The sequence below is a fragment of the Vibrio sp. 10N.247.310.24 genome (assembly GCF_041467175.1).
Lineage (GTDB): Bacteria > Pseudomonadota > Gammaproteobacteria > Enterobacterales > Vibrionaceae > Vibrio > Vibrio tasmaniensis_A.
The window spans coordinates 1-57,671 of the sequence record NZ_JBFSUD010000021.1 but is presented as its reverse complement, the minus strand read 5'-3'; the positions used below and the strand labels follow the sequence as shown (position 1 = coordinate 57,671).

Genomic DNA, 57,671 nt, shown 5'->3' with positions numbered 1-57,671 from the left:
CCAGCAAGTCGGGTATTCTGGTGTTATGAATTCCTTCGCTAAATTAGGGCGAAATGATATTTCGCTTTCGCATATCTACATGACTCACGAGACCCTAGAGCTTCGCGGTTTGGCTCGTGACGCTAATGTTGTTCCAAACTGGATTGGTCAGTTTAAAAATGAACTTAATTTAGTCGGGCGCACCTTTGAAAAGATAAAGATAGGTCGTAATGAGCAAGATGTGGTGACGTTTGAGTTAAGTACTCATAGGGAGAGTGAATAATGCAACTGTGGAACCAGCTTAGCGATAAGTTCCTTGCATTAAGCCTGAGAGAGAAATGGCTACTTTTCGTGTGTGGTCTAGTGGGCTTATCCATGCTTGTATTTACCTTATTGATTGAACCTGCATATCTTGATTTACAAGAAAAGAATGTGAAGTCGATGAGCCTTACGCAGTCAAATCAGAAACAACAAGGTGAATTACTTGTTCTACAAGCCAAGTTGAACAAAGACCCAGATAAAGAAATTGATCTTGAGTTAAAAAAACTATTGGTTGAGAGCCAAGAGCTATCATTTGAGCTCGCTGAAATCGTTGATAGGTTGGTTACGCCTTCTCAAATGGCGCAGTTATTAGAGAGCGTTCTTAATGCAGGTAATGGACTGAAGCTTGAGTCTTTAGAATCGTTACAACCAGAAGCTATTTCGGACAATCAAGAGAACAGTGACAATTCAAAGTACTTTCTCCATCCTGTTAGAATGGAGTTGACGGGTAGCTACTTCGATATTTCAATTTATCTTCAAGCACTTGAGTCACTTCCTGTGAGCTATTATTGGCGCACGTTTGAGTATTCAGTAGAAGAATATCCCAAAGCTCGACTTGTGTTCGAGGTTTACACCCTAGGTACCAGACAGGAGTTTATCGGTGGTTAGAACTCTAGTGTTATCTTTGCTGTTTGGTAGTTCAGTGGTATGGGCAGAACAAGACCCAACTGCGCCATTAGGTTGGCTTTCGCCCCTGCAGAAATCAGCATCAGCTAAAAAGGCGCCAGTTCAATATCGTTTACCGTCTCTAGAGAGCATTGTTTGCAAGGGCGATACACCTTGTTATGCGATTATGAATGGTCAGATTCTCGAACAAGGAGAAACGATCAGAGGGTACCGAGTTAAGAACATTGATCCAGAGTACGTCACTCTGCAGAGAAGCTCTAAGCAGTGGAAATTAGAGATGTTCTCTTTAGATGTTAAGAATAATTAAGGTTAGAGTGAAGACATGCGTAAACTTGTAGTAGCAATTCTAGTGTCATCTTTAGTCGGCTGTTCGATGGGGCATAGAGACCCTGTTGAGATAAAAGAGTCTTTAAACGAATCTATTAATGAAGCGAATAGCAAAGCACTTCATAACTTACCTTCGTCGGTACAAGATGACCTTATGCCTCAGCTAAGTTCGGACTCTATGTCTCCGAATGTGGAAACCGTCAAGCGCTTTCGTATTCAAGCAAAAGGCGTTGAAGCGAGAACCTTTTTTGCAAGCCTAGTGAAAGGTACAGAGTACAGTGCCGCGATTCATCCAAGCGTTGCTGGAAAACTTACTCTAAATCTAACAGACGTGACCTTAGATGAAGTTCTGGCTGTTGCTCAGGATATGTATGGTTACGATATTGAAAAACGTGGCAAAGTGATTCAAATTTATCCGGCCGGTTTGCGCACAGTCACGATTCCAGTGGATTACTTGCAAGTAAAGCGTTCTGGTCGTTCTTTAACGACGATTACTACTGGAACAATTTCCACTTCAGACTCTAACTCGAACTCATCTAACTCGAATTCTAATTCGTCTAACTCGAATTCAAACTCATCAAACTCGAACTCCAATTCGTCTAGCTCCACATCTAACGGTGGTACGGAGATTGAAACGATATCTGAAAGTGATTTTTGGCCGCAGCTTGAAGCGGCAGTCGCTCACTTAATTGGTTCTGGTGATGGGCAAAGCGTTGTGGTTACGCCACAAGCGAGTGTGATTACGGTACGTGCTTACCCCGATGAAATCCGAGAGGTTCGTGAGTTCCTTGGGATTTCTCAGAAACGTCTGCAGCGCCAAGTTATCTTGGAAGCCAAAATTATGGAAGTGACACTTAGTGACGGCTATCAACAAGGCATTAACTGGACCAAGATGTTTTCGTCGAACGGTACTAACTACACGCTAGGTATGGGTTCTATCGTTAAAAATGCAGCTGGTACGATCATCCCAGGCAAACTACCAGGCATGGACCCAATCGGTACCGCTTTAGGTGGTCAATCTAACCTCGTTGTTTCTGGTGGCAGCTTTGAAGCAGTATTGAGTTTTATGGATACACAGGGTGACTTGAATGTGTTATCTAGCCCAAGAGTGACAGCAGCTAATAACCAGAAAGCGGTTATAAAAGTGGGTATAGATAAATATTTCGTGACGAATTTATCAAGTTCGGTCGGTAGTGGTGATAACGCGAATGTTGCCCCTGAAGTTGAGCTAACCCCGTTCTTCTCCGGTATTTCTTTGGATGTGACGCCGCAGATCGATGATAAAGGAAATGTGTTCCTGCATGTTCACCCCGCAGTGATTGAGGTGGAAGAGGAAGTGAAAGAGCTTAATCTTGGCTCAACAACTGGTGTTGTGACGCTGCCGTTGGCTAAAAGCTCTATTCGTGAATCTGACTCCGTGATTCGAGCGCAAGATGGTGATGTGGTTGTTATTGGCGGATTGATGAAATCAAACACCAGTGACATGACTTCAAAAGTTCCATTTCTTGGTGATATCCCGGCACTCGGTCATTTGTTCCGTAATACCAGTCAACTCACTCAAAAAACTGAACTCGTTATTTTATTAAAGCCAACGGTTGTAGGTGTAAATACTTGGCAATCAGAAATGGAGCGTTCTCGAGATCTTTTACAAGAATGGTTCCCTGATGAATAGTAACCACTCACTTTATCAATGCAGATTGGTAGTGAATTACTAAGCTAGGTCGTCTTATGTATCAAGCTCATTTTGATTTTGAACAGTTACCATTTACGTTAACGCCGAATACCGATTTTTTTTATGGTTTAGCACCTCATTTTGAGGCAATTCAAACGGTAATGTCGGCGTTAGAAATGGGCGAGGGGGTAGTTAAGGTTACAGGAGAGGTCGGCACAGGCAAAACCATGGTGTGCCGAATGCTAGTCAATCATCTCAATGATTGTACTGCTTTAATCTACCTGCCTAACCCAGTGCTATCTGGTGCTGACTTACGACAAGCCGTGGCTAAAGAGCTGGGTTTGACTATTGATAATCCAGCAGCTTTAGTTGATAACATTCAACACAAGCTTATTGAATTGCACAACTCAGGTTTACGAGTGGTTGCGATTCTTGATGAGGCCCAGGCGTTGTCAGATGAAGCTCTAGAGACCTTAAGGTTGTTTGGTAACTTAGAAACTGAAGATAAAAAGCTGCTGCAAATTGTTCTATTAGGGCAGCCGGAATTGGATGCTCGATTAGAGGCTTATCATCTAAGGCAATTTCGTCAAAGAATCACATTTAGTTCGACACTGAGGCCACTGACTCTCGATGAAACGGTAGCTTACATTGATAACCGGATCGCTAAATCTGGTGGCAAATATGCTCCCTTTAGCCTGAGCCATAAAAAAGCGATCTGGCGCTCTTCTTTGGGGATCCCAAGGTTGATTAACCAGTTGTGTCATAAAGCTTTGTTGCTTGCTTTTAGTGAAGATAAGCAAAATATAGAAAACCAACATCTCTTTGCTGCAATGCATGAAACATACGATGTGTGTAAACCTAAATTTAAAACGCCAATGCTGTGGGGTTGGAACTAATTATGAGCGTCATTAATAACGCCTTGTCTGAATTGGCAAAAAAAGAGTCAACAGCATCGATTGAAGCTGCGGTGGTACCTAAAGTAAAAACACGCTCTCCATTGGTTTGGGTGGTCGCAGGTTTTACCCTTAGCTTGGCCATGGGGGGCTGGGCTATATCACAAGGCCCAGCTGTCGATAACTCAATATCAACTCGAGATATACAAGTTTCCGTTATTGATACTTCAGAAGGCAATTCAGAGGGTAGTCCTGAAGCGGCCATTACTCAACCTGTATCCTCGCCGACTAAGAAGTTAGTGACGCTAGATTCAGCGAACCTTTCGGCTCACAACACGGCAATACTAAAAAGTACTCAATCTAAATCGGATTCAGTCATTGCTGCATCAACTCAGTCAGTTACAAAGCCTAAAGTAAACCCTGAATCTCAAGCTATACCTAAATCTCAAAGCACACCTAAAGCAAAAGTAGCAAAGCCAATGCTTGTTGCTAGCGTGGCTAAAAAAGATCCCACACCAGTATCAAATCAACCTGAAACGTCTGGCGATTTAGAAAGTAATGGAATGTTGATTGAGCAGATAGAATTAACGCCTGAACAACTTTCTATTAATGCTCAAGGCCGAGCTCAGAAAGCTCTTGATGCCAATGACCTTTCTGGTGCGTTGAAAGGTTATAACGAAGCGCTTCGTTATGATCCAAGAAATGAAGATGTCCGTCAGAAACTAGCAATTCTCTATTTTGGTAAAGGTGATACTCGCAAAGCGTATGAGTTATTTCAGTCGGGTATCAAACTCAATATCAACAGTGAAAAACTGCGCCTAGGTTTATCGAAGCTACTTGTGAAAGCCAATCAAGCGGAAGCTGCTTTGAGCCCATTAATACACTTACCACCTAGTCCAACTCAAGACTACTTAGCAATGCGCGCTGCATTAAGTCAAAAGTCTCAGCAAGAAGATATTGCGCTAGAGAGCTACCAAAAATTGACTGAGGTCGATTCAGATAATGCTCGCTGGTGGTTAGGTTTAGCGATTCAGCAAGAACGTCAGCTTGATTTCATGGCTGCAAAGCAATCATACCAAGGAGCATTGGTTAGAGTTGGGATCTCATCTCAGTCGCAAGGCTTTGTACGTGATCGTTTAAAAATACTCAATGCTTTAGAGGAGAGTGGCGATGCAAATTAGATTAAGAAAAAGGCTCGGTGATTTGCTCGTAGAAGAGGGCATCATTACTGAAGATCAAGTTGAACAAGCTCTGGCCGCTCAAAAAAGGACAGGCCGCAAGCTTGGTGATGCACTGATCGAGCTTGGCTTTTTATCAGAGCAGCAAATGCTCAGTTTCTTGTCGCAACAGCTTGCTATTCCTCTTATTGATATTAGCCGAGCTAATGTTGACGTCGAAGCTGTGCAGCTTTTACCTGAGGTTCATGCTCGCCGCCTTCGAGCTTTGGTCATTGGGCGTCAAGGTGACACATTACGTGTTGCAATGAGTGATCCTGCTGATCTGTTTGCCCAAGAATCTTTGCTGAGTCAACTAGGCGACTACGCACTCGAATTTGTCGTCGCACAAGAGAGACAATTAGTTGATGGTTTCGACCGTTATTACCGAAGAACCAAAGAGATTGCCTCATTTGCTGAGCAGCTTCATGCTGAGCATAAAGTTAATGAAGCCTTTGACTTTGATATCGCTGAAGAAGACAGCGACGAAGTTACGGTCGTTAAGCTAGTAAACTCGCTGTTTGAAGATGCTATTCAAGTTGGTGCGTCTGATATTCATATTGAACCAGATTCAAACGTATTACGTTTACGTCAGCGTATTGATGGTGTCCTGCATGAAACGTTGTTGAATGAAGTGAATATTGCTTCTGCACTGGTTTTGCGTTTGAAGCTGATGGCTAACCTCGACATTTCAGAGAAACGACTGCCTCAAGATGGTCGCTTTAATATTCGCGTTAAAGGTCAATCGGTCGATATTCGTATGTCGACTATGCCAGTACAGCACGGTGAGTCAGTGGTTATGCGTTTGCTTAATCAATCGGCTGGCCTACGTAAATTGGAGTTGTCAGGCATTCCGAGTGATTTGCTCGTTCGTCTTCGTCATCAATTACGCCGCCCACATGGCATGATTCTCGTAACCGGGCCTACGGGCTCAGGTAAAACAACGACTCTATACGGTGCGTTAAGTGAATTAAACGAACCGGGTAAAAAGATCATTACCGCTGAAGACCCTGTAGAATACCGTCTTCCTCGTGTGAATCAGGTTCAGGTAAACCCTAAGATTAACCTCAATTTCTCAACGATTTTGAGAACCTTCCTACGTCAGGATCCGGATATCATTCTTATTGGTGAGATGCGAGATCACGAAACCGTTGAAATTGGTTTGAGAGCGGCACTTACTGGTCACTTAGTGTTAAGTACTCTGCATACCAACGATGCAGTAGACAGTGCACTGCGTATGATGGACATGGGGGCTCCGGGTTATCTGGTAGCAAGTGCTGTTCGAGCCGTGGTCGCACAGCGGTTAGTTCGTAAGGTATGTACTGATTGCAAGGTTGATGATGAGCTGGATGAAGCGCGTAAGCAATGGTTGAGTGTTCGTTTCCCAAACCAGCGAGGTACGCCATTTATGAAAGGGCGTGGTTGTCAAAATTGTAATTTGACAGGCTACAGTGGTCGTGTTGGTGTGTTTGAAATGTTGGAGCTCGATCAGCCTATGATGGATGCGCTTAGAGCCAATGATGCCGTTGGTTTTGCTCAAACGGCAAGACAGTCTGAAAACTACAAACCGCTGTTAGCTTCTGCGATGGAATTGGCCATGCAGGGTGTTGTGAGCTTTGATGAGGTAATGAACCTTGGCGAAGGTGATGCTTCTGGTGCCACTGATCCAATTTATCTGTAGGGGTAGAGTGATATGCCAACTTATCGTTATGTAGGTCGCAGTTCTGATGGCAGTCAAGTGACAGGCCAGTTGGATGCGAATAACGAAGATCTTGCTGCTGACAGCTTGATGAGTAAAGGGATCATTCCAACTTCGATTAAACTTGGAAAAAGTGGCGGTTCAATCCTGGATATGGATGTATCCAGCCTGTTTTCTCCGAATGTGCCTTTAGAGGTGTTGGTTCTGTTTTGCCGACAGTTGTATAGTTTAACTAAGGCGGGCGTTCCGCTATTAAGATCGATGAAAGGGTTAACTCAACATTGTGAAAATAAGCAACTGAAAGTAGCACTTGAAGAAGTGGTCGCTGAACTTACAAATGGTCGTGGATTAGCAGCATCGATGCAAATGCACCCTAAGGTATTTAGTTCATTGTTTGTATCGATGATCAGTGTTGGTGAAAATACCGGTCGTTTAGACCAGGCATTGTTACAACTGGCTGGATACTACGAACAAGAGGTTGAAACTCGAAAGCGAATCAAAACGGCAATGCGTTACCCAACGTTCGTGATTACTTTTATTACAATCGCTATGTTTGTCTTGAATATATTCGTGATTCCTCAGTTTTCGAGTATGTTCGCGCGTTTTGGGGTCGATTTACCACTTCCAACTCGTATTTTAATGGGGATGTCTGAGTTCTTTGTTAATTACTGGGGGTTAATGCTTGGATTAATCTTTGGTCTTGTTTTTGCTTTTAAAGCATGGGTAAAGACAGATAAAGGGTGGGAAAAGTGGGATCGGCTGCGCTTAAAAATGCCAGTGATTGGTGGAGTGGTCAATCGAGCTCTATTGTCGCGTTTCTCTCGTACCTTTGCTTTGATGCTAAAAGCAGGCGTACCACTGAACCAATCGTTATCGCTATCGGCTGAAGCTCTGGACAATCGTTTTTTAGAACTTCGTGTTCAAGGCATGAAATCGGCAATAGAAGCGGGAAGTACCGTGTCTTCTACCGCGATTAACAGCGAAATTTTTACACCACTCGTGATACAAATGATTTCTGTGGGTGAAGAAACGGGTCGTATTGATGAGTTGCTGCTTGAAGTTGCGGATTTTTACGACCGAGAGGTTGATTACGATCTAAAAACGTTAACCGCTAGAATTGAACCTATTCTGTTGACCATCGTTGCGGGAATGGTGCTTATTTTGGCTCTGGGGATTTTCTTACCGATGTGGGGAATGCTGGATGCAATCAAAGGTTAGAGGATGCTGAATAACCCACAGCGCTCACGTTTTGTTATTTGGGTTGCGGTTATTCTTTTTCTCGTTATGGGACTGCTTTCTGTATGGAAAACCGTAGAAGAAGAAGCTACGAACACGGCATTAATTGTTGCGAGCAAGCGAATTCTTGAGCAAGCTAATTTGTTCAAGCAGCAGTATTTGTTATCCGGTGGGGAGCAAAAAAATGATTCGAAACAGGCAAAGATTTACAGCAGAACGGGATGGGTTATGCCAATTCAAGACTCGGCTCGAAATTGCGGTTATTGGTTGGAGCAATTATATCCTAAGGGGCGTATTTTAGGTCTAAGTACTCCAAGTATTGAAGACAAAAGTGATAATATACACTTTCATTGCCGTTATCATTATAGTGATAAGTATCAGATAGATATCTTACTTAAAAAAGAAAGATTTAGTGTCAAAGTCAATATATTGGCCTTGTGAACGTATTGACGCTGTTTTTATGGTTTTATGCATGGTCAAATGTATAATGCGCATTAGCAATTAGATGAGTAGGTAGAAAGTGCTTAAAAATCAAAAGGGTTTCTCCCTAGTCGAGTTAGTCATAGTGATTGTTGTTGTGGGTTTATTAGCTGTTGCAGCTTTACCCCGTTTCTTGGATGTGACAGACGAAGCCAAGAAAGCCAGTATTGAAGGTGTCGCGGGTGGTTTTGCGACAGGAGTACTTTCAGCAAGAGCGCAATGGGAAGCAGAAGCTCGTCCATCAGAAAGAATTGGTGTTGAAACATACAATACTGTAAATTACGATGGTGTTGATTTTTGGCTAACCAGATCAACAAGTAGCAATGGAAGTACTAATTTTAGAGACGGCTACCCATGGTCTATAAACACAAATTCAGCTTCAGCTCCGTCTAATGATGTGACCGATGCTTCGTGTGTCGATTTAATGGAAAATCTACTTCAGAACCCTCCTAAGGTTGGAACATTAACCAATGTGGCAAATGGTTCGAATTACAAATATTCAGCGCAAGCGGATAATAGCAATGACTACTGCACTTACATTCAATTGGAAGGCGGTACTCAGCATCAATTCGTTTACGAGATTAGAACTGGTCGTGTGACCGTAACACTGCAGTAAACCTGCGTTTAAATATACATAGAGAGAAAAGACTATGAAAAAACAAAGCGGTTTCACCCTAATAGAACTAGTGGTGGTAATTGTTATTCTAGGTATTCTTGCAGTTACTGCAGCACCTCGTTTTCTTAACTTACAAGGTGATGCCCGTGAAGCATCTTTACAAGGTTTAAGAGGTGCAATGGCCGGTGCGTCAGGTATTGTCTTTGGAAGGGCTGCTATTGAAGGTGTCGAAAATATAACCGCGGCTAATAATGCAGCTTTGGCTGATGGCACAACTCTGCATCTAGGATACCCTGCTGCGACATCTGCTGGTATCGTAGCTGTTGTTGATGGCCTTGACGTTACAACTACAGGTGATTGGGCTGTATTTGAAGATGCTGCAAATGATACTTTGTTTGCAACTTTCCAAACAGGCACAGCTTTAATAGCAGCTCCTACAACTTGTTTTGTTAGCTACCTTCTTAATGAAGCTGGTACAAACTCAGTACCACCGACAGTTACAGTTGATAACACTGGTTGTTAGTCGTTTATTCGTATTATCAAGGCCAGCATTGCTGGCCTTTTTTCTGTCTGAAATTCAGGTAAGCAGCAAAGACAACTTCCTTTCCCTGAGTTACACTTAATCTTCAAACTATCAAATATTTAGCGGATTGGATTTCGGTGAATCAATTCAATAGAACATACAGAAAAATCGGGCTTCAGCAGCAAGGCTTCACTTTGGTTGAGTTAATCATTGTGCTCTTGTTGATAGCGATTGTCTCTGCTTACGCTGCTAGCCGCCTTTCCGGAAGGGACAGCTTTTCTGCTTTTGCCGCTCAAGAGCAAGTGGTTTCTGTTATTCGCCAAGTTCAAGTCAATCGAATGCAATCCAATGTTGATCTAGGGGCCGTCGTTGGAGAGAGCAATTTTATTCTCGCTATCGTTGGAAATTGTATCGGCTCGGAAGTGAGCTGTACCGCGCGAAGCCAAGCGCGGAGTGATTGGGTTATGCTCAACGGAGTTAACTTAACGGCTGCATCTGATACCACTCCCGCTATTCCTCTATCTCTAGTTAACTTTGATTTATTAGGTAACCCTACAACAGGTGAAACACCTGCAGGCGTTGTCGTTAACGTTGCAGCTGGTGTGGTGATTACGATTACTTCAAATGTGAATACCTGCCGTGTGGAAATTAACGCGCAAGGTTATGTCGAAAATGGGGTGTGCTCATGAATAGTATTCATAAATCACCTGTAAAAGAACGTGGTTTTACATTAATTGAAAGTGTGATTGTGATTGTGGTTATGGGGCTCGCGATGATGACCATCATAAACTTTTTAGCGCCTCAGGTTAGTCGATCTGGTGATCCTCATTATCAGACTCGTTCAGCCGCGCTAGGGCAAAGTGTGATGTCGATAATTCTTGCTCGAGGGTTCGATGAAAATAGTGACTTTGGTGGCGGGGAACTTAGATGTGGTGAGGGGGCTGCTGTCGGTGTTAATTGCACAGCTGAAGCGAGATTGGGCCCTGAAGAGACTGATATTGCCCTATACAATGATGTCGATGACTATGATGGATGTTGGGAACCCGATGCTGATGTCGCAAACCTCTGTCGAGATTTAAACGAACTTATTGGCGAAGATGGCGCAACAACCTACAACAACTACCGCCTAGATATTGATGTGACGTACCAAACTGTCGATCAACTAAAAAGAATCAACCTAACGATCTCGGCCTCAAATTATCCTCCTATCGTGCTGGATGCCTATCGAGGGAATTACTAATGAGAAGGCAAGGTTTCACTCTTATTGAAATGATTATCACCATGATTGTTGGTAGCATTTTAGTTGTAGGCATTGCTGGGTTTGTTGAGTTAGGTGCGCGTGGCTATGCGGACACCGTAGATAGGCAGCGTTTACAAACTCAAGCAAAGTTTGTCTTAGAAAAAATCACTCGTGAAGTGCGTCATGCTGTACCTAATATGTTCAATCAGAATGCTGTTGTCCCTGGATCTCGCTGTGTTTCATTTTTCCCTATCGTTACCTCTGGTATTTATGCGATGTCGGGCGATGATATTCAATTTGTCACGGCTGATAATGCACTGACGGCCGCTGTTCTAGTCCCGTTATCTTTAGTGATAAATCCTACAGAAGCGGCGCCGACCAATAATATTTTCCCCTTAGCTACTGTAACTGCAACCAATAATACTTTCTTGCTTGCTAATGAGTCTGTAAACCTTGTGGGTAATTCGGTTTCAAATCGACATTATATTTACAATCCTAATGGCCGCGTCACCTATTGCATTGTGAATGGCCGAGTATGGAGAAGTGAAGGTAATGGCGCGCTAATCCCAATTTCGGATACGGGAGTGACTGGGGATTTAGACTATCAACCCGCAAATGTTCAGCGTAATGGTATCGTCCATCTTGAGTTTGAATTTAGAAACCAAGTCGGGGATGAACTGACCAATTTCCAGCAAGACATACAGGTGATCAATGTTCCTTAAAAAAAGACAAGTCGGAAGCCTGTATATTGTCGTCATCTTTGTCTTGGTGGTGATGGGTTTTCTGGCGACAACCTTAAATCGCATAGAGTGGTCCAATCATGACGCACATACAAAAGATGTGATTGGTACTCAAGCCCATCTTTTAGCTCATTCGGCAATAGAGCGAGCCTTAATGCAGATATATCCACCTAGAGCCAACACAACGGTTTCATTTGATGTGGCTGCAGAGTGTGCAAACTTGAATGGAACAGCAATGAACTTCGCAACGACAATTACATGTGCAGATGTTCAAATAACGTGCTCACCAACAGGTGGTCAACTTGTCGATAGTTCTCAGTTATACACAGTAAGAGCGGTCGCAATGTGCGGAACGGGTGTGAATTTAATGCAACGTAGTCAAGATGTGTGGGTGAGGGGAGTAATATAAATGCGCCTACTTAGTAGAGTTAGCCTCGTATTTTTTATTCTTTTTAGTGTGTTGTTTCAAACTAATGCATTGGCTAATCAGTGTTTATCTAAAGGGGCATGGGTAGATGCTCGAAATGGTTTTTGTTTCACTTTTCAAATTGATTCTGATGGAAAAAATCGTGCTCGTTTGGAAGGAACTTACTATTTCCCAATTTGGACCGATGATACTGTTTATCAAGGTTATAGCTCTAATGTTTATGAAAGAGACTATGTATCAGAAAGAAAACAAAGAACTTTCCAAGTTAAATTTACACGAACTTCAAATTATAATGCTAGGCATATTAAAGGCATAATTACCTACTCTGTTGATGGAGTAGTAAAAGGTTCTCCTTTTGCGATCAATTTGTCTCAAAAAACAGGTGTTGATAAATTTTACCCATATTTGAGATTGAACTTAAAAGGAACACAATTTTACGATAGCGATAAATATTGTATTAGTAGTGGTAGCTGTGGAGCATTACCTCCTCCACCCGTAACAAAATTTGATGATGCTCGCTTTGAGTTCGGTCGTTTGGACTCAGCCAACTGTAAAGCTAGCGATTGCACGATCACCTTCAATAAAACCTATAGAACGACTCCATTGGTATTTCTTATGCCAACGATTGATCCTGTTAATCCTGATAGTGATGCGCCTGCAACACTTTCTATAAAAAGCATCAATTCAACGCAAGCGACATTCCATCAAGACGTGGCACCTCAAGACTGGAGTTACAATCTGGCTTCTAAACCAATGTCTTCGATTAGCTACCTTGTTGTTGAGCCCGGAACCATAACATTTAGTGATGGACATAAGGCAATTGCGGGATATATAGAGACTAAAGCGTATCAAGCTCATGGAAAAAAAAGTAACCCTAAATGGGAATCTGCTTCTTATTCAAAATTTAGCTCACACCGAATACAGGATGATGATCCCGTTGTATTTACACAGGTTAATAGTTCAACAAGCCGATGGTTAACGGCAGGCGTAGACGGTGCGGGAAGAACGAGTGCTAAATTCTTTTTAGAGTTAACACGTGTGAATACAAACAATCCGCCTTCTCAAACAGAAAAAATAGCATTTTTAATTTCAGATGAACATGATGGCACGTCAAACGGAATTAATTATGAGTTTGGCCGCATTTCTCTTGATGATGACAGCGGATCCTCAAAACCTATCCTTAAATCTTGTAATGATATGCATGATCTTGAAAACGAATATCAGTCCCTACCTGGAATTGTCGCAAGTAAAGTCACCCGTAAAGGAGGCCAAGGTGGTTGGTTGAGACTTTGTAGCGTGAAGCATAACGGCAGTGACGATAATGACTATCAAGTAGGACTTGTTGTTGATGAAGATCTGTCTCTGAGTGGTTCAAAAGGATGGAGGTCTCATACTGACGAAAAGATCGGGTACTTTGCTTTTCAAGTCAATAAGCTCCCTAAGTTTACGAAAAACTACTGTTCGGCTTTTCCTTCTGCAGTTCAAGGTTGGAGAAACTCGTCAGGTAGCAGTATTGAGATGTGGAACCAATCTAAAATTACCAATGCGTTATTGGAGGCTGGCCAAAGAAAGGTCGGGTTTGGAAGTGCTCAATTTGGGAATGCAGTGAAATGTGATGGGATATCGTGTACTAACGATCCCACAAAGCAAATCGTCCAATCTAAACTGGATGATTTCCTGATAACAAATTCAGGTAGTGATATCTGGAATACAACAAAAACGTTAACACCTTTATCTCAAAAGAGCTTATCAATTGGTCAGTCAACCGTGACACTGACTGCTGGCGACTACTATTTTAATTCTTTGAATATCAATACCCACTCTTCCTTGAATATTCAAGGGAAGGTGATTATTCATACTCGATACTTAAATTTATCGAATAATTCAAGGATTAATAATTCAGGTAATGCAGATAACCTTGTAATAGTTGGGTATGACCCTACTAAAGGTTCATCTGGACAAACGTGCCCTGCATATGGTTGTGAAATGGATTTATCCAGTCAATCACAAATCAAAGCATTGATTTACAGCGAGGGGGAGGTTCGGTTATCTAATGGATCACATGTGTACGGTGCGGTTACCGTTCGTGACCTTCATATGAGTGGAGCATCTCAGATTACCGGGGAAAGCCAATGTTTTTCTGAGCCAGAGTTGGTTATTACTCCAGGCTCTAGCTCTGGGTTAGCTTGTACCGGTATTCCTATAAACTTTAAGTTGGTCGATAAAATAACCAAGCAACCTGTTAATAATTATACGGGAACTCTTGATGTGACAATTCCAAATAATAGTTCGAGGGATGCGTGTTGGTTAAATTCAGATGGAACCTGTTCTGCATCCTTGAGTCACGATTTCGTAGCAGGGCAGACAGCTACTTACACCAAGTCACTGTCAAGTATTGGCCTATCTCCGGTTTCAATCTCTGCTTCTATTCGGGGGCAAAGTAACATCAGTGCAACCGGTGGACCGTATCAGTTTGTGCCTTACGGATTTAAAATTGAAGATAAACAAAGGGTTGATGGAGGTAAGGGGCAGGTTGCTTTCCGAACATTTGAGACCGAAGTTACTGCAGTAGCATCAGGGGCTTCTAACCCAAGGGCATGTCAGAAAATATCGGATTATGATGGAACTAAATCACTTTATGCTTCCTATGAGCAGATAACTCAAGGCAATAGTGGTTGGAATAATGAGCTATTTCTCAATTCGTATAGCATTAAGATCGGCAGTTCACCTTTAAATGGAACTAAAGTGAACAATATTGTTTTTCAGAATGGTGTTGCAAAACTGACTTCTCAATACTGGTCGGCTGGTCATATAAAACTTCATTTGGCAGATGCTGACTGGCAACCCACGAATCAATCTATACCCAATTGGAAAGGCTTACAGAGTTCTACTGATGTGTATGTTAGGCCATTTGCTTTGGTGAGTTGCCAAGATAACTCCGGTGTACCAAATGCCCCATTCCCTTCCGGTAGCTCAACAGGAGGAGCTTCATTTATCGCCGCAGGTAATACTGCTTACTTAGCGGTTAGTGCGATAGCTTGGGAGCCTAGTGCTGATCGTAATAATGACGGTCTCATTGACAGTTCATTTTCGGGGGATTTATGTAGGGCTCTTTCAGTATCTGGCTTTGATGATGAAGTTGTGTATGTCAATTATGCTCTTGAAAGCCCGAGTAATGGCCATAATGGCGTATTAAGCGTTGGTAATAAAAACAGTGGTGATGAATTGTCACCGCAACCTATCCCTGCTGATATGTGGTTGAATGGCTACGCGTATAAGAGCTTAGCTTGGTCTGAAGTAGGTAGCATTAAACTATGGGCAGACAAACCGGACTACCTGAATGGGATGACGGTGCCAGGTTATAAAACAACCGCTGGTCGTTTTTATCCTAAATATTTTCAAGTGGTGAACAATGCGGTGTGGGATTACCCGGGAAATCAATCATATGCATACATGAATCAGCCTTTTGACGGCGTTACATTTGATGTGGAAGCACTGAGTCTACAACTCACTGCGGTGAAGAACTATGGATATTTTAATCCAACAATTACCGCTAACTTTGCTTTGTATGAGGCTAACCCTGTTTTTGTCAGTCGTTTTCATTCTGGGACTCCGAGTAAGTCGTGGGCTTCCGCCTCGGATAAGAGTATTGGCACATTTACGCTACATGAGAATTCGCCTTCTACTAACTGTGCTAGCGAGTTGTGTTGGGCTAAAGCATCATCGGTTGATGGCTATGAGGATGGACCATTCAATACCGCGGTAAGTGCAACCTCGACGATTTCAATTGATGCTGTGGGGAACAACGTCGATCCTATTAGCTATCACTATAATGGTACTCCTCGATTACTAACGGTTCAGCCTACTATTCGATTTGGTCGCGCTGTAATAGATAGCGTTGGTGGAGTTGCTGGTGGTGGTATGAATATACCGCTCCGCATAGAGCATTGGACCGGAACAAGTTTTGCCACTCATGAAGGTGATAACTCGACGAATTTAGCCGGTATAAATACGGAAGGTGACAACCGAGATCTCTGGGTTGAAACGGGAGCTACGGCCGCTGATGTAAATCTTTTAGGGGGCGGTGGTGTTGTGAATGGTATATCTAACTCTATACAGGTTGTTCAAGCGCCAATAGATCCAGAGGTTAGGCAACAAACACAGGTTTGGTTGGAGCTAAATAGCGGTGTAAATGCCGCTCCTTGGCTCCGTTATCGCTGGCAAGATCCTAACCGGGTGGAAGTTGCTGGTGAAGAAGATCCCTCAACAGTAGTCACCTTTGGCATCCATCGCGGGAACGATCGTGTGATCTACCGAGGTGAAAGTGGCTTAATAGGTCAGCAATAATATGATTTTTTGGCTGTTAAGTTAGGAATCTGTAAGAAATTGTGGGTTTCAGTCCATGTTTATACTTCAATGCCTTGCCGTGACAGCAAGGCATTGGTACATTTAGTGCAATTTTTGTCTTCTAATTCTTGCAGGATGAGCGAAGAATATGTTTAAAAAGCTTCGTGGCATGTTTTCAAACGACCTATCGATTGATTTAGGTACTGCCAATACCCTTATATATGTAAAAGGCCAAGGCATTGTTCTTGATGAGCCTTCAGTTGTAGCTATCCGCCAAGATCGTGCGGGTTCTGCAAAGAGTGTCGCTGCGGTTGGTCACGCTGCTAAGCAAATGCTTGGCCGTACGCCTGGTAATATCTCAGCAATCCGTCCAATGAAAGACGGCGTAATTGCTGACTTTTACGTAACGGAAAAAATGCTTCAGCACTTCATTAAGCAAGTGCATGATAACAGTGTTCTTAAACCAAGCCCTCGCGTATTGGTTTGTGTTCCTTGTGGTTCAACGCAAGTTGAGCGCCGTGCAATCCGTGAATCAGCACTGGGTGCTGGTGCTCGTGAGGTTTACCTAATCGATGAGCCTATGGCTGCTGCGATTGGTGCAGGCCTACGTGTATCTGAGCCAACAGGTTCAATGGTGGTTGATATCGGTGGTGGTACGACTGAAGTTGCCGTTATCTCACTAAACGGCGTGGTTTACTCGTCTTCTGTACGTATCGGTGGTGACCGTTTTGATGAAGCTATCATCAACTACGTTCGTCGTAACTACGGCAGCTTGATCGGTGAAGCAACAGCCGAAAAGATCAAACACGAAATCGGTTCTGCTTACCCAGGCGATGAAGTCGATGAGATTGAAGTACGTGGTCGTAACCTTGCTGAAGGTGTTCCTCGTAGCTTTAGCCTGAACTCAAATGAAATCCTTGAAGCGCTTCAAGAACCTTTATCTGGCATCGTATCTGCAGTCATGGTTGCACTTGAACAGTGTCCACCAGAGCTTGCTTCTGATATCTCAGAAAACGGTATGGTACTGACAGGTGGTGGTGCACTGCTTAAAGACCTTGATCGCCTGCTAACTGAAGAAACGGGTATCCCTGTTGTTGTGGCGGAAGAGCCATTAACGTGTGTTGCTCTAGGCGGTGGTAAAGCTCTAGAGATGATCGACATGCACGGCGGTGATCTTTTCAGCGAAGAATAGTATCTAGTGTTAGGCTCTTTTCTTATCTAGTTTTATGTAAAGAGCCTAACACCTTGTCTATAGGATCAAATGTCGCTCTAGGACCAAATATAGAATGAAGCCAATTTTTGGTAGAGGTCCCTCTCTACAATTGCGCCTGTTTTTTGCTGTAACATTATCAGCCAGCCTTATGCTGGCTGATAGTCGTTTAGATGCATTCTCAAATGTCCGCTATCTATTAAACAGCATGGTTGCGCCAATTCAGTATGCCGCTAATTTGCCTCGCACCATGTTTGATGGCGTATACGACCGTTTTAGTACTCGTAAAGGGCTCATTGAATCCAACCATAATATTAAACGAGAAGTCTTACGACTGAAGAGCGAGCTGATTCTGCTTGAGCAATATCAAGAAGAAAACAAGCGCCTTCGCAAGCTGTTAGGTTCACCGTTTATTCGTGATGAGAAGAAGGTCGTCACAGAGGTTATGGCGGTGGATACTTCACCATACCGACATCAAGTCGTGATCGACAAAGGTCAGATTGATGGAGTGTACGAAGGTCAGCCTGTGATCAATGAAAAAGGCATTGTTGGTCAAGTCACTTTTGTTGCTGCTCATAATAGTCGTGTTTTGCTACTGACTGATGCAAATAACGCAATTCCTGTTCAGGTTATTCGTAACGATATACGTGTGATTGCTTCTGGTAATGGCATGATTGATGAGATCCAGTTAGAGCACATTCCAACCAGTACTGATATTCAAGAAGAAGATCTGTTGGTGACATCTGGACTCGGTGGTGTATATCCAGAGGGTTACCCAGTCGCTTATGTGACTGCCGTTGATTATGACCCGAAGCGCGAGTTCGCCGTTATCAAAGCAGAACCTGTAGTTGAGTTTGATAAGCTCAGATACTTGTTGCTTGTGTGGCCTGATGAAAATAAACAGATGCAAGCAGAGCAATCTAGTATCGAACAAGCATTGTTAGAAGGTGAAAATGGCCAATAGCGTTTTAAGAAGCAAAGTAGTAATTGGCTGCTCATTTTTGATAGCACTTATTCTACAAACGATCCCTTGGCCGGGTAGTTTAGACCTATTCAGGCCATCTTGGTTATTACTGGTTACCTGCTATTGGGTTTTAGCGTTACCTTACAGAGTTAACGTTGGTAGTGCTCTAGTACTGGGCTTATTGTGGGACCTTTTGATCGGTTCGACTCTCGGTATTAGAGGCATGATGATGGCAATAGTAATGTACATTATTGCAATGAACTTCCTCGTGATTCGAAATATGGCGCTATGGCAGCAAGCGATAATCATTGCAGCCTTAACAGTGTTGTTTGAGGTGCTAATATTCTTTGGTGAATATTTGATCCAAGATGTCGTTTTCAATCCGTTATCGCTATGGAGCGCATTGATAAACTGTATACTTTGGCCTTGGATGTTTTTATTAATGAGACGTGTACGTCGCCATTGGCATGTAAGGTAGAGTGACGATGGAAAAGAAACATTTAGTTTTGGCATCCGGCTCTCCACGCCGCAAAGAATTGTTATCTCAACTCGGTTATGAGTTTTATGTCCTTGTAACTGATGTCGAAGAGTGTAAACACGCTCAAGAAACCGCCGAAGAGTACGTTAAGCGACTATCTTTAGATAAAGCCTTAGCTGCGTTGTCTTTATTGAAAGATAACCCTTCTGAAAAACAGCATGTTGCTTCTGGTTCTGATACTGTAGTTGCTAGTTCTCTTGATTCTGAAACAGTGGTTCTGGGCTCTGACACGGTCGTCGTAAGCCAAGGGCAAGTGCTCGAGAAGCCAATAGACCTTGCTGACTCTAAGCGTATGCTTACTCAGTTAGCGAATGATCGTCACCAAGTGATGACGGCAGTTTCTGTTGTATCGGAAGAAAAACAAAAGACAGAAATCATTATTACCGACGTATGGTTTAAACCCCTCAGTGAAAAAGAAATAGAACAATACTGGCAAACAGGGGAGCCATGCGATAAAGCTGGTAGCTATGGGATCCAAGGTTTGGGCGGACGCTTTGTTACCCGAATCGAAGGTAGTTATTACGCCGTTGTCGGCTTACCTTTATTTGAAACGGACCAGCTACTGCAAGAATTCTTATAATTACTAATCTGAGGTGCACCATGAGTGCTGAATTGTTGCTGAACGTGACCCCGAGTGAGACTCGTGTGGCCATGATTGAAGGGGGAGCTCTTCAAGAGATCCATGTCGAACGAGATGCTCGACGCGGGATCGTAGGAAATATCTACAAAGGACGTGTAAGCCGTGTTTTGCCTGGAATGCAGGCGGCATTTGTGGATATTGGCCTTGATAAAGCAGCTTTTTTGCACGCCTCTGATATTGTCCCCCACACTGAATGTGTTGCTGAGAATGAAAAGAAGCAATTTCAGGTTCGTGATATTTCAGAGCTTGTTCGCCAAGGGCAAGATATTGTCGTTCAAGTGGTCAAAGATCCTCTTGGTACCAAAGGTGCCCGTCTAACCACAGACATTACTTTGCCATCTCGTTATCTGGTATTCATGCCGGGCGCAAGCCACGTTGGTGTTTCTCAGAGAATTGATAGTGAGTCAGAACGCAACCGCCTAAAAAAAGTCGTGTCTCGTTACTGTGACGAGCACGGTGGCTTTATCATCCGCACGGCAGCAGAAGGCGCAGATTCAAATGAGTTGGCGCAAGATGCCGCATTCTTGAAGCGATTATGGCTAAAGGTGTTAGAACGTCGTGGTAAGCACAAAGCTCGTACTCGCTTGTATGGTGAGTTGTGCTTAAGCCAACGTATCTTACGTGATTTTGTCGGTACTGAGCTGAGCAAGATTCAGGTCGATTCTCGTCTAGAATATGAAAATCTAAAAGAGTTTACTTCTGAATACGTGCCTGAGCTAACAGACAAGCTTGAGTTGTATGAAGGTGATAAGCCTATCTTTGATATGTACGATACCGAGAACGAAATTCAACGTTCATTGGATCGCAAAGTCGAATTGAAGTCTGGTGGGTATCTGATTATCGACCAAACAGAAGCGATGACAACCGTCGACATCAATACTGGTGCCTTTGTTGGTCGTCGTAATCTAGAAGAGACGATTTTCAATACTAACGTCGAAGCGACACAAGCTATTGCTCGTCAACTTCGCCTTCGTAACTTAGGCGGCATCATCATTATCGATTTTATTGATATGCTGTCTGAAGAACACCGTAAGCGAGTACTAACTTCTTTAGAAGCTGCATTAGACAAAGACCGTGTGAAAACCAACATTAATGGCTTCACACAGCTTGGTTTGGTTGAGATGACTCGTAAACGTACTCGTGAAAGTATTGAGCATATTCTGTGTTCTAGCTGCCCTGCTTGTGAAGGTCGCGGTAGCGTGAAGACAGTTGAAACCGTTTGTTATGAAATTCTTCGAGAGATCACACGAGTGAATCGCGCGTATGACGCCGATAAGTTTGTTGTTTATGCGGCGGCTGCCGTTGCCGAGGCGTTAGAAGGCGAGGAATCTCACGCGCTTGCTGAGCTTGAAGTGTTTATTGGTAAGCAAGTTAAAATCCAGGCTGAGCCTCTGTACATACAAGAGCAGTTTGATGTTGTTATGATGTAATGGATATTTTGTGAGTTCAAGCGTTACTCTGATTCTTCGTACATGTTTATGGTTAGTGGTTACTCTCTTAGTAACACTAGCCATTGCTGTCACTACACTGCGTGTAGCCTTACCCAATTTAAATAAGTATCAATCTGAAATTGAGCTTTGGGTAAACCAACATTCCGGTTTTGAGTTTTCTATTCAAGATGTGGGTGGTTTTTGGCGTAACACTCATCCCTCTATTGCTCTGCAAGGTGTTAAGGCTAGCCTTCCCAACGCAGAAGATGTAGCTTTCTCTGTTGAGCGTGTTGAAGTTGAGTTTGACTTGATTCAATCGGTCGTGCAGATGCGTCCTGTCGTGGCCGATTTGGTCATGAATCAAATGTACCTCGACATCCGCTCAATTGATCTATTTGCCGGGCAAAACGGTAAAGATGTACCTAAAGACCCCGGCTCTTCCAAGCGAGTGATGCAGGAGCTGGACAATTTACTTTTAAAAACTTTGGTGGATGTGACCGCTAAAGATTCCTCTCTTCTATATCGAACTATCTCTGGTGAAGAACGTCAGCTTGATATCGAAACTTTAAAATGGCAAAACTCAGGTAAACATCACCTTGCGGAGGGTGTAGTAAGTATTAAAGACGCTAACCTCAACTCTTTGTCAGTAAGTGCTAACTTTGTTGATGGTGGTTCTTTAACTGATATGACGGGCGAGTTTTATGTCAGCGCGGATAGTATCTCAGTAATGCCTTGGTTAACTCGTTATATGCAGGCAGAATCCGGCATTGAGACGGGCACGGTGAGCTTGAATAGCTGGCTAACGCTACGAAATAGCAAGCCAGTTAGCGCTTATGTTGAGGTATTACCTTCAGAACTGACTTGGAATGAAGGTGGTCAACATGACTTGATGCTTGAGTCGGGTGTTTTTAAATTATCACCAATTGATGGTGGATGGCAGGTAAATGGTCACTCACTAAATCTAAGAACGGATGACAGGCCTTGGCCTGAGCTTGATGTCGCTTTTAAGTGGAATAAAGGCCCGTGGGAACTTAATGTTTCTGAACTTGATGTTGAAACCATTACCCCGTTGATCAAGTTGATGCCAGATTCTTCGCAATCTACCCAAATGATCAATGCATTGGCTCCGGGCGGTATCGTTTCAGACATTCGCGTTGCGATGGGCTCTGGAATTGAAAGCTTGCGTTACTCTGCGAACTTTTCCGATTTGGCGATCGAACAATGGGAGTTAGTCCCTGGCTTTAGCCAAGTATCAGGGCATGTGTTTGGCTCGGCTTCGGAAGCGAAAGCCAGCTTATATGTTATTGATGATGTGTTTCCTTATGGTGATGTTTTCCAAGCGCCTCTGAATATCAAACAAGGTCAGGTTGATATTGTTTGGCAGCAAGATGAAAACGGCTGGAAACTGTGGTCGGACAAAATCACTGCAGCCACGCCAGATTTACAAGTACTAGGCGCATTTCGCTTGGACTTTCCAGATAACGCTAGCCCTTACCTTTCTTTTTATGGTGAAGCGGACGCTTACAACGTCGGTGAGACATGGCGCTATTTGCCGACATTAGCACTTGGCCAAGACTTAACCGATTACCTTTCAACAGCGATTCAAGCGGGTAAGGCCGACACCGTTAAATTACTTTGGCATGGTGAATTAGCCCAATACCCGTACACCAATCATGATGGTATTTTCCAAGTTTGGGTTGGCTTAGAAGACGCTAAGTTCAGCTTCGATACCGCGTGGCCATTGATAACCGACCTTCAACTTGACCTGTTATTTGAAAATGATGCGATGTATTTAGACTCTCGCTCCGCTCAATTGATGGATGTGGCGGCAGATCGAATCACTGGTCGTATTCCTTATTTAGGGGAAGGCGGTCATATCGAAATTGAAGCTAAAGCAACGGCGTCTGGTAATGCAGTTCGAAATTACATGACTGCTTCGCCACTCGTAGATTCTGTGGGTGCTGCGTTAACTGCGCTTAAAGTGAGTGGTGATGTCTCTTCTGAGTTCCAGCTTAATATTCCGTTTGATTCTGAACAAGAACCTAGAGCGTGGGGATATGCAGATCTGAGTGGTAATCATGTTGAGATTGAAGCTCCACCAATGGTGCTAGAGAACACCACTGGTCGTATTGAATTTGATAATGATGTCGTGACAGCAAGTGGTCTTGCCGCTGATTTGCTTAATCAAGGTATCTCGGTTGACTTTAAAGGTCTTAATGATGGACCTGGCTATGCAGTGGATCTTGATGTGTTAGGTGATTGGGACGTCAATCCTCTAAAGCCGTATGTCGGAGAGCAGTGGTTAAGCCGTTTGTCGGGTCATGCACAATGGCAAAGCCAGATCGATATTCAACTTAATGATATTGGTTTTACTTACCAACTCGACTTACAGTCAGACCTCAAATACTTAGCGAGTGATTACCCATACCCATTAGCCAAAAAGTCATTAGAAAGTGGTTCTGCAAGGCTACAAGCCTCGGGCAATCAAGAATCGATTACCGCGCGTCTGCAATTGCCGAGCACTAAATACCAAGCTGAGATTGATATTTCCGGCGATGTTCCTGAATTAACGGCGACCAATTTAGTCCTTGGTCGTGGTGGCTATAAAATTAGCCCCGTGGTAGGGCACCATGCCTTGATTCGTACCGATAAGTTCAATGCCGATGACTGGCTGTCAGTAGTCATGGAGCCAGTGCAACCATCGGATGCTGTCCTTAGCCAGATGAACACGCCAACCATTCCAGCGCCACGTCGCATCACCTTCGAGAGCAAAGAGCTGATCTTAGGTGGTATTTCTTGGAATGATGTTGATTTTAGCGCTCGAAAAAATAAGCAAGCATGGCAAATGGAAGTCTCTAGTCAAGAGTTAGAAGGTGATGTCAATTACTTGCCTCCTTATGATTTGACTGTTTCATTGGATCGCCTGCATCTGTTTGTTCCTGAGTGGAGTGACAAGAAAAACCAAGACCAACTGCTACAGCGTAAGGCGCAAGAAGCACCGTTGATCTCTGAGTTGGATAGAAAGATCCATGATGCGATGCCGAATTTGACGCTGACCCTGAACGACTTTTGGCTGCAAGGGTATAAAGTTGGTAAGGTTGATGTTGAGATGACTAGGCAGGAAGATCGCATTGAGTGGAATAAGATTCAGGTTCGAAGCGGCGGAAATAAAGCGGATATCAGTGGCTGGTGGGAACTGCAAGGTGATAAGAGTCACTCATCGTTAACTCTTGATGTTGAAGGTGAAAACAACAGCGAGTTAATGGAACGCTTCGGTATTACTTCCGGGATTCAAAAAGCGCCCTTTGAGTTAGAAGGTCAATTGAATTGGGATGGTTCGCCTTGGGGGATCAAAATGGATACCCTTGATGGCAACGTTAAAACCCAATTTGGTAAAGGTATTATCTCGGATGTGAGTGGCGCAGCTCGATTACTGGGGCTGTTTAGCCTAGATTCGATTATCCGTAAGATGCAGCTCGACTTCTCGGACGTATTTGATAATGGCATGGCATTCAACAGCATCACAGGAACTGGCGAGATTCAAAATGGTATCTTTCTGACTAATGATCTGAATATGGATGCGGTCGCCGGTGAGATGAAAATAAAAGGGATCGCCAACCTCAATACACGCGAGGTCGATGCTGAAGTGAACTTCACCCCAGATATCACCTCCGGGATTCCAGTATTAACGGCTTTTGCGGTAACGCCTCAAACAGCGCTATACGTGTTAGCGGTGACTACGGTTATTTCTCCGGTTGTTGAAGTCTTTACCCAAGTTAATTATTCGGTGAAAGGGCCGTTGGATTCACCAACAGTGAGCGAGCTTTCTCGCAGTTCTGGAGAATTTCAGCTACCAGAAAAACTCAGAAAATTAGCCGAATAAGCCTTAAATTAGCCAAATAAACCTTAAATTAGCCGAAAAGACCTTAGTATCCTAATCAGCTAATATACGGTGAAATGCTGATTTCTGAATCATAATGAATGGAGGAGCGATACACATGGATTGTGTTGGGTTGATTCAAATGACATCAGGCCCTCGCCCTGACTTGAACTTTGATTATCTTGCTCAAGAAGTAGCAAAGTGCAAAGAGTTGGGGGCTAAGTGGGTTGTGTGCCCTGAAAACGCGTTAGTCTTTGGCAGTAAAGCCGACTATCACCAGTATGCTGAGCCTCTAAATGATGGCCCACTGCAAAAGAAAGTCTCTGAGCTAGCAAAGCTTTACCGAATTTGGATTGTTATTGGCAGTATGCCGATAAGCACAGCTAAAGGCGTGACTACCACAACCTTGGTGATTGATGATTTTGGTTGTCTAGTGGCCCATTACGATAAGTTACACATGTTTGATGTGGATGTTGCTGATGCACATAAGTGCTATCGAGAATCGGATATTTTCACGCCCGGTGACCGAGTGGTAACAACGGAAACGCCTTTTGGTCGCTTAGGTTTGAGTATTTGTTATGATGTGCGCTTTCCGCACTTGTATTCAGAGTTACGCAAGCAAGGTGCACAAATCATAGTGGTACCGGCAGCTTTTACCGCAGTAACAGGGCAAGCTCACTGGGAAGCATTATTAAGATGCCGCGCGATCGAAACGCAATCGTGGATTATCGCGGTAGGGCAAGGCGGAAATCACCCTTGCCAAAGAGAAACATGGGGACACTCAATGGTGGTTGATCCATGGGGGCGAGTGGTTGCACAGCTAGACCAAGATCCTAAAAGTATGGTGGTTGAGATAGACACATCCAGTTGCGAATCAATCAGGCAAAATATGCCAATCGCGCAGCATTCTCGATTTACCAATCAATTTTAATTACAAATAAGAGCCATTTATGAGCATCAATCAAATTGAAGAAGCGCTACTGAACCCAACAGGGCTGACGGAGCAAAATATCGCAGATACATTGGCGAGCATTGCTACCCGCCAAATTGATTATGCTGATATTTACTTTCAGTCAAGCTGGCATGAATCTTTAGTGCTAGAAGACAGCATTATTAAAGACGGCTCTTTCAATATCGATTGTGGTCTTGGTGTACGAGCGGTATCTGGTGAAAAAACCGGTTTTGCTTACTCTGACCAAATCCAATTGGATGGCCTTAAACAGAGTGCAATCGCGGCTCGCGGTATCGCTAAGCAAGGGCAAAACGGTAAGGTACAAGCTTTCAAACGTAACTCTAACCAAGCTTACTATGATGCAGTTAACCCGCTAGCAAGCTGGGAAAAGCAGCAAAAGACAGAATTACTTAAAGCGCTTGATGCTTACATTCGCACTAAAGAACCGATGGTAACTGAAGTATCGGTGAGCCTAAGTGGTGTACATGAACAGATGCTCGTTGCGGCAACTGATGGTACTTTCGCTGGTGATATTCGCCCGTTGGTTCGTCTATCAATTAGCGTACTTGCACAGAAAGGCGATCGTCGTGAACGTGGCAGTGCCGGTGGCGGTGGTCGTTTTGGTTACGATTTCTTCTTAAGTGATGCTAACGGTTCTCAAGTTGCTTACCAATTCGCTGATGAAGCCATTCGCCAAGCATTAGTTAACCTTGAAGCGGTTGCTGCGCCTGCTGGTGCAATGCCTGTGGTTCTTGGTTCTGGTTGGCCGGGTGTTCTACTGCATGAAGCGGTAGGCCACGGTTTAGAAGGTGATTTCAACCGTAAAGAGTCTTCAGTATTTTCTGGCAAAATCGGCGAGCAAGTTACATCAAGCCTATGTACGATTGTTGATGACGGCACATTAACAGATCTACGCGGTTCATTGAACGTTGATGATGAGGGTGTTAATGGTCAGTACAATACGCTAATCGAAAACGGCATCCTAAAAGGTTACATGCAAGATAAGCTAAACGCTCGTCTAATGGGTGTAGCGCCGACAGGTAATGGTCGTCGTGAGTCTTACGCGCATCTTCCAATGCCACGTATGACGAATACATACATGCTGCCGGGCGAACACACACCGGAAGAGATCATTGCAACGGTTGAGAAAGGCATCTACGCACCGAACTTCGGTGGCGGTCAGGTTGATATCACATCAGGTAAGTTTGTGTTCTCAGCTTCTGAAGCGTACATGATTGAAAACGGTAAGATCACTCACCCAGTGAAGGGCGCGACGCTGATCGGTTCTGGTATCGAAGCAATGCAGCAGGTGTCTATGGTCGGTAATGACCTAAGCATTGACCGTGGTGTTGGTGTTTGTGGTAAGGCTGGTCAAAGTGTACCAGTGGGTGTTGGTCAACCAACATTGAAACTAGACTCGCTAACGGTTGGTGGTACTGAGTAATTCAGGTCAGCAGCACGAGTTAATTTCAAAATCTCTCGTCATAAAATAGATTGAAAGCGCCTCTATTGTGAGGCGCTTTTTGTTTATAGGTTACTGGTTCTGTGAGCGCGCAGAGTCTACATGTTCTCTTCCGCGAACTCAGCCAGTCGGCTACGCACCACACCATTGAGGTGGATGTTGGCACTGCCTTCGAAGTTTTTAAAACGCTCGACCATGTAGGTGAGCCCCGAGGTCACAGGAGTTAGGTAGGAAGAATCTATCTGCGCTAGGTTTCCTGAGCAGACGATCTTGGTCCCTTCACCACAACGGGTGATGATGGTTTTGATTTGTGAAGCGGTGAGGTTCTGACACTCATCCAAAAGCACAAACGCATTCTGAATTGAACGGCCACGCATAAAGTTAATCGATTTGAACTGGATGTTAGCTTTATCACAGATGTACTTCATTGAGCCTTCTGTGCAGTGATCGTTCTTGTGCAGCGCTTCCAGTGTATCGGTCACTGCAGCTAACCAAGGCAACATCTTCTCTTCCTCTGTACCCGGAAGAAACCCTATCGACTCACCTATATCTGGTGTGTTTCGGGTTACGATGATCTTATCGAATTGTTTACGCTCAATGGTTTGTTCAAGTGCAGCAGCCATGGCTAACAGCGTCTTACCACTACCCGCTGCACCAGTGAGAATCACCAGATCAATATCAGGGTCGAGCAGCGCATCAATCGCCATGCCCTGATAGACGTTTTTTGGTGTGATGTCCCATGCCCTGCGATTCATTAGCCTTTCACGACTGAGGTCTCTCAGGGTAATGCTTTCCGGCTCAATCTCCTCGACTCGAGCGGCAAAATCACTTTCTTCGTCAATCACATACTGGTTGAGGAAGGTTGGCTCGAACGGCGCTCTTGCTAAGGTGTGCAGCGTCTTTCCGCCTAGGCTTCTGCTCTCGACATTATCGATACCATCCCAAAATGAGCCTTCCAGTTGTTGGAAGCCTTTGGTGAGGTATTGGATATCATCAATCAGTTGGTCGGTTTGATAATCTTCAACAAAACGGACACCAGCGCCTTTTGCTCGCAAACGCATATTGATGTCTTTGGTGATGAGAACCACTTCGCGTGGTGCGCGTTTATTTTGAAGATAAAGGACAGCGTTGAGGATTCGGTTATCGCCCGCCTTGTCATCGGCAAAGGCTTTGATGCTTTCTTGAAGTTCGTAGTCAGCGAGTATTGAAATACTGCCAGATGCATTTATGTCTTTAGAAAAAGGGATGCCTTCCGATATTTGGTCTGGTGTGGCTTCCCTGAACAGGTCTTCGAGCGTTCGAATCGCAATTCTCGCATCTCGAGCAACGTCTCTTTTACTGTCTTTGATTCTGTCGAGTTCTTCTAGCACTGTCATGGGGATAACGACATCGTGCTCTTGGAAAGAAAATATTGCGAAAGGTTCGTGAAGTAGGATATTGGTGTCTAAAACAAATAGCTTCCGGTTGGTCTCGCCCATAGCATCTCCTTGCCGACGTGCGGCTTGCCTTGCATTCATTGAACGTAGATAAAGCTCATATAAAGATTAGTATCTGATTCTGGTGATAGTCAACTACTCACCTAAACTTCATCTAGAGGAACAGCGCCATATCGTTACGAGTAAATATCGCGTGTTCGTTTGAGAGCAGCAATCTGCTACCTATAGATTAACCATGAATTTTTGACAGTTTGATTGCACTGGCGAAAACAGAAAAAAAGCATGAAATCATCTCCTTTAGGCGTGACCTAAATCACAGCATAGAGTAAGATTAGCGACCTTTTTCTGCACCATTTTCTCGAGATATTTATTATTGAGAGCGCACTTAAAAAGTGGCTGCAAACTAGACATTTTTGGCTATATTTTTAGTTCAGGAGCGGATAACGTTCTTGTTTGAAACTGCAGTTAAGAAGACCAAATTCCAACTATAAGATTGAGGTAGTCGATTCATGACATTTGCTTTGGGGCAACGCTGGATAAGCGATACGGAGAGCGATTTAGGTTTAGGTACCGTTGTAGCAATGGATGCTCGAACAGTGACAGTAATGTTTGCCGCATCAGAAGAAAATCGTGTTTATGCACGTACTGATGCTCCCGTAACCCGAGTAACGTTTAATGTAGGCGATGTCATTGAATGCCAAGAAGGTTGGTCTCTGTCTGTCGAAGAAGTTATCGAAGACAAAGGGCTGTTAACCTACTTAGGTACTCGCGAAGATACCCAAGAAACAGAAGTGACTCTGCGTGAAATCTTCTTAAGTAACCAGATCCGCTTCAACAAGCCACAAGATAAGCTATACGCAGGTCAAATCGACCGTATGGATAACTTTGTGTTGCGTTACCGCGCGCTGAGCAACCAGTACCAACAACACAAGAGCCCTATGCGTGGCTTGTGTGGTATGCGTGCTGGCTTGATCCCTCACCAGTTATACATCGCTCATGAAGTGGGTCGTCGTCACGCTCCGCGCGTTTTACTGGCTGATGAAGTTGGCCTAGGTAAAACCATAGAAGCGGGCATGATCATCCACCAACAGGTGTTGTCTGGCCGTGCTGAACGTATTCTGATTGTGGTTCCTGAAACTCTACAACACCAGTGGTTAGTAGAGATGATGCGCCGTTTCAACCTGCACTTCTCTATCTTTGATGAAGAGCGTTGCATAGAATCTTTCGCAGAATCAGATAATCCATTCGATACACAGCAATACGTTCTGTGTTCTTTGGATTTCCTACGCAAGAGCCGTAAGCGCTACGAGCAAGCACTTGAAGGTGAGTGGGATTTGTTGGTTGTCGATGAAGCACACCACCTTGAGTGGAGCCAAGACAAACCGAGCCGCGAATACCAAGTGGTTGAAGGATTAGCTGAAAACACGTCTGGTGTATTGCTACTGACAGCGACCCCTGAACAGCTTGGTCGTGAGAGTCACTTTGCGCGTCTGCGTCTGCTTGATCCTGATCGTTTTTACGATTACGAAGCTTTCGTTGAAGAAGAAGACCAATACGCTCCTGTTGCTGATGCCGTAACGGCATTGTTCTCTGGCGTGAAGCTTGAAAATAGCGCGAAGAACCAGATCACAGAGCTTCTGTCTGAGCAAGATGTTGAGCCTCTATTCCGCGTGATTGAAGGCGATAGCAGCGAAGAAGAGCAAGCCTTAGCTCGCCAAGAACTGATTGATAACCTTATGGATCGCCATGGTACTGGCCGTGTTCTTTTCAGAAACACACGTGCTGCAATCAAAGGCTTCCCTAAGCGTAATGTAAACCTACTGCCGATGGATATTCCAACGCAGTACACAACCTCGATGCGTGTATCGGGCATGATCGGTGGCAAGATGGCACCAGAAGCTCGTGCAATGAAGATGCTGTACCCAGAAGAGATCTTCCAAGAATTTGAAGGTGAAGACTCAAGCTGGTGGCAGTTCGATTCACGTGTGAACTGGTTGATTGAAAAGATTCAAGACAAGCGCAGCGAGAAGATCCTAGTGATCGCGTCGCGTGCGAGTACTGCTTTGCAATTAGAGCAAGCACTGCGTGAGCGTGAAGGCGTGCGTGCAACGGTATTCCACGAAGGCATGTCGATTCTAGAGCGTGATAAAGCTGCGGCTTACTTTGCTCAAGAAGAGGGCGGTGCTCAGGTGCTTATCTGTAGCGAAATCGGCTCTGAAGGTCGTAACTTCCAGTTTGCTAACCAATTAGTGATGTTTGATCTACCGTTCAACCCAGACTTGCTTGAGCAACGTATTGGTCGTTTGGACCGTATCGGACAGCTGCGTGATATCGACATTCATGTTCCTTACCTAAAAGGCACATCGCAAGCGATTCTAGCGCGTTGGTTCGATGAAGGTCTGAATGCATTCGCAGAGACTTGTCCTACTGGTCGCACAGTTTACGATAAGTATTCTGATGTACTGATCGAAATGCTGGCTTCTGGTAAAACCGAGCAGCTTGATGAAGTCATTGAAGAATCAGCGAAGCTCAATCAAAGCCTGAAATCGGATCTAGAAAAAGGCCGAGATCGCCTACTAGAGATGCATTCAAATGGTGGTGATAAAGCCCATGAGATTGCAGAGAAAATTGCTTCTACCGATGGTGATACTAACCTAGTTTCTTTCGCTCTGAGCCTGTTTGATACCATTGGTCTGAACCAAGATGACAAGGGTGAAAATGCGTTAGTCGTGACACCTTCTGAACACATGATGGTGCCAAGCTACCCAGGCTTACCTTATGAAGGTGCAACGATTACGTTTGACCGTGAAACAGCGCTTTCTCGTGAAGACATGAACTTCATTAGCTGGGAACACCCAATGATTCAGGGCGGTATCGATCTGCTATTGAGTGAAGGTGTGGGTGCGTCTGCGGTATCTCTACTGAAGAACAAAGCGCTGCCAGTCGGTACGATTCTACTTGAGTTGGTTTACCTTGTTGATGCACAAGCGCCAAAGCGCAGCGGTATCAGCCAGTTCCTGCCTAAGACGCCGATTCGCTTGATGATGGATGGTCGTGGTAACGATTTATCTGCTCAGGTTGAATTCGATAGCTTTAACCGTCAACTAAGCCCGGTAAACCGTCATTTAGCGAGCAAGCTAGTGAACTCGGTACAAGGTGAGATTCACAAACTAATCGAAGCAGGTGAGACGCATGTACTGCCGAAGGTTGAAGAAGTTCGTCAACAAGCTCAGAAAGATATGCAAACTAACTTGAACGGTGAGTTAGAGCGTCTACAAGCGCTTAAAGCGGTTAACCCTAACATTCGTGATGAAGAGCTAGAGGTTATCGAAGCTCAAATCAACGAACTGACAGGTTACATCAGCAAGGCTCAGGTTCAGCTTGATTCGCTACGTTTGATTGTGGTTTCTCACAACTAGTTTTGAATTAGCGAAATGCTTTAACGAAATAAGGCCTTCATCACGAAGGCCTTATTTGTATCTGTAGTTTGGTTAAGAGCGTGGTTAACAGTTTGGCTAAGAATTTGGAGAGCAGATTACATCAACCATTTCCACCAAACGAACAGAGCTAAGAAGCCAAATAGGTAAATAAGGCCTGCCACAGACAACCATTTTAGCTTAGTGCCAATCGCCAGCGCTTCAGGAAGCTTAGTTTTGTTTACTAAGATGAAGTTAAGCAATGCGAAGAATGGCGTAGTCGCAAAGGCAAGCACCATCGCAAAATCAAGCATTGGCATCAGTGCTGCGCTGAAGAACATCACAATTGCGAGTGCCGCGAGAGAGACAATGATGATCCAGCCTTGCAGCATTTTTGGGCTCGATTCTTTTTTCAATAACAGGCGCTGTGATTCGGCAAGCACGCGTGAGTAACCATCGATAACGGTAATGGTACTGCCAAAGATACAGAAGAAGGCGATAAGAGCGATCAGTGGGCGAGACCATTCACCAATCGTGGAAGCGTAGATGCCGACCAATTGATGGGTGAAGCCAACACCAGAGCGAGACAATTCAACGCCTGTTCCATGAAGTACTAGTGTACCTAAAGCAACGAATACCAAAGCAAGCAGTGCCGTACCAATGTAGCCTACGTTGAAATCGAACAGTGCAGATTGAGCGGTCACTTCTTGTTTCTCTTTTTGGCTTTTTAGCCACATAGAGGTGATGCTTGATATCTCGATAGGCGCGGGCATCCAACCCATAGTGACAACGATAAAGCCAATAGCTGCCAATGACCAAGGTGATGGTGGAACAAAAGCCGCATCAGGTTCAACTGGAGAGCCGATAGCAATAGCGACTGCAGCCAAGGTTGTGATGGTCAGGATCGCCATGATCGCTTTAGACAGTGTATCGAGCGCGCGATAATGGCCAGCGAATAGAATGATCAAGCACGTAGCTAAAACGATCATGCACAATGTGCTGGTGGCCAAATCAAAAGGAATAAAGTAACTCAGTAAGCTTGCACTGAATAGCAGTAAGGCTGCGGTATTTACCACGGCGGAAATGGCACTTAGTATCGAAAAGATAACAAGGTAAGGTCGACCGAGGTTAGAATATCCTTCCACCAAGCTTTGCCCAGTACCAAGGGTATATTGGATGCCGGCTCTAAAGAATGGGTACTTAAATACGTTAACTAAAAGAATCAGTGCGGCTAGTTGCCATCCATAAATAGCGCCAGCTTTCGTTGAAGCGACTAAGTGAGATCCACCGACCGCAGCTGCGGCCATCATGATTCCTGGGCCAAAAGATTTAATCAGGCTTGAAAGTGGTGTGGAGGTTGGTGTTGAGGTGGTTTTAGCCGTACTTTCCATCGTTTTTCCTTTGAGGCTTAGTTCTTATTTTCCGTTACCTTATCAATACCATGTTTCGTGATTTCGTCAACTTTTATGTACAAAAGTGTTTAAAATTGTATTTTTTAATAAACGAATCGACCATGAGTTATTTATTAACCAGTAATTAAGAGGCTCTAATGGCGTTAGAACAGTACACACCACCACGTGAACCGTGGACTGATATTATCTATCAAGATGATGATATTCTTGTGGTGAACAAGCCAGCAGGCCTGCTTTCGGTGCCGGGGAGACTGCCGGAGCACTACGACAGTATGTGGAGTCGGTTGGTTGTCGAATTTCCGGAGATTCAAGTTGTGCATCGGTTGGATATGTCTACATCAGGCTTGATGCTATTGGCTAAGCATAAACAGGCTGAGCGGCATTTGAAGAAGCAATTTCAATATCGACTGACACACAAACTTTATTACGCACGAGTGTGGGGTTCAATGGAAGACAAGGCAGGTTTGATTGACCTTCCTCTTATTTGCGATTGGACGAATCGTCCTAGACAGAAAGTGTGTTTCGACGAGGGTAAACCATCTCAGACTCGCTATGTGGTTGAGCAACAAGAGGCTCAAACGACCTTATTGATGCTACTGCCTATCACCGGCCGCTCTCATCAGTTGCGTGTGCATTGTATGGAAATAGGGAATCCAATTGTGGGCGACGAGTTTTACGCAACGCCTGAAGCTTTTGAGTATAGCGATCGGCTAGCTTTACATGCGTGTGAACTGAGCTTCTATCATCCAGCGAACAACCAACTGTTCAAAGCCTTTGTCCCTTGTGATTTTTACCCTCAAGCATCGCCACAAATCGAGCAGCACTTTGAAATTGCGCCAGAGCTTCCAGACTACAGTAAGCTAAAAGCTTAGAATGGTGCCATCAATACCAATGCAAGGACGTACAATGCCGAAGTTGAAAGTGGTCTTTCTCGACAGAGCTACCATCCCATCTCAAATACATTTAAAACCCCTTAGCTTTGAGCATCAGTGGGTGGAGTATGACTTCACTTCGCCAGAACAAGTGTCTGAACGAATAGAAGGCGCTGATGTGGTTATTACCAACAAGGTCGTGCTTAACGAATCGAATTTGGCTCAAGCACAACAACTTAAGCTAATAGCTGTTTCAGCAACGGGTGTGAACAATGTCGATGTTGGCTACTGCAAGAGTAACAACATAGCGGTGACAAACGTGCAAGGCTACGCGACTCAATCGGTACCTGAACATGTTATCGCGATGCTATTTACGCTAAAGCGAAGCCTCGTTGGTTATCATCAAGATATCGAGACAGGCGAGTGGCAAAAGGACAAACAATTCTGTTTCTTTACTCATCCGATTCAAGATGTTGCAGGCAGTACATTGGGCTTAATAGGGAGTGGTAGCTTAGGGCAAGCGACCGCGATATTAGCAAAAGCGATTGGTATGAATGTCATCTTTACTGAGCGTAAAGGGGCAGATTCTTGTCGAGAAGGGTATCTACCTTTTGATACGGTGTTACAGCAAGCGGATGCGATCAGCTTACATTGTCCATTAACTGAAGCGACTCGAAATCTGATTTCAGAGCGAGAGCTAACCATGATGAAATCAAGTGCGGTATTAATTAATGCTGGCCGTGGTGGACTTGTCGATGAGCAGGCCTTAGTTGAAGCTTTGAAAAGTAATGAGATTGCAGGTGCGGGCATGGATGTGTTTACACAAGAACCTGCAGATAATTCGAATCCACTATTGGCTAACAGCCACTTACCTAATTTACTGCTGACACCACATGTGGCGTGGGGCAGCGACAGTTCAATTCAAAAACTGTCTGATATCTTAATCGATAATATTGATGGGTTTGTTGCAGGTAATCCGCAGAACTTAGTGAGTTGATTGAAGAATTGAATGGTGCAAGCACAAAATAAAAAAGGTTGGCTTTTAGGCCAACCTTTTTAGATTTAGATCTTTGTGTCGATTAAGTGATTTAGCCTTGCGGCTTAACTACCAATACATTGATTGGTGAGTTCTGAACCACTTTGCTTGCAACAGAACCCAGTACAACCTTGTCGATTTTTGAACGCTTATGACTAGGCATCACGATAAGATCTGCCCCTAGTTTCTCTGCGCAATCAAGAATCGTTGTGTAGGTCTTGCCTTCGGCAACGTGAACTTTATAGATCACATCATCGTCGATATGCTTATCAGCAAATTCTTTCAGCTGATTTTTAACATCAAGCTTCATTTGGTTTGCTGCATCTTTCGGGAAGTAAGACGCTACCATCGACATGTGGATGCCCGGTAATACGTTCAGAATGTGGATCTCAGCATTACTGTGTTTCGCGTGCCATACCGCTAACTCGACCGCTTTATCAGAAAAGCCTTTGTCGTTCAGATCAACGGGAACAAGGATTTGTCTATACATGTATTCGTCTCTTTTTGAGCAGCGCCGAGTACATACCAAGCGCTGTAATTATCTTTTCCATGTAGTAAAAAAGCCAAATAGAGTAGAGCGCTATTTGGCTCTATCCATTACGCGCTAATCTCATCCTTACGAGCACGCCTTCTTTGGTTCATCGCTAAACCAATCAAAATTAATAGGGCAGGTAAGAATACCCACTCTTTCATTGGTCGTTCTGCATCTTGGATAACGGATTTAATTTCCCAATCAAAGTCAATGCCAGCGGCTTCAGCAGGGCTACCAAACTCAACCATATCAACAATCATCTTGTCGTCAGCTTGGGTCAGCATTAGGCCCATTGAAGCAATGCGGTCTTCACTTGTTGTCGCAGAATCTTCAAACGGAAGGCGAACTGTTTTCTCAGAATAGTTACCTTCTAAGTTTTCGCCACCGACTCTCAATTCAAGTGATTGTCCCACAGATAGATTTTCTGTGATTTGAGCGATCTCAACTCCAGGTGAAAGAACTTTCTCTGGATAAATCATATCCCACCAGAAGCCAGGGCGGAAGAAAGAGAAGGTCAGAACGATAAGCAGTATAGTTTCCCACCACTTGTTCTTAGTGAACCACCAACCTTGTGTCGCTGCTGCAAAGATAAGTACCGCAGTAACCGAAGAGAAAATCGTCAGTGCTAAGTGCCACCAAGAATCAATGCCCATCAACAGTAGTTGGGTGTTGAAGATGAACATGAACGGCAATATCGCGGTCCGGATATCGTAGGTAAAACCTTGAATACCGGTACGAATCGGGTCTGATTTAGCAATCGCAGCGGCCGCAAATGCAGCCAAACCTACCGGAGGTGTATCGTCCGCAAGAATACCGAAGTAGAATACGAATAAGTGAACCGCAATCAGTGGAATGATCAAGCCGTGCGCTGCACCTAAGGTAACAATTACTGGTGCCATCAATGTTGATACAACGATGTAGTTCGCCGTTGTTGGCAAGCCCATACCTAAGATCAAGCTGATTACCGCAGTGAATAACAACATTAGAATGATGCTACCGCCTGAGATGAACTCAACAAAATCGGTCATTACAAGGCCGATACCTGTCAGTGTTACCACGCCTACAACCGTACCTGCTGCAGCTGTCGCTACACCGATACCGATCATGTTACGTGCGCCTGAAACTAAGCTCTCTGCTAGGTCAACGAAACCTGCTTTAGTTTGCTCTGCAAGATCGTCTGATTTGTTCATCAGAGTCATCAAAGGACGCTGAGTGATCAGAATGAAGATCATGAACACAGTTGCCCAGAATGCCGACAGACCTGGAGAGAAACGTTCAACCGTTAAACACCAAACTAGAACTACGATAGGCAGTAGGAAGTGAAGGCCAGACTTAATCGTTGGGCCTGGATCAGGTACTTCTGTTAGGTTCTCGTCGATTTCCATGCCACCTTCAGCTGCGTATTTAGCAGAAACACGAACCAGAGCGACATAAGAGACTAATAGAGCAACAGTCACAATTGGTGTGGCTGCAGCGCCAAAGACATCTTTTGTCCAGCCGACACCGTAGTAAACCGCAGCACTGATGACACATAGGCCTAAGATAGTACCAGTGAAAGAGAGTAGGCTTTGCACTATAGTTGGTGTGTGACGACGAGGTAAGCCCGTCATACCTGCTTTACATGCCTCTAAGTGAACAATGTAAATCAGGGCGATGTAAGAGATCAGAGCGGGCAGCAGTGCTGCTTTGATTACTTCTACGTAAGAGATGCCCACGTACTCAACCATCAAGAATGCTGCTGCACCCATGATCGGTGGTGTTAATTGACCATTGGTTGAAGCTGCGACTTCTACTGCACCCGCTTTTGTTCCCGGGAAACCAACACGCTTCATTAGCGGGATAGTAAAGGTACCTGTGGTAACTACGTTAGCAATCGAAGAACCTGATACCAGACCAGATAAACCAGATGCTACAACGGCTGCTTTCGCTGGGCCGCCCTTCATGTGGCCAAGCAGAGAGAATGCCACTTTGATGAAGTAAGCACCTGCACCCGCGCGCTCTAGCATTGCACCAAACAGTACGAACAAGAATACGAATGACGTTGATACGCCAAGAGCAACACCGAACACACCTTCTGTTGTTAACCACAGATGCGACATTGCCTTGTTCAGGCTCGCACCTTTGTGGGCGATAACGTCTGGCATGTGTGGACCGCCAAAGGTGTAAAGTAGGAAGACTGCTGCCACAACCATAAGAGGTGGACCTAAAGCGCGTCGTGTTGCCTCAAGCAGCAGAACCATACCGAATACGGCCGCAACAATATCGAATGTTGTTGGTGCACCCGAGCGTTCAGCGAGTTGAGTATAGAAAATATAGATATAAGAAGCTGAAAAGCTACCTACAAGCGCTAATATCCAGTCGACGGCTGGGATGCGATCCCTAGGCGAATTCTTCATGGCTGGATAAGCGGTAAAGGCTAGGAAAATAGCAAACGTAAGGTGAATTGCTCGAGCTTCAGTGTCGTTTAAAATTGCGAAGTTAAAAATGAATGGCAGCGGAGATGCATACCAAAGTTGGAACAGTGACCAACATAGAGGCACAAACCATAAAATACGGCCTTGGATACCACGAGGGCTACGCGCACCAGTATCTGATTGTGCCACCATTTCTTGCACATCTGGAGACGGTGATGTTGTCTGCGTCATGTACTTTATCCTTATTATTGATGGTCTGCCTTTTGTTACGAACAACTAAACGTGATTTCTTTCCTATCTAGTGTAGTGAATGGATAGAGAAATGCGTTCTTTGTTCGTCTTTGTCTTAGGCTTGATACGAAGGTAAGTCCTCCAAATTGGAGAAACTTAAAGGGTTGTTCTTTTCACTTAAATTATTTTTATAAAACGTGAAAAGCCAATAAGGAGGACTGGCCTCCTTATTGGTTTAGTAGGCTTAAAGTAGAGTTACTTTAGAAGGCCTACTTCTTTGTAGTACTTTGCTGCACCTGGGTGAAGAGGGATAGAGATACCCGCTTTAACCATGTCTTCTTTTTTCAGGTTAGCAAATGCTGGGTGCAGACGTTTGAATGTTGCGAAGTTTTCAAATACTGCTTTAGCAACGTTGTATGCAACTTCATCCGAAACGTCTGAAGTTGTTACCATAGTAGCAGCAACACCGAAGCTATTTACGTCAGCATCTGTACCGCGGTACATACCAGCAGGTACTGTGCTGTATGCGTAATATGGGTTTTCAGCTACGATCTTGTCGATCTGTGGACCTGTTGCAGAAACCAGTTTTGCATCACAAGACGTTGTCGCTTCTTTAATTGATCCGTTCGGGTGACCAACCATGTAGATGAATGCATCAATCTTGTTATCACAAAGTGCTTGTGAACGCTCAGAACCTTTCAGTTCAGAAGCAAGCTTGAAGCTATCGTTAGTCCAGCCCATAGAGTCCATTACAACACCCATCGTTGCACGGTCGCCAGAACCAGGGTTACCAATGTTGACACGCTTACCTGCTAGGTCTGAAACATTGTTAATACCTGCATCGGTGCGAGCGATGATGTTGAACGGTTCTGTATGTAGAGAGAACATCGCACGAAGTTTCTTGTATTCGCCTTGGTCTTTGAACTTACTTGTACCGTTGTAGCCGTGGTATTGCCAGTCCGATTGAACAACACCGAAATCTAGTTCACCAGCACGGATGGTATTAACGTTGTAGATTGAACCGCCAGTAGACTCGACAGAACAACGAATGTTGTGGTCTTTACGGCCTTTGTTCACTAGCTTACAAATCGCACCACCAGTCGGGTAATAAACACCCGTTACTGAACCAGTACCAATTGTGATGAACTCTTGAGCGTTAACTGCGCCAGCGCCCATTACAGCAGCTGCAATAGCCCCAACTTTAATCAGTTTGGTAAATGCCATGAATTTCCCTTCCTTTATTCATTATTAACCCTGAAACAAGTGTAGTCGTTTCTGGAGTTTCCTATTTGGAAACGGCACCTTTTTCAATCCATGTGATGAAAAAGTGGCTGAATAATATCAAAAATTGGCAGAAAATTACTCAAATGTTAAAAGATATAGCGAAAAAATCTAACAAATGACGGTTGGATCTCGTGTTTGATTTGCTATTGAGTTTTTTAAAATCAATGAGTTAGTGATTTTTGGGAGAGGCGGGATAGATATCTTAGGATGTGATTTGGATCACGAACTAAATAGGTGTTTGTGATCCAATAGTAATGGCTGATAGTTATGAAACTGTGAGCAATTATCCTGCGTATTCAAACAGTTCGCATACAGAATCGAACAGTTGCTTAGTGGTAACTGATAAGGTTGGAGTAATGAAGATAGTATCATCTCCAGCAACTACCCCCAGTATGCCTTCTGACTTACCTAATGAATCTAATAAGCGAGCAATAAGCTGCGCGGCACCAGGGCCAGTGTGTATCACAACCAATGCATTGTTGTGGTCAATATCTAACACTAACTCTCTTAAAGAGCTCGAAACCGTCGGAACACCAAGTTCAGCAGGAAGACAGTAAACCATCTCCATTTTTGCATTGCGTGTTCGCACGGCGCCAAACTTAGTTAACATACGCGAAACTTTAGATTGGTTGATACTTTCAAAGCCTTCATGCTTCAGGGCATCGACAATCTCGCCTTGCGAACCAAAACGTTCTTCTTTTAGTAGTGATTTAAAAGCTCGAACTAAGTTGTCTTGTTTTTCTGTATTGCGCATATGTCATTCTTATTCATTAACAAAGATGTTTGCATATTCTCGCATACATATTCAGTTCTCGCCAAAATATCACGGTAATTTGTTAGTCATATCACTGTAAAAATTTAATAGGATAATGTGTTATTTAAGACGAGTTGTTTTGTCATTTCAAATGATTATCGCCATAATGCGAACTTGCTGTGTAGCACGGTTTTATTGACTTGCGCGAAGTCGCAAAGCTAGCGTTAATTGATTGTAATCACTTTGTGATTAATATAGTTTTTTAACTTAAATTTAGCTCAAGAATTACCCTACAAAGAATCTATAAGAGAAAGCTCTCAAGGAGAATAACAATGAAAGTAGCTGTTATTGGTGCCGCTGGTGGCATCGGTCAAGCCCTAGCCCTACTACTAAAGAACCGCCTGCCTGCTGGTTCAGATCTTGCACTTTACGACATCGCTCCGGTAACCCCGGGGGTTGCTGCCGATCTGAGCCATATCCCAACGCCTGTTTCGATCAAAGGTTACGCGGGTGAAGATCCAACTCCAGCACTTGAAGGTGCGGATGTTGTGCTTATTTCTGCGGGTGTTGCTCGTAAACCTGGTATGGATCGTGCGGATCTTTTCAATGTGAACGCTGGCATTGTTAAGTCTCTAGCTGAAAAAATTGCCGTTACTTGTCCTACTGCTTGTGTTGGTATCATTACTAACCCAGTAAATACAACAGTGCCAATCGCTGCTGAAGTACTTAAGAAAGCAGGCGTTTACGACAAGCGTCGTTTATTCGGTATTACTACTCTTGATGTCATTCGTTCTGAAACGTTCGTTGCTGAGCTGAAAGATAAAGATCCAGGCGACATTCGTGTTCCTGTTATCGGTGGTCACTCAGGTGTAACGATCCTTCCTCTGCTTTCTCAAGTTGAAGGTGTTGAGTTTACTGACGAAGAAATCGCAGCGCTAACAACTCGCATCCAAAACGCGGGTACTGAAGTAGTAGAAGCTAAAGCGGGTGGCGGTAGTGCGACTCTATCTATGGGTCAAGCGGCTTGTCGCTTCGGTCTTGCTCTAGTGAAAGCACTTCAAGGCGAAGAGAACGTGATTGAGTGTGCCTACGTTGAAGGTGAAGGCGAGCACGCACCATTCTTCGCACAACCAGTTAAACTTGGCAAAGAAGGCGCTGAAGCGATTCTTAGCTACGGTGAACTGAGCGATTTCGAACGCAATGCACTAGACAGCATGCTAGAAACGCTAAATGGCGATATTGAGATTGGTGTTGAATTCGCTAAATAAGCGATAGATAACTGAACTCTGCTAAAACGACAGTTAACGAAAGCCGATCATTGCGATCGGCTTTTTTGATCCTTGTATTCAACCCACTCGTAATCTTTTTCTAATCTCGAAGAATTAGAGTATCGAATTATGGCTAGAGTCCAAAAGGGAATGAATGTTAACTATCTAGGTCGCTTGGGCAAGATATTGGTTATCGATGAGCAAGAGCAGTTCGCGTTGTTTGAGTCTTACAATAGTCATAAGCAATATGCAGTTCCGTTGGAAGAACTTGAAGAGATCGAAGCGCAACTACCTCTATCGTTAGAATCGAGTCGTTATTGAGACCCAGTGTATTATTTAGCAGGATCAAAAAAAGAGCCAACAGGCTCTTTTTTATTATATAGCTGTCTATTTACTTGCTACGTTTTACTGCAAGGTGAGCTAGCGTAGTTAAAGCTTGCTTATATTCTGAATTAGGAAGAATAGAAAGCTCAGCAATGGCTTTATCAGCTTCTTCGTAGGCTTTATTGGTCGTGTACTCTAACGAGCCAGTCTCTTTCATGACAGACATAATGTCGTCGAGACGTTCCATACCATTAGCTTTTTCAATCGCTTCACGAATCATGCTTGCTTGGTCTGGGGAACCATTGCGCATTGCGTAAAGCAACGGTAACGTCGGTTTGCCTTCTGCTAGGTCATCACCAACATTTTTACCCATCTCTTTACCATCAGCGGTGTAGTCCATCACATCATCAATAAGCTGGAATGCTGTTCCTAGGTACTTACCGTAGTTTTGCATCGCCGTTTCGATCTCAGGTGTAGACTCTGTAAGAATTGCGCCGATTTGGGTTGCGGCTTCAAACAAACGAGCGGTCTTTGAATAGATCACCTGCATGTAGCTTTCTTCTGTGGTGTCTGGGTTGTTACAGTTCATCAATTGTTGAACTTCACCCTCGGCAATCACATTTACTGATTCGCTCATTAGCTCAAGGATCCTTAAAGATCCAAGCGTCGTCATCATCTGGAATGAGCGGGTGTAAATAAAATCACCAACCAAAACGCTAGCTGCATTACCAAAAGCCGCATTCGCTGTAGCTTTGCCACGTCGCATGTCTGATTCGTCGACAACATCGTCATGAAGCAGTGTTGCTGTGTGGATAAACTCAATAAAAGCGGCTGAGGTGATGTGAGCTTCACCTTGGTAACCAAGTGCACGAGCTGATAAAAGAGCAAGCAAAGGGCGTAGGCGTTTGCCACCACCGCTAACGATATAAAAACCAAGCTGGTTGATTAAACTTACGTCAGAATTAAGTTGGGCTTGAATTGTTTCATTCACTTTTGCCATATCATTGGCAGTAAGCGTTTGGATAGCTTTAAAATCCATTGTTCATCCGGCTGAAGTTAGACCCTGTAAGGCTTATACGTTGTATTTAATTGTTGAATAATACACTAAAAAACGTTGATTAATACATCACTTAAAGGCATCATTGCCGCACTTTTCTTTGGCGAACATGTTTTCGCCAATATTTTAAAAATATGGCTTGTCATAGCGGCATGATTCCCGTAGAATCTGCGCCCTATTGATTAGTTTAGCGCACACCCGAGTTGTAGAATTAACAACCATAGGCTGTGCGGAAAAAGCGGAGTAAAATATGTACGCTGTTTTCCAATCTGGTGGCAAACAACACCGAGTAAGCGAAGGTCAAACACTTCGTTTAGAGAAATTAGACGTTGAAACTGGTGCAACTGTAGAATTTGATAAAGTTCTTCTTGTTGCTAACGGCGAAGAAATCGCTGTTGGTGCACCTCTTGTTGAAGGTGGCAAGGTTACTGCAGAAGTAGTACAACACGGTCGTGGCGATAAAGTAAAAATCGTTAAGTTCCGTCGTCGTAAGCACTCGCGTAAGCAAGCTGGTCACCGTCAGTGGTTCACAGAAGTGAAAATCACTGGCATTAACGCTTAAGTATTAGGAGAGTTTAACAATGGCACATAAAAAAGCTGGCGGTTCTACTAATAACGGCCGCGATTCAGAAAGCAAACGTCTTGGTGTTAAGCGTTTTGGTGGTGAATCTGTTCTTGCAGGTAACATCATCGTTCGTCAACGTGGTACTAAGTTCCACGCTGGCACAAACGTTGGCATCGGTAAAGACCATACTCTTTTCGCTCTTACTGAAGGTAAAGTGAAATTTGCAGTAAAAGGTCCTAAAAACCGTAAGTTTGTAAGCATCGAAGCTGAGTAATTTAATCTTTTATTAGATTATTTATACTAGCTTTCAAGCTGAATTCAAAAGCCCTGCCGATTCGGCAGGGTTTTTTATTTATAGCGAGAATAAAAAAGTAGACGCTCTGGCTTTAGTTTGAGAAGCAGTTTGGTTTTTCATAAACAGTTTAGTTTTAAGAAGCCGTTTGTTTTTAAGAAGCAGAAAGCAAAGAACCTCTCCTTATTTGTTCCTTGGTTGCAGATCGATCTAGATCTTAGGTGATCGATCTAAACACGGATCTGCTAGAATTTATATCACTCCTTGATGAGTGGTAACGCAACGTAAGTGCGGAGTTAAAAAATGAAATTCGTTGATGAAGCATCAGTAAAAATAGAAGCCGGTGATGGCGGTAATGGTACAGTAAGCTTTTGGCGCGAAAAATTCGTCGCTAAAGGTGGTCCTGACGGCGGTGATGGCGGTGATGGCGGTGATGTTTACATCCAAGCGGATGAAAACTTAAACACACTGATCGACTACCGTTTCCAACGTTTTTACAATGCAGAGCGTGGCGAAAATGGCCGCGGTGGTAACTGTACTGGTAAACGTGGTAAAGATATGACCATGAAAGTACCTGTAGGTACTCGTGCTGTTGATATCCACACTAATGAAATCGTTGCTGAAGTTGCTGAACATGGCAAAAAAGTCATGGTTGGTAAAGGTGGTTGGCACGGTCTTGGTAACACGCGTTTTAAGTCGTCGGTTAACCGTGCTCCTCGTCAAAAGACAATGGGTACTAAAGGTGAAGTTCGCGAACTGCGTTTAGAGCTTCTTCTATTAGCGGATGTTGGTATGCTTGGCTTGCCAAACGCTGGTAAATCTACTTTTATTCGCTCAGTATCTGCTGCGAAACCAAAAGTGGCTGATTACCCGTTTACCACGCTAATCCCTAGCTTAGGTGTGGTAAGTGTTGTCCCTGAGAAGAGTTTCGTCGTTGCCGATATCCCTGGCTTGATCGAAGGCGCAGCTGATGGCGCTGGTCTTGGTATTCGTTTCTTGAAGCACCTTGAGCGTTGTCGCGTTCTTCTGCATATGATCGATATTTTGCCGATCGATGGTTCTGATCCTATTCAGAATGCACTGACGATCATTGACGAGCTTGAGCAATACAGCGAAAAAGTGGCACAGAAACCTCGTTGGTTAGTGTTCAATAAAGTTGACCTAATGCCTGAAGAAGAAGCTGACGAAAAGATTCAAGAAATCGTCGAAGCTTTAGGTTGGGAAGGCGAGTACTTCAAGATCTCTGCTGTAAACAAGATCGGTACCAAAGATCTTTGCTTTAAACTGGGTGAGTTCATGGAGAACCTACCTCGTGAAGTTGAAGCAATTGAAGAAGAAGAAAAAGTTAACTTTATGTGGGATGACTACCATAAAGATGCGATGGCCGGTAAGAATGTCGTGACTGAAGATGACGACGACTGGGATGATTGGGATGACGAAGAAGATGACGGTCATGTTATCTATGTTCGTGATTAATAATCCTCGTAGTTTCTTATAAGCACTTTGGTCGCTTTTTCTAAGATACGCTGATAGTTTTATTAAACCGCAATGAAAATTGCGGTTTTTTTGTATCTAAATCATGACGTCTTGCTGTTTTTTATGCAAAATTTATCTTTAGATAATTAACGCCTATGGGAAGGAAATCATGGCATCAAAGCAAAGAGCGATCTCAAGGTTAGTCGCTCAATCAGGACAAATGTTATTAGCTCATGGCGCCGAGAGCACATTGGTCGGTGACATTATGCGCCGTATCGGTATTGCTTGTGGGGTGAATGAAGTTGAAGTTGCACTGTCAGCCAATGCGTTGGTTGTGACAACGGTAATGGATGATCATTGCATAACGACGACTCGAAGTTGTGCTGATCGTGGCATTAATATGCAGGTTATCACCGAGATTCAACGCGTGTGTATCATGATGGAGAAAGGGATTCTTGATTATGATTTAGCTTATAAGAAGATCCAAGGGATCAGTCCCGAACGCTACAACCGTTGGTTAGTTGTCGTAATGATAGGGCTATCGTGTGCTTCTTTTAGCCGTCTTGCTGGCGGAGATTGGCATGTCTTTATGATGACGTTTATAGCTTCGGCTTGCGGTATGATCGTGAGACAAGAGATTGGTCATCGCCATTTCAATCCGTTATTAAATTTCGCTATTACCGCTTTTGTCACCACCACCATTTCAGCTCAGGCAGTGCTCTACAATATTGGTGGTCAACCCACTATCGTGATGGCTTCGTCAGTATTGATGCTAGTGCCCGGTTTTCCTTTGATTAACTCCGTAGCAGATATGCTTAAAGGCCACATTAATATGGGTCTCGCACGCTTCACCATGGCCAGTTTATTAACGTTGGCTACAAGCTTAGGTATTGTCGCAGCGATGAGCCTATCTGACGTATGGGGGTGGGTGAACTAATGACTATTTTTGAACTTTTTGTTGGGTTACTCAACGACATGTTTTTTGCTGCGATTCCTGCGGTTGGTTTTGCATTGGTGTTTAACGTCCCGCAACGAGCGTTGATCTATTGTGCTCTCGGAGGATCCATTGGCCACGGTAGCCGTTACTTAATGATGCATTTCGGCATTCCCATTGAATGGGCGACGTTCTTTGCTGCTACATTGGTCGGCATGATAGGGGTGCATTGGTCGCATAAATTGTTAGCACACCCGAAAGTATTTACGGTTGCAGCCTTGATTCCGATGGTCCCTGGCGTGTTTGCCTTTAAGGCGATGATTGCCATGGTTGAGATTAACCGAGCAGGATACAACCCAGAACTATTGGCATTGTTGATGGAGAACTTTTTGAAATCGATGTTCATTATCGCAGGGCTTGCGGTTGGCTTAGCAGTGCCTGGGCTGTTATTCTACCGTCGTAGACCTATCGTCTAGCTTCAACTTCATTTTCAAGTAAGGACAGGACTTTCGATTTATGATCATCAGCATGATAGCGGCAATGGCGAACAACCGTGTAATTGGTAAAGACAATCAGATGCCTTGGCATTTACCTGCAGATTTCGCATGGTTTAAACGTTCAACTATGGGTAAACCTGTCGTGATGGGACGTAAGACTTACGATTCAATTGGACGTCCTTTACCGGGGAGGCTGAACGTTGTAATCAGCCGCGACGAGAGTTTAGAAATCGGAGGCGTCACGACGGTAACTTCGATTGAAAAAGCACTAGAGCTGGTTAGTGATGTTGATGAAGTGATGATCATCGGTGGCGGTTCAATCTATGAAAGCTGCTTACCAAAAGCGAACAAGTTATACCTGACTTATATCGATTTTGATGTGGATGGTGATACTCAATTCCCAGACTGGGGAGAAGGTTGGAAGCAGAGCTTTAATGATACTTATCAGGCGGATGAGAAAAACAAGCACAATATGGAGTTTGTGGTTCTCGAGCGTTAACGGTGGTTATTAAGCGTTAGGCTCTGAAAATGCTTGCGTTACTGTGCCCAGCTAGCGCAAGCTTCTCGTATCTCGTATCTCGTATCTCGTATCTCGTATCTCGTATCTGATGTGACCCCATAAAAGTAGACACTTAATACAGAGCATTGAGTGTCATGAAAGTAAAATCACAAAGACAATATACAGACGAATTTAAACGAGAAGCTGTTCAGCGATCTCTCGATTCTTCTGATACCGTTAAGTCAGTAGCACTATCCTTAGGAATATCGCCGGTGCTACTTTCTAAATGGAGATGCCAAATGACATCGAAAAAGACTAACTCCCTCCCAATACCTAACCACGGCCCCGAAAAATCCGTTGCACAACTGGAGAAAGAGATCCGTCAATTGAAAAAGAAGCTTGAGATGGCAGAGGTGGAGAATGATTTCTTAAAGGAAGCGAAGGCTTTCTTCGACAGCCAAAAAGAATAAGGTTCGAGTATATCCTTAAGAAGGCCAGTGTGAAGCTTCCTGTTATACGACTATGCCAATGGTTGGGCGTTTCTAAAGCGGGTTATTACAAGTGGCTAACAAGGAAACCATCGAAGCGAGAGGCAGACAATGAGTCTTTAAGTCACTACTTGAGGAGAGAAAGCAAAGCTCAGTATTGTATTCCAGGTTATCGAAAGCTTTGGGAAGCAGCAGTCGCTAACGGCTTTATTTGTAATAAAAGCGAGTACAGAGGCTTCTGCAGAATATGGGCTACCGCTCTTGCGCGAGCAAGAAGCGATATGGACGAGCGCCAAGACAAAATACGCTTATACCTGCCTATAACATTCTTGCCCGTCAATTTAAGGTGGATAAACCCGATAGAGTTTGGGTGTCAGATATAACTCAGGTGCGCTGTACTGATGGTTGGCAATACCTGTGCGTCGTCTTAGATTTGTTTTCACGCAAAGTGATTGGTTGGTCGACAAGTCGCATTAATAACGCAAAGTTAGTGCTAAGAAGCCTGAATAAGGCTTGGGAAAAAAGGCAGCCCTTAGGTCACGAGCTTTTGTTTCACTCCGATCAAGGTATACAGTATCGAGCGTTGGAGACGCTCCGTTGGCACCGTAAACGAAAGATTAAAGTCAGCATGTCGAGAAAAGGAAACTGTTGGGATAACGCTTGTTCCGAAAGTTTCTTTGCGCAATATAAGAAAGAGTGGATGAACAACTTAGATCAGCTTTCACGACAAGAAATGACGATGCAGAGTCGAATTTATATCGATACCTATTATAATCCAGTAAGAAGACATGGGACTCTAGGTGGAATGAGTCCCATGGACTTTGAACTAATCAACTAAACCCCTGTGTCTACTTTTTAGGGGCCATATCATATCTCGTATCTCGTATCTCGTATCTCGTATCTCGTATCTCGTATCTCGTGTTTCTATAGCGCTTTTTGAGTGAAAAACTGTTTGTCTTCCCAGCGAAGTATCGTCAAGTCTCCCCCCCACACACACCCAGTATCAAGTCCAATTACATCTTTTCCGTTATAGCCTTCAAGCGCAGCCCAGTGTCCAAAAACAACGGTTTTATCGAGCTTTATGCGTTGCGGAAGGTCAAACCATGGCACTAGTGGTTCATCGGTAATTTCATTCGGTGGTAGCTTACATGCCATGTCGAGTCGGCCATCTTCAAAACAGAAGCGCATTCTTGTCAGGCTATTGATCGCATAGCGATAACGTTCGATGTCTTGCAACTCGTTGTTCCAGAGATCTGGCGTGTTGCTGTACATGTTCTCAATAAGCCACTGCCAACGGTCCGATTTCAGTAATGACGTTATCTCTCGATTCTCTGTACGTGCTTGTTCTAAGTCCCATTGAGGTGAGATGCCCGCATGTGTCATGACAAACTCAGGGTGTTCTTGCATCAAGGGTTGTTGTCTTAACCATTCCAGCAATTGGTCACGGTCTTCAGCATCAATAATTGGTTGAGTCTTGTCTTTTGGTTTGGCTGAAAAGAGGCCTAAGGAGACCGCAAGTAGATGTAAATCATGGTTACCTAATACAACCTTAGCTGCGTCACCTAGGCTACGAATAAAGCGTAGTGTCTCCAATGATTTAGGACCTCGAGCGACTAAGTCACCAGCGACCCATAAGGTATCTTGTTGTTTGTCAAAGTTGACGATTTCAAGCAGTAATTGAAGTTCGTCGAAGCACCCTTGGATGTCTCCGACAATATAATTCGACACAATAATTTCCTGTAGGTACAGATGTACGGCTAATTAAGAATATTAGGGATCGCGAGTCTAAATGGATCCACTTCAGTTATGAAGTCGATGCCTTTGTTATCTGTCATCACATAATGACCTTGCATAACACCCACAGGAGTTTCGATGACGGTACCACTGGTGTAAGTGTATTCGTCGTTGGCCTCAATTACGGGTTGTTGCCCAACCACGCCATCACCTTCTATGGTGAGTTGTTTGCCGTTGGAGTCGGTAATCAGCCAGCGGCGAGACATGAGTTGAACCGTTGTTTTACTGAGGTTTTTGATGGTAATAATGTAGGCGAAGACGTAGCGGTTCTTCGTTGGTTCAGATTGTTCCTCTATGTATTTAGAGTGAACCTGACATTTGATACAAGGCGTAGATATATCCATATTCGCACCTTTTGTTGTTGGTATACTTTAAAGTATTACATAAAAAACAGGCTCCTCACCGAAGTGTAGGAGCCTTTTAGAATTATTTGTCAGCGCTGTGAGTGTCGTACAACCAGTTTGCCATGTCGACAAACTGCTCGAGCGTTAAATTCTCAGGACGCATGCCTGGGTTAACACCCAACTCTTCAAGTACTTCCTTGTCGATTAGGCTCTTGTAGCAGTTACGAACCGTTTTACGACGCTGGTTAAAGCCTTCACGACATACACGATCTAGCCATTTCAGATCTTTTGCCGGGTAAGGTAGCACTTCGTATGGCTGCAGGCGTACTACTGCAGAATCTACTTTCGGTGGCGGAACGAAGGCCGTTGGTGGCACTTCTAGCACAGGCGTCACTTTACAGTAGTATTGAGCCATTACCGTAAGACGACCGTAAGCTTTAGTTCCTGGGCCAGCCGCTAATCGGTTAACGACTTCTTTTTGAAGCATGAAGTGCATGTCTTGCACGTCTTTATGGAATTCAAAAAGGTGGAACATCAATGGTGTCGAGATGTTGTATGGCAAGTTACCGAAAATACGTAGCTTGTTGTTTGGCTTAACAAGTTGTTCGAAATCGAACTTCATTGCATCGCCTTCATAGATCGTTAGCTTATCAGCCAGATCGGGATGGTTGCGAAGACGTTCAGCCAGGTCTCTATCCAATTCGATAACTGTAAATTTATCGACAAGCTTACCCACTGGCTCAGTAATTGCACCTAGACCAGGACCGATCTCTACCAAGTTTTGACCTGGTAGTGGGTTAATGCTCGATACGATGCCATCAATAATGTATGGATCGTTAAGGAAGTTTTGACCAAAACGTTTACGCGCTTTGTGCCCTAAGTGGACATCATTTCTCATTGCTTTTTCTCTACTAATTCAATGGCGTGCGTGAGCGCTGTTCTAAAGCTCCCTGTATCGGCTTGGCCTTTCCCTGCCAAGTCTAAGGCGGTACCGTGATCGACTGATGTGCGAATAAACGGTAAGCCAAGCGTGATGTTCACTGAGCGACCAAACCCTTTGTATTTCAATACTGGGAGTACTTGGTCGTGATACATACCTAAAACAGCATCTGCATCTTGCAAATATTTTTCATTAAAGATGGTGTCTGCTGGCAATGGGCCAACTAAATTAATACCATCTTTCTGGCGAATTTTTTCTAGCGTAGGGGTGATAGTTTCTATCTCTTCACGACCCAAACAACCATCTTCACCAGCATGTGGATTCAAACCACACACGTAGATAGTTGGTTTCTCAATCGCAAATTTTTCAACCAAGTCTTTATGCAGAATAGCAATGATTTGCTCTAATCTGTCTTCGGTCACTGCTTGAGATACATAAGCTAGCGGGATGTGCGTTGTTACTAGAGCAACACGCAGCCCTTCTGTTGCCAACATCATCACGACAAGTGGAGTATTGGACTTCTCTGCAAAGAACTCGGTATGGCCACTAAAAGCAACGCCAGCTCGGTTAATTACACCCTTGTGAACAGGGCCGGTGACAATAGCATCAAATTCATCATTCATACAGCCAATTGCTGCGGTTTCTAATGTATTTAATACGTAGTGGCCATTCGCTTCATTAAGTTGACCCGCGACGACGACTTCAGCGAGTGGAACATGTTTCACAACCAGTGTTCCAGAGCGTTGAGGTTGCTTAGGCGATGTTGAGTCGTAGTCCAACAGCTCAACCTCAATCCCTAACATTTCAGCTCGCTCTGCTAGTAGGGTTTTGTCCGCACAAACTACGAGCTGATGTGGCCAGCTTTCTTGAGATAGAGCCAGAGTTAAATCTGGTCCAATTCCCGCTGGTTCACCTGCCGTAATGACAAGGCGTTTAGTTGTCATCTTGGTCATCCTCAACCATTTCAACAAAAGCACTCGCTCTTACTTCTTGCAGCCAAGCGCCAGCTTCTTCGTTGAACTTACGGTTAAATAGAATTTGGTATGCTTTATTCTTTAAAGCTGAGTCTGTACGGTCTACTTCTCTGCGATCAAGTACTTCAACAATGTGCCAACCATGAACCGTTTTGAATGGTGCGCTGATTTTACCTTCAGGTAGCGTTTCTACTTGGTGTTTGAACTCTGGTACGTACAAGTCAGGTGTTTGGTAGCCTAACTCGCCGTCTTGAACAGCTGAACCTGGGTCTTGGCTGTATTGCTGTGCAAGATCACCAAAGCTCGCTTCACCTGCGTTTACACGACGAGTGATTTCTTCAAGCTGCTCTTTCGCACCGTCATCACTCAAGATAACCGTTGGCTTAATCAAAATATGACGTGCATTAACTTCGGTAACTGCAACGGTTTCCAAACCTTTTACGTCTTCAATTTTTAGAATATGGAAGCCAACACCACTTCGGAAAGGACCGATGATGCTGCCTTTATTCTGCATTTTGATTTGGTCTGCAAAAATCGTAGGCATCTCTTCTTTACGCATCCAACCCCAATCACCACCTTGTAACGCTTTAGGGCCTTTAGAGTAAGTATATGCCATGGTGCTAAAGTCTTTGCCGTTGTTTAGCTCTTCCACTAAATCAGTCGCTTGTGCTTCTAATTCTTCTTTGGTTTGGTCGTCATTGAATCGCAGTTGAATGTGGCCAATTTTGTATTGAACAGTCGCATTGGTTTCTTGCGCTAAAATGTCCGCTAGGTTGTCGACTTCTGCTGGAAGGATATTAATACGACGACGAACTAAAGCATTACGCGCTTCACTTGCCGCAATCTCTTTTCTTACTTGCTCACGAAATGCATTGTAGCTCAGGCCTTCTTTAGCGACCGATGCAGTAAGTTGTTGTACTGTTTGGTTGTTATCTTTTGCAATGCCTTCAATCGCTTGATCCAGTCGAGCATCATCAATACGAACACCGATACGTTCCGCTTCTTGAGTTTGAATGGTATCGATGATCAACTTTTCGAGTACTTGCTCATTCAGTACATCTTGTGATGGTAATGTTTGACCACTTTTTTTCGCGTTTGCACGTAGTGTCTTCATTGAAGTATCAATGTCACTTTGTAAGATCACGCCTTCGTTGACGATCACTTTTACACTATCGAGTTCAACCGGTGCTGCATAGCTTATTGAGACAGTACAAGCCGCTGCGATAGCAATTAATGTGCGTTTCCACAATGTCATGTGTAATCCTTTATATTCACCGATGTTTTATCAGTAAAGAAAATTAGTTGTTTAAGAAGAATGGACGACCGTAGCTGAGTGCGTTACCTGAGCTTGTTTCACTTACTTCGCTTGAGTCTGAGCCTATGTTGGTACCAAAGCCAACAATACCGAAGTTAAAGCCAAAGTTTTTCTCGTATACTGGTGTCGCATTCGATGTGTTGATGTAATCACCTTCCCATCTACGTAATTGGTTACTGTAGGTGAAGCCGATATACCAACAATCTGACTTGTAATTGAGTTTAGCTAACCACTCAAGGTTCTCTTCGGTTGTTAAATCATAGAAATACTGAGCGCTGGCACTCCACTTACGTGAAATCTGGTAGGCTCCGAGTAATCCTGCTTGAGATATACCATCTTTAGTAATCGATCCAACATTAAAATCAACAGTGTCTTCGATATACTCTTTGGTTACGTAGCGGTAGTTGGTTTGGATATAACCACCAGAAAAACGGTACTCAATGGTGCTGTTGGCTAGTTGCATTGCTGTGGTGTCGATGTCGTACTGCACACCACCATGATAAAACAGGTAGTCGTCGTAATTAAAGTCGACTTCTACAGCCCAAGATGAGTAATTCGAGTTCTTATCTTTAGTATCAAGTGTTAGATGTTGTTTCGTATCTTTGTCGATATAAAAGATCTGTCCAAAAGACACATTGAGTCGCTCTTTATACTCATCATCAAAGAAACGAGATGATGCACCGTAGCTTACTTGGTTAGCTGCAGCGATACGGTCTACACCACTGTATTTACGGCTTCTAAAGAGACCATAATAATCAGTCTGCAGAAGTGTCGTATCGTAAAGACCAATGTTGTTTTGATCTTCTTTTGGTACGTACAGGTATTGAACTTGGGGTTCTAGAGTTTGAGTGTAGTTACCAATGACCTTGGTATCTCTTTCTAAAACGATACCGGCATGACTCCTAAACTCAGGGATTACTCGACTTACTGATTTTTCTAAATCTTTATATTTGTCACTTGTGGTATCAACACCATCAAGATCTTGTTGGTAGTAAGTACCAAGCAGTCGGGCTTCTGTGGTCCAAGTCCCCCAAGTGTTGCCTACAGGGATAGTAATACCCGGCTCAACGTGAATACGAGTTGCTGATGGTTTGCCTTTTGCATCGGTATCAAACAGAGACACATGGCTGATCAGATCGAAGTCTAAATACTCCGTTACCTCAGGGGCATAATAGTTGTATTCAAGCTGTGGGAGCAGGCGGTAAGGGAGGTTGTTTTTTGAGTTTGTAAGAACCTGAAAGTCTCGCACAAGTACAGAGGCATCCCAATTTTGAGAACGATAGGTTGCTAGCCCTTCTTGAAGTAACTGACCGTCCTCACGGTTACCAATGCCGCTTCCGTTGACATCTGTGAAGTACTCGATATCGCCAACTTTTGAGTAATCAATTTCAAACAACCAAGATTCTTGGAATATTCCTGAGTGATAAAGTTGAGCCCCCCAACGTTTGCCTTTCTCTGGGTATTTTTTGTCATCAGGTAAGTATTCAGACTTGATCATCCCGGAACCAAAATCGCTTAAATATCTAAATTCACTGTTAAGCTGAGTACCACGCTCTTTCATATGCTTAAAAGTGGTTTTCAGGTCATACTCTGGTGCCAAGTTCCAATAAACCGGGATCTCAAATTCAAAACCATCGCTCGAACCATATGATACGGTTGGATATAAAAAACCCGTTTTACGCGTATCGCCAATCGGAACGGTTAAGTAAGGCAGATAAAAAACAGGAACGCTCTGAATTTCAAACCTTGGATTGTAGAATGTAGCCTCTTCTTCATTTTGGTCGACATCGATACTTGATGCTCTTAGTCGCCATGCATTGTCGCCGATAGGGCAAGAGGTGATTGAGCCGTCTTCGATTTCATAGACGGCTTTACCTGTATTCGCGATATAAACCGCCTCTCCTCTGCCTTGCTCACAGAGGAATTCATAATTGGTATTTTCCAGCGTCATTTCATCGGTAGTCAGATTATTGGTTGCTCTTTCTGAAACGGATTTAATTTGACCATCGCTAAAGTTTACGTTGCCTTCAGCTACAACGATATTTTCTTGTTGGTGAAGCGTTACATTGTCGGCAAGGATGGTTTTGTTTCCTTGGGTAACTCTTACATCACCTGAGTAGATTGCCTTGTCACCATTGATAGCCTCTAAGCGATCGGACTCAACATGAGCGGGAAGTTGTGTCTCGTTTTCTGCAGCGGGCTCGATCAAGCATTGATCTATAGAGGGCATTTCCTGCACACTACTATCGGTGATTGTTTCAGCTTGAGTTGTCGACACGTATAATGCCGTACTTATAGACGCGGCTAACAAGGTGCGGGAAAAAAATTGCATGAAGTTGAACTATCCTGTGTCACTAGATGAAGGGTTGATCTAGTATCAATCCAATTAATAAAGCATTTTCCTTATGATAAAGGAAATATTAGCATTCAGCATCATCAGACAGCATTACTCAGACAAAATTCATAGATAGAGAACACATAATGCAAATATTTGGCAAAATTTTGGGCGCTTTTTTTGGTTTTTTATTTGGGGGGCCGCTCGGTTTAGTGTTTGGCCTATTTTTAGGGCACCAGTTTGATAAAGCTCGCCGACTGAACCAATCGGGCTTCAATAGTTCTGGTTTTGGTCGCGGACCAAGCCAAGCAGAAAGGCAGAATGAGTTCTTTAAAGCGGCTTTTGCGGTTATGGGACATGTTGCTAAAGCCAAGGGGCAGGTAACTCCGGAAGAGATTCAGCTCGCTTCTACAATGATGAAGCGTATGAACCTGCATGGCGAGCAACGTAAAGCGGCTCAAGATGCGTTTCGTGATGGCAAAGAAAGTGACTTCCCGTTAAGCGATGTGCTTGAGCGTGTGAAGATCTCATCGGGCGGCCGTTTTGATCTTCTGCAGTTCTTTTTAGAGCTACAGGTATCCGCAGCATTTGCTGATGGCAGCTTGCATCCTAGTGAGCGCCAAGTTCTGCATAAGATAGCGCAAGGTCTTGGCTTTTCTGCAGAACAACTAGAACGCCGTTTACAGATGCAAGAAGCAGCATTCCGTTTTCAACAGCAGGGTGGAAGCTTTGGTGGTCATCAAGGTCACGGGCAGTCATCTGGTTGGCAACAGGCTTCGCAACAAAACCAATTGGCCGATGCGTTTAAAGTTCTCGGTGTTAGTGAAAGTGCCGACGGTAAAGAGGTGAAGAAAGCTTACCGCAAGCTGATGAATGAGCATCACCCAGATAAACTGATGGCGAAGGGCTTACCGCCTGAGATGATGAATGTTGCGAAAGAGAAATCGCAAGAAATTCAGAATGCTTATGATCTGATAAAGAAAGTAAAAGGTTTTAAGTAATCGAACATAGACCGAGTCATACTATTAAATGATTCGGTTTTTTATTAAAGGGAATTATATGACGGTAACGTATCAGGATGTTCTAGAGTTTTGGTTCGATGAACTGACGCCAAAAGACTGGTTTACTGGCGGTGAAGAGCTCGATACTTTGATTGAGTCTCGTTTTGCTGAACTGCACAAAGCAGTTATCCAAGGTGAGCTATTTGAATGGCGACAAAATGCAGAAGGGCGCTTGGCTGAAATTATCGTGCTTGATCAGTTTTCTCGAAATATTGGTAGAAACAATCTGGCTGCGTTTACAGCTGACCCAATGGCGCTTGCTTTGGCTCAAGAAGCGGTAGCGGGTGGTTTTGATCACCAGCTTAACGAGCAACAAAAAAGCTTCCTGTATATGCCTTATATGCACAGTGAATCTTTGTTGATGCATGAACAGGCTGTGATGCTTTTTTCTCAGACAGGCTTAGAGAATAACTTGGATTTTGAGTTTAAGCACAAGGTTATCATTGAGCGTTTTGGTCGCTACCCTCACCGTAATGAGGTGTTAGGGCGAGCTTCGACTCCTGAAGAGGTTGAGTTCTTACAGCAACCGGGCTCAAGCTTTTAATTGTATAAACACAGTTCAATAGATAAAAAAGAGGCAAGGGCCTGTTGACCTTTCGAGCTGATTTTTGCAGCGAGTTGCTGGGTATTTATACAAGGCAGAGGTTTCGATGTGTAGCTAGCCTACATGAGAAGCCGATAACGTAGTAGAAATGACCAGCAAA

At 44.0% G+C, this 57,671-nt stretch carries 50 protein-coding genes and 1 pseudogene (1 of these 51 running past the window's edge); 38 read left to right on the top strand and 13 right to left on the bottom strand.

The features are described from left to right. From AB6E08_RS09170 to tldD, 24 genes are all read left to right on the top strand, one after another. Positions 1–262 carry the end of an MSHA biogenesis protein MshI gene (locus AB6E08_RS09170; protein WP_017101384.1) on the top strand. The gene continues 1,181 nt to the left of window position 1, outside the view, so only the last 262 of its 1,443 coding nucleotides appear in the window; the start codon falls outside the window, past its left edge; its stop codon occupies positions 260–262. Then, the gene (gene pilO / locus AB6E08_RS09165; protein WP_009847865.1) at positions 262–909 is read left to right on the top strand and encodes a type 4a pilus biogenesis protein PilO; all 648 of its coding nucleotides are present in this window, start codon (positions 262–264) and stop codon (positions 907–909) included. Before AB6E08_RS09170 ends, pilO begins: the two co-directional genes overlap by 1 nt. Then, on the top strand, positions 902–1,234 hold the full coding sequence (locus AB6E08_RS09160; protein WP_012603133.1) for a hypothetical protein: 333 nt from the start codon (positions 902–904) through the stop codon (positions 1,232–1,234). Before pilO ends, AB6E08_RS09160 begins: the two co-directional genes overlap by 8 nt. Positions 1,235–1,249: 15 nt before the next feature. Continuing rightward, entirely contained in the window at positions 1,250–2,926 is a 1,677-nt protein-coding gene (mshL, locus tag AB6E08_RS09155) for a pilus (MSHA type) biogenesis protein MshL (protein ID WP_135384581.1), read from the top strand. A gap of 56 nt (positions 2,927–2,982) precedes the next feature. After that, entirely contained in the window at positions 2,983–3,822 is an 840-nt protein-coding gene (locus AB6E08_RS09150; protein ID WP_102250487.1) for an ExeA family protein, read from the top strand. 2 nt (positions 3,823–3,824) lie between these two features. Then, positions 3,825–5,000 (top strand): tetratricopeptide repeat protein, encoded by a 1,176-nt coding sequence (locus AB6E08_RS09145; RefSeq protein WP_372064144.1) that lies wholly within the window; start codon positions 3,825–3,827, stop codon positions 4,998–5,000. Continuing rightward, the gene (locus AB6E08_RS09140) at positions 4,990–6,714 is read left to right on the top strand and encodes a GspE/PulE family protein (protein WP_372064142.1); all 1,725 of its coding nucleotides are present in this window, start codon (positions 4,990–4,992) and stop codon (positions 6,712–6,714) included. The genes AB6E08_RS09145 and AB6E08_RS09140 overlap by 11 nt, the downstream gene beginning before the upstream one ends. A gap of 12 nt (positions 6,715–6,726) precedes the next feature. Continuing rightward, positions 6,727–7,950: a type II secretion system F family protein gene (locus AB6E08_RS09135; protein ID WP_372064140.1), complete on the top strand. Its 1,224-nt coding sequence runs from the start codon at positions 6,727–6,729 to the stop codon at positions 7,948–7,950. Between the two features lie 3 nt (positions 7,951–7,953). Then, entirely contained in the window at positions 7,954–8,409 is a 456-nt protein-coding gene (locus tag AB6E08_RS09130; RefSeq protein WP_371707667.1) for an MSHA biogenesis protein MshF, read from the top strand. 79 nt (positions 8,410–8,488) lie between these two features. Beyond that, a complete protein-coding gene (locus AB6E08_RS09125) occupies positions 8,489–9,064 on the top strand; it encodes a prepilin-type N-terminal cleavage/methylation domain-containing protein (protein WP_009847857.1) in 576 nt (191 codons plus the stop codon). Positions 9,065–9,098: 34 nt separating this feature from the next. After that, positions 9,099–9,587 (top strand): type II secretion system protein, encoded by a 489-nt coding sequence (locus AB6E08_RS09120; RefSeq protein WP_372064138.1) that lies wholly within the window; start codon positions 9,099–9,101, stop codon positions 9,585–9,587. Between the two features lie 137 nt (positions 9,588–9,724). Continuing rightward, positions 9,725–10,276, top strand: coding sequence for a prepilin-type N-terminal cleavage/methylation domain-containing protein (locus AB6E08_RS09115; RefSeq protein WP_372064136.1), 552 nt, complete (start codon positions 9,725–9,727; stop codon positions 10,274–10,276). Further along, positions 10,267–10,827, top strand: coding sequence for a prepilin-type N-terminal cleavage/methylation domain-containing protein (locus AB6E08_RS09110; protein WP_372064134.1), 561 nt, complete (start codon positions 10,267–10,269; stop codon positions 10,825–10,827). The genes AB6E08_RS09115 and AB6E08_RS09110 overlap by 10 nt, the downstream gene beginning before the upstream one ends. After that, a complete protein-coding gene (locus AB6E08_RS09105) occupies positions 10,827–11,549 on the top strand; it encodes a PilW family protein (protein ID WP_017102920.1) in 723 nt (240 codons plus the stop codon). Before AB6E08_RS09110 ends, AB6E08_RS09105 begins: the two co-directional genes overlap by 1 nt. Next, a complete protein-coding gene (locus AB6E08_RS09100) occupies positions 11,539–11,976 on the top strand; it encodes a hypothetical protein (protein ID WP_017102921.1) in 438 nt (145 codons plus the stop codon). Before AB6E08_RS09105 ends, AB6E08_RS09100 begins: the two co-directional genes overlap by 11 nt. Next, positions 11,977–16,341, top strand: coding sequence for a DUF6701 domain-containing protein (locus AB6E08_RS09095; protein ID WP_372064131.1), 4,365 nt, complete (start codon positions 11,977–11,979; stop codon positions 16,339–16,341). Positions 16,342–16,489: 148 nt separating this feature from the next. Then, on the top strand, positions 16,490–17,533 hold the full coding sequence (locus tag AB6E08_RS09090; RefSeq protein ID WP_009847850.1) for a rod shape-determining protein: 1,044 nt from the start codon (positions 16,490–16,492) through the stop codon (positions 17,531–17,533). Positions 17,534–17,627: 94 nt separating this feature from the next. Then, positions 17,628–18,515, top strand: coding sequence for a rod shape-determining protein MreC (gene mreC / locus AB6E08_RS09085; protein WP_012603147.1), 888 nt, complete (start codon positions 17,628–17,630; stop codon positions 18,513–18,515). Further along, a complete protein-coding gene (gene mreD, locus AB6E08_RS09080; protein WP_009847848.1) occupies positions 18,505–18,993 on the top strand; it encodes a rod shape-determining protein MreD in 489 nt (162 codons plus the stop codon). Before mreC ends, mreD begins: the two co-directional genes overlap by 11 nt. 7 nt (positions 18,994–19,000) lie before the next feature. Further along, complete coding sequence (locus AB6E08_RS09075; protein ID WP_009847847.1) at positions 19,001–19,633, top strand: nucleoside triphosphate pyrophosphatase; 633 nt, start codon at positions 19,001–19,003, stop codon at positions 19,631–19,633. 20 nt (positions 19,634–19,653) lie between these two features. After that, complete coding sequence (gene rng / locus AB6E08_RS09070) at positions 19,654–21,123, top strand: ribonuclease G (protein WP_009847846.1); 1,470 nt, start codon at positions 19,654–19,656, stop codon at positions 21,121–21,123. Between the two features lie 10 nt (positions 21,124–21,133). Beyond that, entirely contained in the window at positions 21,134–25,006 is a 3,873-nt protein-coding gene (locus AB6E08_RS09065; RefSeq protein ID WP_372064128.1) for a YhdP family protein, read from the top strand. 115 nt (positions 25,007–25,121) lie between these two features. After that, positions 25,122–25,934, top strand: coding sequence for a carbon-nitrogen hydrolase family protein (locus tag AB6E08_RS09060; protein WP_017098898.1), 813 nt, complete (start codon positions 25,122–25,124; stop codon positions 25,932–25,934). 19 nt (positions 25,935–25,953) lie between these two features. Next, positions 25,954–27,399, top strand: a complete 1,446-nt coding sequence (gene tldD / locus AB6E08_RS09055; RefSeq protein WP_009847843.1) for a metalloprotease TldD — start codon at positions 25,954–25,956, stop codon at positions 27,397–27,399. 116 nt (positions 27,400–27,515) lie between these two features. Here the strand turns inward: tldD and AB6E08_RS09050 are convergent, their stop codons facing one another. Beyond that, positions 27,516–28,895 carry a PhoH family protein gene (locus tag AB6E08_RS09050; protein ID WP_017062953.1) on the bottom strand — a complete coding sequence of 460 codons (1,380 nt, stop codon included), beginning with the start codon at positions 28,893–28,895 and terminating at the stop codon, positions 27,516–27,518. 467 nt (positions 28,896–29,362) lie between these two features. Between AB6E08_RS09050 and rapA the strand changes: the two genes are divergently transcribed. Next, positions 29,363–32,272, top strand: a complete 2,910-nt coding sequence (gene rapA / locus AB6E08_RS09045) for an RNA polymerase-associated protein RapA (RefSeq protein ID WP_372064125.1) — start codon at positions 29,363–29,365, stop codon at positions 32,270–32,272. Between the two features lie 116 nt (positions 32,273–32,388). On the opposite strand, the gene AB6E08_RS09040 is transcribed toward rapA, so the two are convergent. Continuing rightward, positions 32,389–33,660: an NRAMP family divalent metal transporter gene (locus tag AB6E08_RS09040; RefSeq protein WP_372064123.1), complete on the bottom strand. Its 1,272-nt coding sequence runs from the start codon at positions 33,658–33,660 to the stop codon at positions 32,389–32,391. A gap of 158 nt (positions 33,661–33,818) precedes the next feature. On the opposite strand from AB6E08_RS09040, the gene AB6E08_RS09035 reads away from it, so the two are divergent. Together AB6E08_RS09035 and AB6E08_RS09030 are read left to right on the top strand one after the other, a co-directional pair. Continuing rightward, positions 33,819–34,553 carry a pseudouridine synthase gene (locus AB6E08_RS09035; protein WP_372064121.1) on the top strand — a complete coding sequence of 245 codons (735 nt, stop codon included), beginning with the start codon at positions 33,819–33,821 and terminating at the stop codon, positions 34,551–34,553. 34 nt (positions 34,554–34,587) lie between these two features. Continuing rightward, the gene (locus AB6E08_RS09030) at positions 34,588–35,550 is read left to right on the top strand and encodes a D-2-hydroxyacid dehydrogenase (RefSeq protein WP_372064119.1); all 963 of its coding nucleotides are present in this window, start codon (positions 34,588–34,590) and stop codon (positions 35,548–35,550) included. A gap of 91 nt (positions 35,551–35,641) precedes the next feature. Here the strand turns inward: AB6E08_RS09030 and AB6E08_RS09025 are convergent, their stop codons facing one another. The 4 genes from AB6E08_RS09025 to argR all read right to left on the bottom strand — a co-directional run bounded on the left by AB6E08_RS09025 (position 35,642) and on the right by argR (position 40,804). Beyond that, on the bottom strand, positions 35,642–36,079 hold the full coding sequence (locus AB6E08_RS09025) for a universal stress protein (protein WP_029222921.1): 438 nt from the start codon (positions 36,077–36,079) through the stop codon (positions 35,642–35,644). A 107-nt stretch (positions 36,080–36,186) separates the two neighbouring features. Continuing rightward, the gene (locus tag AB6E08_RS09020) at positions 36,187–38,766 is read right to left on the bottom strand and encodes a TRAP transporter permease (protein WP_009847836.1); all 2,580 of its coding nucleotides are present in this window, start codon (positions 38,764–38,766) and stop codon (positions 36,187–36,189) included. Positions 38,767–39,021: 255 nt separating this feature from the next. Beyond that, positions 39,022–39,990 carry a TAXI family TRAP transporter solute-binding subunit gene (locus AB6E08_RS09015; RefSeq protein ID WP_009847835.1) on the bottom strand — a complete coding sequence of 323 codons (969 nt, stop codon included), beginning with the start codon at positions 39,988–39,990 and terminating at the stop codon, positions 39,022–39,024. 343 nt (positions 39,991–40,333) lie between these two features. Continuing rightward, positions 40,334–40,804 (bottom strand): transcriptional regulator ArgR, encoded by a 471-nt coding sequence (argR, locus tag AB6E08_RS09010; RefSeq protein ID WP_004735909.1) that lies wholly within the window; start codon positions 40,802–40,804, stop codon positions 40,334–40,336. A 332-nt stretch (positions 40,805–41,136) separates the two neighbouring features. On the opposite strand from argR, the gene mdh reads away from it, so the two are divergent. Further along, positions 41,137–42,072: a malate dehydrogenase gene (mdh, locus tag AB6E08_RS09005; RefSeq protein ID WP_009847834.1), complete on the top strand. Its 936-nt coding sequence runs from the start codon at positions 41,137–41,139 to the stop codon at positions 42,070–42,072. A 129-nt stretch (positions 42,073–42,201) separates the two neighbouring features. Beyond that, complete coding sequence (locus tag AB6E08_RS09000) at positions 42,202–42,393, top strand: hypothetical protein (RefSeq protein WP_017100846.1); 192 nt, start codon at positions 42,202–42,204, stop codon at positions 42,391–42,393. 70 nt (positions 42,394–42,463) lie between these two features. Here AB6E08_RS09000 and ispB read toward each other — a convergent pair whose 3' ends face one another. Continuing rightward, entirely contained in the window at positions 42,464–43,435 is a 972-nt protein-coding gene (ispB, locus tag AB6E08_RS08995; protein ID WP_269335451.1) for an octaprenyl diphosphate synthase, read from the bottom strand. Positions 43,436–43,703: 268 nt separating this feature from the next. Here ispB and rplU point away from each other — a divergent pair, with 268 nt between their 5' ends. The 7 genes and pseudogenes from rplU (at position 43,704) to AB6E08_RS08960 (ending at position 49,042) form a co-directional block, all read left to right on the top strand. Further along, the gene (rplU, locus tag AB6E08_RS08990) at positions 43,704–44,015 is read left to right on the top strand and encodes a 50S ribosomal protein L21 (protein WP_004740823.1); all 312 of its coding nucleotides are present in this window, start codon (positions 43,704–43,706) and stop codon (positions 44,013–44,015) included. A 19-nt stretch (positions 44,016–44,034) separates the two neighbouring features. Then, positions 44,035–44,292, top strand: a complete 258-nt coding sequence (gene rpmA / locus AB6E08_RS08985; protein ID WP_004735905.1) for a 50S ribosomal protein L27 — start codon at positions 44,035–44,037, stop codon at positions 44,290–44,292. Between the two features lie 321 nt (positions 44,293–44,613). After that, on the top strand, positions 44,614–45,786 hold the full coding sequence (gene cgtA, locus AB6E08_RS08980; protein WP_009847831.1) for an Obg family GTPase CgtA: 1,173 nt from the start codon (positions 44,614–44,616) through the stop codon (positions 45,784–45,786). Between the two features lie 169 nt (positions 45,787–45,955). Further along, positions 45,956–46,723, top strand: a complete 768-nt coding sequence (locus AB6E08_RS08975) for a threonine/serine exporter ThrE family protein (RefSeq protein WP_004735903.1) — start codon at positions 45,956–45,958, stop codon at positions 46,721–46,723. Continuing rightward, the gene (locus AB6E08_RS08970) at positions 46,723–47,196 is read left to right on the top strand and encodes a threonine/serine exporter family protein (protein ID WP_009847830.1); all 474 of its coding nucleotides are present in this window, start codon (positions 46,723–46,725) and stop codon (positions 47,194–47,196) included. Before AB6E08_RS08975 ends, AB6E08_RS08970 begins: the two co-directional genes overlap by 1 nt. A gap of 40 nt (positions 47,197–47,236) precedes the next feature. Continuing rightward, on the top strand, positions 47,237–47,716 hold the full coding sequence (folA, locus tag AB6E08_RS08965) for a type 3 dihydrofolate reductase (RefSeq protein WP_009847829.1): 480 nt from the start codon (positions 47,237–47,239) through the stop codon (positions 47,714–47,716). Positions 47,717–47,871: 155 nt separating this feature from the next. Continuing rightward, positions 47,872–49,042, top strand: a pseudogene (locus tag AB6E08_RS08960) (IS3 family transposase). An 86-nt stretch (positions 49,043–49,128) separates the two neighbouring features. On the opposite strand, the gene apaH reads toward AB6E08_RS08960, so the two are convergent. The 6 genes from apaH to lptD all read right to left on the bottom strand — a co-directional run bounded on the left by apaH (position 49,129) and on the right by lptD (position 55,903). Further along, positions 49,129–49,932, bottom strand: a complete 804-nt coding sequence (apaH, locus tag AB6E08_RS08955; RefSeq protein ID WP_372064114.1) for a bis(5'-nucleosyl)-tetraphosphatase (symmetrical) ApaH — start codon at positions 49,930–49,932, stop codon at positions 49,129–49,131. A 29-nt stretch (positions 49,933–49,961) separates the two neighbouring features. Next, complete coding sequence (gene apaG, locus AB6E08_RS08950) at positions 49,962–50,342, bottom strand: Co2+/Mg2+ efflux protein ApaG (protein WP_004735899.1); 381 nt, start codon at positions 50,340–50,342, stop codon at positions 49,962–49,964. Between the two features lie 82 nt (positions 50,343–50,424). Continuing rightward, positions 50,425–51,240 carry a 16S rRNA (adenine(1518)-N(6)/adenine(1519)-N(6))-dimethyltransferase RsmA gene (gene rsmA / locus AB6E08_RS08945; protein ID WP_004735898.1) on the bottom strand — a complete coding sequence of 272 codons (816 nt, stop codon included), beginning with the start codon at positions 51,238–51,240 and terminating at the stop codon, positions 50,425–50,427. Then, positions 51,237–52,226 (bottom strand): 4-hydroxythreonine-4-phosphate dehydrogenase PdxA, encoded by a 990-nt coding sequence (pdxA, locus tag AB6E08_RS08940; protein ID WP_372064112.1) that lies wholly within the window; start codon positions 52,224–52,226, stop codon positions 51,237–51,239. The genes rsmA and pdxA overlap by 4 nt, the downstream gene beginning before the upstream one ends. After that, positions 52,216–53,511, bottom strand: coding sequence for a peptidylprolyl isomerase SurA (gene surA, locus AB6E08_RS08935; protein ID WP_372064110.1), 1,296 nt, complete (start codon positions 53,509–53,511; stop codon positions 52,216–52,218). Before surA ends, pdxA begins: the two co-directional genes overlap by 11 nt. A 43-nt stretch (positions 53,512–53,554) precedes the next feature. Beyond that, positions 53,555–55,903 carry an LPS assembly protein LptD gene (gene lptD / locus AB6E08_RS08930; RefSeq protein WP_372064108.1) on the bottom strand — a complete coding sequence of 783 codons (2,349 nt, stop codon included), beginning with the start codon at positions 55,901–55,903 and terminating at the stop codon, positions 53,555–53,557. A gap of 149 nt (positions 55,904–56,052) precedes the next feature. Between lptD and djlA the strand changes: the two genes are divergently transcribed. Continuing rightward, a complete protein-coding gene (djlA, locus tag AB6E08_RS08925) occupies positions 56,053–56,907 on the top strand; it encodes a co-chaperone DjlA (protein ID WP_372064106.1) in 855 nt (284 codons plus the stop codon). 58 nt (positions 56,908–56,965) lie between these two features. Then, complete coding sequence (locus AB6E08_RS08920) at positions 56,966–57,511, top strand: DUF924 family protein (RefSeq protein ID WP_372064104.1); 546 nt, start codon at positions 56,966–56,968, stop codon at positions 57,509–57,511. The last annotated feature ends 160 nt before the right edge of the window (positions 57,512–57,671 follow it).

Bases quoted from the DNA above. Each gene is read 5' to 3' on its own strand.
- AB6E08_RS09150 (WP_102250487.1), top strand. From the start codon at position 2,983: ATGTATCAAGCTCATTTTGATTTTGAACAGTTACCATTTACGTTAACG.
- AB6E08_RS09120 (WP_372064138.1), top strand. From the start codon at position 9,099: ATGAAAAAACAAAGCGGTTTCACCCTAATAGAACTAGTGGTGGTAATT.
- mshL (WP_135384581.1), top strand. From the start codon at position 1,250: ATGCGTAAACTTGTAGTAGCAATTCTAGTGTCATCTTTAGTCGGCTGT.
- AB6E08_RS09050 (WP_017062953.1), bottom strand. From the start codon at position 28,895: ATGGGCGAGACCAACCGGAAGCTATTTGTTTTAGACACCAATATCCTA.
- djlA (WP_372064106.1), top strand. From the start codon at position 56,053: ATGCAAATATTTGGCAAAATTTTGGGCGCTTTTTTTGGTTTTTTATTT.
- AB6E08_RS09015 (WP_009847835.1), bottom strand. From the start codon at position 39,990: ATGGCATTTACCAAACTGATTAAAGTTGGGGCTATTGCAGCTGCTGTA.
- mreC (WP_012603147.1), top strand. From the start codon at position 17,628: ATGAAGCCAATTTTTGGTAGAGGTCCCTCTCTACAATTGCGCCTGTTT.
- AB6E08_RS09035 (WP_372064121.1), top strand. From the start codon at position 33,819: ATGGCGTTAGAACAGTACACACCACCACGTGAACCGTGGACTGATATT.
- mreD (WP_009847848.1), top strand. From the start codon at position 18,505: ATGGCCAATAGCGTTTTAAGAAGCAAAGTAGTAATTGGCTGCTCATTT.
- surA (WP_372064110.1), bottom strand. From the start codon at position 53,511: ATGACATTGTGGAAACGCACATTAATTGCTATCGCAGCGGCTTGTACT.
- rsmA (WP_004735898.1), bottom strand. From the start codon at position 51,240: ATGAGAAATGATGTCCACTTAGGGCACAAAGCGCGTAAACGTTTTGGT.
- AB6E08_RS09025 (WP_029222921.1), bottom strand. From the start codon at position 36,079: ATGTATAGACAAATCCTTGTTCCCGTTGATCTGAACGACAAAGGCTTT.
- AB6E08_RS09135 (WP_372064140.1), top strand. From the start codon at position 6,727: ATGCCAACTTATCGTTATGTAGGTCGCAGTTCTGATGGCAGTCAAGTG.
- argR (WP_004735909.1), bottom strand. From the start codon at position 40,804: ATGCGCAATACAGAAAAACAAGACAACTTAGTTCGAGCTTTTAAATCA.
- tldD (WP_009847843.1), top strand. From the start codon at position 25,954: ATGAGCATCAATCAAATTGAAGAAGCGCTACTGAACCCAACAGGGCTG.
- rpmA (WP_004735905.1), top strand. From the start codon at position 44,035: ATGGCACATAAAAAAGCTGGCGGTTCTACTAATAACGGCCGCGATTCA.
- rapA (WP_372064125.1), top strand. From the start codon at position 29,363: ATGACATTTGCTTTGGGGCAACGCTGGATAAGCGATACGGAGAGCGAT.
- AB6E08_RS09030 (WP_372064119.1), top strand. From the start codon at position 34,588: ATGCCGAAGTTGAAAGTGGTCTTTCTCGACAGAGCTACCATCCCATCT.
- AB6E08_RS09130 (WP_371707667.1), top strand. From the start codon at position 7,954: ATGCTGAATAACCCACAGCGCTCACGTTTTGTTATTTGGGTTGCGGTT.
- AB6E08_RS09075 (WP_009847847.1), top strand. From the start codon at position 19,001: ATGGAAAAGAAACATTTAGTTTTGGCATCCGGCTCTCCACGCCGCAAA.
- ispB (WP_269335451.1), bottom strand. From the start codon at position 43,435: ATGGATTTTAAAGCTATCCAAACGCTTACTGCCAATGATATGGCAAAA.
- AB6E08_RS09100 (WP_017102921.1), top strand. From the start codon at position 11,539: ATGTTCCTTAAAAAAAGACAAGTCGGAAGCCTGTATATTGTCGTCATC.
- AB6E08_RS09060 (WP_017098898.1), top strand. From the start codon at position 25,122: ATGGATTGTGTTGGGTTGATTCAAATGACATCAGGCCCTCGCCCTGAC.
- AB6E08_RS09140 (WP_372064142.1), top strand. From the start codon at position 4,990: ATGCAAATTAGATTAAGAAAAAGGCTCGGTGATTTGCTCGTAGAAGAG.
- pdxA (WP_372064112.1), bottom strand. From the start codon at position 52,226: ATGACAACTAAACGCCTTGTCATTACGGCAGGTGAACCAGCGGGAATT.
- AB6E08_RS09090 (WP_009847850.1), top strand. From the start codon at position 16,490: ATGTTTAAAAAGCTTCGTGGCATGTTTTCAAACGACCTATCGATTGAT.
- AB6E08_RS08975 (WP_004735903.1), top strand. From the start codon at position 45,956: ATGGCATCAAAGCAAAGAGCGATCTCAAGGTTAGTCGCTCAATCAGGA.
- rplU (WP_004740823.1), top strand. From the start codon at position 43,704: ATGTACGCTGTTTTCCAATCTGGTGGCAAACAACACCGAGTAAGCGAA.
- AB6E08_RS08970 (WP_009847830.1), top strand. From the start codon at position 46,723: ATGACTATTTTTGAACTTTTTGTTGGGTTACTCAACGACATGTTTTTT.
- cgtA (WP_009847831.1), top strand. From the start codon at position 44,614: ATGAAATTCGTTGATGAAGCATCAGTAAAAATAGAAGCCGGTGATGGC.
- mdh (WP_009847834.1), top strand. From the start codon at position 41,137: ATGAAAGTAGCTGTTATTGGTGCCGCTGGTGGCATCGGTCAAGCCCTA.
- apaG (WP_004735899.1), bottom strand. From the start codon at position 50,342: ATGGATATATCTACGCCTTGTATCAAATGTCAGGTTCACTCTAAATAC.
- AB6E08_RS09020 (WP_009847836.1), bottom strand. From the start codon at position 38,766: ATGACGCAGACAACATCACCGTCTCCAGATGTGCAAGAAATGGTGGCA.
- AB6E08_RS09105 (WP_017102920.1), top strand. From the start codon at position 10,827: ATGAGAAGGCAAGGTTTCACTCTTATTGAAATGATTATCACCATGATT.
- pilO (WP_009847865.1), top strand. From the start codon at position 262: ATGCAACTGTGGAACCAGCTTAGCGATAAGTTCCTTGCATTAAGCCTG.
- AB6E08_RS09040 (WP_372064123.1), bottom strand. From the start codon at position 33,660: ATGGAAAGTACGGCTAAAACCACCTCAACACCAACCTCCACACCACTT.
- lptD (WP_372064108.1), bottom strand. From the start codon at position 55,903: ATGCAATTTTTTTCCCGCACCTTGTTAGCCGCGTCTATAAGTACGGCA.
- folA (WP_009847829.1), top strand. From the start codon at position 47,237: ATGATCATCAGCATGATAGCGGCAATGGCGAACAACCGTGTAATTGGT.
- AB6E08_RS09000 (WP_017100846.1), top strand. From the start codon at position 42,202: ATGGCTAGAGTCCAAAAGGGAATGAATGTTAACTATCTAGGTCGCTTG.
- AB6E08_RS09145 (WP_372064144.1), top strand. From the start codon at position 3,825: ATGAGCGTCATTAATAACGCCTTGTCTGAATTGGCAAAAAAAGAGTCA.
- AB6E08_RS08920 (WP_372064104.1), top strand. From the start codon at position 56,966: ATGACGGTAACGTATCAGGATGTTCTAGAGTTTTGGTTCGATGAACTG.
- rng (WP_009847846.1), top strand. From the start codon at position 19,654: ATGAGTGCTGAATTGTTGCTGAACGTGACCCCGAGTGAGACTCGTGTG.
- AB6E08_RS09095 (WP_372064131.1), top strand. From the start codon at position 11,977: ATGCGCCTACTTAGTAGAGTTAGCCTCGTATTTTTTATTCTTTTTAGT.